Annotated in this window: 55 protein-coding genes (1 of these 55 cut by a window edge); 32 read left to right on the forward strand and 23 right to left on the reverse strand. The window is 60.7% G+C overall.

Translation table 11 applies throughout. The features are described from left to right. Positions 1-123 precede the first annotated feature (123 nt). Both HX875_RS13290 and HX875_RS13295 read right to left on the reverse strand, forming a co-directional pair. Positions 124-1,344 carry a CaiB/BaiF CoA transferase family protein gene (locus HX875_RS13290; protein WP_177043526.1) on the reverse strand — a complete coding sequence of 407 codons (1,221 nt, stop codon included), beginning with the start codon at positions 1,342-1,344 and terminating at the stop codon, positions 124-126. A 13-nt stretch (positions 1,345-1,357) separates the two neighbouring features. Then, positions 1,358-2,539: an acyl-CoA dehydrogenase gene (locus HX875_RS13295; protein ID WP_177043527.1), complete on the reverse strand. Its 1,182-nt coding sequence runs from the start codon at positions 2,537-2,539 to the stop codon at positions 1,358-1,360. Positions 2,540-2,696: 157 nt separating this feature from the next. On the opposite strand from HX875_RS13295, the gene HX875_RS13300 reads away from it, so the two are divergent. The 11 genes from HX875_RS13300 to HX875_RS13350 all read left to right on the forward strand — a co-directional run bounded on the left by HX875_RS13300 (position 2,697) and on the right by HX875_RS13350 (position 12,797). After that, a complete protein-coding gene (locus HX875_RS13300) occupies positions 2,697-3,596 on the forward strand; it encodes a LysR family transcriptional regulator (RefSeq protein ID WP_177043528.1) in 900 nt (299 codons plus the stop codon). Positions 3,597-4,043: 447 nt separating this feature from the next. Next, the gene (locus tag HX875_RS13305) at positions 4,044-5,165 is read left to right on the forward strand and encodes a Re/Si-specific NAD(P)(+) transhydrogenase subunit alpha (protein WP_177043529.1); all 1,122 of its coding nucleotides are present in this window, start codon (positions 4,044-4,046) and stop codon (positions 5,163-5,165) included. A 15-nt stretch (positions 5,166-5,180) separates the two neighbouring features. Further along, the gene (locus tag HX875_RS13310; protein ID WP_003187417.1) at positions 5,181-5,501 is read left to right on the forward strand and encodes an NAD(P) transhydrogenase subunit alpha; all 321 of its coding nucleotides are present in this window, start codon (positions 5,181-5,183) and stop codon (positions 5,499-5,501) included. Beyond that, the gene (locus tag HX875_RS13315; RefSeq protein WP_003214748.1) at positions 5,501-6,937 is read left to right on the forward strand and encodes an NAD(P)(+) transhydrogenase (Re/Si-specific) subunit beta; all 1,437 of its coding nucleotides are present in this window, start codon (positions 5,501-5,503) and stop codon (positions 6,935-6,937) included. Before HX875_RS13310 ends, HX875_RS13315 begins: the two co-directional genes overlap by 1 nt. A 179-nt stretch (positions 6,938-7,116) precedes the next feature. Further along, positions 7,117-8,610 (forward strand): acetyl-CoA hydrolase/transferase family protein, encoded by a 1,494-nt coding sequence (locus HX875_RS13320; protein ID WP_177043530.1) that lies wholly within the window; start codon positions 7,117-7,119, stop codon positions 8,608-8,610. 318 nt (positions 8,611-8,928) lie between these two features. Beyond that, complete coding sequence (locus tag HX875_RS13325) at positions 8,929-9,144, forward strand: DUF1127 domain-containing protein (protein ID WP_003214752.1); 216 nt, start codon at positions 8,929-8,931, stop codon at positions 9,142-9,144. Between the two features lie 263 nt (positions 9,145-9,407). Then, a complete protein-coding gene (locus tag HX875_RS13330; RefSeq protein ID WP_177043531.1) occupies positions 9,408-9,602 on the forward strand; it encodes a DUF1127 domain-containing protein in 195 nt (64 codons plus the stop codon). A gap of 154 nt (positions 9,603-9,756) precedes the next feature. Further along, a complete protein-coding gene (locus HX875_RS13335) occupies positions 9,757-10,077 on the forward strand; it encodes a DUF2388 domain-containing protein (RefSeq protein ID WP_084042613.1) in 321 nt (106 codons plus the stop codon). 106 nt (positions 10,078-10,183) lie between these two features. Continuing rightward, positions 10,184-10,492 (forward strand): DUF2388 domain-containing protein, encoded by a 309-nt coding sequence (locus HX875_RS13340; RefSeq protein WP_177043532.1) that lies wholly within the window; start codon positions 10,184-10,186, stop codon positions 10,490-10,492. A gap of 26 nt (positions 10,493-10,518) precedes the next feature. Then, entirely contained in the window at positions 10,519-10,839 is a 321-nt protein-coding gene (locus HX875_RS13345; RefSeq protein WP_177043533.1) for a DUF2388 domain-containing protein, read from the forward strand. After that, complete coding sequence (locus HX875_RS13350; RefSeq protein ID WP_177043534.1) at positions 10,836-12,797, forward strand: DUF7844 domain-containing protein; 1,962 nt, start codon at positions 10,836-10,838, stop codon at positions 12,795-12,797. The genes HX875_RS13345 and HX875_RS13350 overlap by 4 nt, the downstream gene beginning before the upstream one ends. Here the strand turns inward: HX875_RS13350 and HX875_RS13355 are convergent. Beyond that, positions 12,794-13,195: a GFA family protein gene (locus HX875_RS13355; protein WP_177043535.1), complete on the reverse strand. Its 402-nt coding sequence runs from the start codon at positions 13,193-13,195 to the stop codon at positions 12,794-12,796. The two genes, HX875_RS13350 and HX875_RS13355, sit on opposite strands and share 4 nt — an antisense overlap. A 271-nt stretch (positions 13,196-13,466) precedes the next feature. Here HX875_RS13355 and HX875_RS13360 point away from each other — a divergent pair, with 271 nt between their 5' ends. The 9 genes from HX875_RS13360 (at position 13,467) to HX875_RS13400 (ending at position 23,716) form a co-directional block, all read left to right on the forward strand. Then, a complete protein-coding gene (locus tag HX875_RS13360; protein ID WP_076013340.1) occupies positions 13,467-14,774 on the forward strand; it encodes a CitMHS family transporter in 1,308 nt (435 codons plus the stop codon). Between the two features lie 65 nt (positions 14,775-14,839). Continuing rightward, the gene (locus tag HX875_RS13365) at positions 14,840-15,607 is read left to right on the forward strand and encodes a TerC family protein (RefSeq protein ID WP_003214768.1); all 768 of its coding nucleotides are present in this window, start codon (positions 14,840-14,842) and stop codon (positions 15,605-15,607) included. A gap of 294 nt (positions 15,608-15,901) precedes the next feature. Then, positions 15,902-17,560, forward strand: coding sequence for a Na/Pi cotransporter family protein (locus tag HX875_RS13370; protein WP_177043536.1), 1,659 nt, complete (start codon positions 15,902-15,904; stop codon positions 17,558-17,560). 57 nt (positions 17,561-17,617) lie between these two features. Further along, the gene (locus HX875_RS13375) at positions 17,618-19,000 is read left to right on the forward strand and encodes a M16 family metallopeptidase (RefSeq protein WP_177043537.1); all 1,383 of its coding nucleotides are present in this window, start codon (positions 17,618-17,620) and stop codon (positions 18,998-19,000) included. Between the two features lie 72 nt (positions 19,001-19,072). Further along, positions 19,073-20,116 carry a DUF5924 family protein gene (locus tag HX875_RS13380; RefSeq protein ID WP_177043538.1) on the forward strand — a complete coding sequence of 348 codons (1,044 nt, stop codon included), beginning with the start codon at positions 19,073-19,075 and terminating at the stop codon, positions 20,114-20,116. A gap of 55 nt (positions 20,117-20,171) precedes the next feature. Continuing rightward, a complete protein-coding gene (locus HX875_RS13385) occupies positions 20,172-21,320 on the forward strand; it encodes an ABC transporter permease (protein WP_177043539.1) in 1,149 nt (382 codons plus the stop codon). Continuing rightward, on the forward strand, positions 21,317-22,120 hold the full coding sequence (locus HX875_RS13390) for an ABC transporter ATP-binding protein (RefSeq protein WP_010168669.1): 804 nt from the start codon (positions 21,317-21,319) through the stop codon (positions 22,118-22,120). The genes HX875_RS13385 and HX875_RS13390 overlap by 4 nt, the downstream gene beginning before the upstream one ends. A gap of 1 nt (position 22,121) precedes the next feature. Further along, positions 22,122-23,060 carry an MlaD family protein gene (locus HX875_RS13395; RefSeq protein WP_177043540.1) on the forward strand — a complete coding sequence of 313 codons (939 nt, stop codon included), beginning with the start codon at positions 22,122-22,124 and terminating at the stop codon, positions 23,058-23,060. Next, entirely contained in the window at positions 23,057-23,716 is a 660-nt protein-coding gene (locus tag HX875_RS13400) for an ABC-type transport auxiliary lipoprotein family protein (protein WP_177043541.1), read from the forward strand. The genes HX875_RS13395 and HX875_RS13400 overlap by 4 nt, the downstream gene beginning before the upstream one ends. A gap of 87 nt (positions 23,717-23,803) precedes the next feature. Here the strand turns inward: HX875_RS13400 and HX875_RS13405 are convergent, their stop codons facing one another. The 5 genes from HX875_RS13405 to HX875_RS13425 form a co-directional block, all read right to left on the reverse strand. Next, positions 23,804-25,033: a nucleoside recognition domain-containing protein gene (locus tag HX875_RS13405; RefSeq protein ID WP_003214785.1), complete on the reverse strand. Its 1,230-nt coding sequence runs from the start codon at positions 25,031-25,033 to the stop codon at positions 23,804-23,806. A gap of 99 nt (positions 25,034-25,132) precedes the next feature. Further along, positions 25,133-26,464: a glutamate/aspartate:proton symporter GltP gene (gltP, locus tag HX875_RS13410; RefSeq protein ID WP_177043542.1), complete on the reverse strand. Its 1,332-nt coding sequence runs from the start codon at positions 26,462-26,464 to the stop codon at positions 25,133-25,135. A gap of 729 nt (positions 26,465-27,193) precedes the next feature. Further along, positions 27,194-27,661: an inhibitor of vertebrate lysozyme family protein gene (locus tag HX875_RS13415; RefSeq protein WP_177043543.1), complete on the reverse strand. Its 468-nt coding sequence runs from the start codon at positions 27,659-27,661 to the stop codon at positions 27,194-27,196. A gap of 2 nt (positions 27,662-27,663) precedes the next feature. Then, complete coding sequence (locus tag HX875_RS13420; RefSeq protein ID WP_003170804.1) at positions 27,664-27,828, reverse strand: DUF1328 domain-containing protein; 165 nt, start codon at positions 27,826-27,828, stop codon at positions 27,664-27,666. Between the two features lie 77 nt (positions 27,829-27,905). Continuing rightward, on the reverse strand, positions 27,906-28,190 hold the full coding sequence (locus tag HX875_RS13425; RefSeq protein WP_177043544.1) for a hypothetical protein: 285 nt from the start codon (positions 28,188-28,190) through the stop codon (positions 27,906-27,908). A 391-nt stretch (positions 28,191-28,581) separates the two neighbouring features. Between HX875_RS13425 and algB the strand changes: the two genes are divergently transcribed. Continuing rightward, a complete protein-coding gene (gene algB, locus HX875_RS13430) occupies positions 28,582-29,928 on the forward strand; it encodes a sigma-54-dependent response regulator transcription factor AlgB (protein ID WP_076013329.1) in 1,347 nt (448 codons plus the stop codon). 10 nt (positions 29,929-29,938) lie between these two features. Further along, positions 29,939-31,726, forward strand: a complete 1,788-nt coding sequence (locus HX875_RS13435) for a KinB sensor domain-containing domain (RefSeq protein ID WP_177043545.1) — start codon at positions 29,939-29,941, stop codon at positions 31,724-31,726. Positions 31,727-31,789: 63 nt separating this feature from the next. Here the strand turns inward: HX875_RS13435 and HX875_RS13440 are convergent, their stop codons facing one another. The 6 genes from HX875_RS13440 to HX875_RS13465 all read right to left on the reverse strand — a co-directional run bounded on the left by HX875_RS13440 (position 31,790) and on the right by HX875_RS13465 (position 37,411). Beyond that, positions 31,790-32,566 (reverse strand): N-acetylmuramoyl-L-alanine amidase, encoded by a 777-nt coding sequence (locus HX875_RS13440; RefSeq protein WP_177043546.1) that lies wholly within the window; start codon positions 32,564-32,566, stop codon positions 31,790-31,792. Between the two features lie 98 nt (positions 32,567-32,664). Then, on the reverse strand, positions 32,665-34,779 hold the full coding sequence (locus tag HX875_RS13445) for a GGDEF domain-containing protein (protein WP_177043547.1): 2,115 nt from the start codon (positions 34,777-34,779) through the stop codon (positions 32,665-32,667). After that, the gene (locus HX875_RS13450; protein WP_177043548.1) at positions 34,776-35,654 is read right to left on the reverse strand and encodes an endonuclease/exonuclease/phosphatase family protein; all 879 of its coding nucleotides are present in this window, start codon (positions 35,652-35,654) and stop codon (positions 34,776-34,778) included. The genes HX875_RS13445 and HX875_RS13450 overlap by 4 nt, the downstream gene beginning before the upstream one ends. A gap of 10 nt (positions 35,655-35,664) precedes the next feature. Further along, positions 35,665-36,300, reverse strand: coding sequence for a thiol:disulfide interchange protein DsbA/DsbL (locus HX875_RS13455; RefSeq protein ID WP_177043549.1), 636 nt, complete (start codon positions 36,298-36,300; stop codon positions 35,665-35,667). A 169-nt stretch (positions 36,301-36,469) separates the two neighbouring features. Next, positions 36,470-37,075 carry a c-type cytochrome gene (locus tag HX875_RS13460; RefSeq protein ID WP_010168648.1) on the reverse strand — a complete coding sequence of 202 codons (606 nt, stop codon included), beginning with the start codon at positions 37,073-37,075 and terminating at the stop codon, positions 36,470-36,472. A 33-nt stretch (positions 37,076-37,108) separates the two neighbouring features. Beyond that, positions 37,109-37,411, reverse strand: coding sequence for a c-type cytochrome (locus tag HX875_RS13465; RefSeq protein ID WP_177043550.1), 303 nt, complete (start codon positions 37,409-37,411; stop codon positions 37,109-37,111). A gap of 192 nt (positions 37,412-37,603) precedes the next feature. Between HX875_RS13465 and yihA the strand changes: the two genes are divergently transcribed. Next, complete coding sequence (gene yihA / locus HX875_RS13470) at positions 37,604-38,245, forward strand: ribosome biogenesis GTP-binding protein YihA/YsxC (RefSeq protein WP_177043551.1); 642 nt, start codon at positions 37,604-37,606, stop codon at positions 38,243-38,245. A 266-nt stretch (positions 38,246-38,511) separates the two neighbouring features. Here yihA and polA read toward each other — a convergent pair whose 3' ends face one another. Then, a complete protein-coding gene (gene polA / locus HX875_RS13475; protein WP_177043552.1) occupies positions 38,512-41,304 on the reverse strand; it encodes a DNA polymerase I in 2,793 nt (930 codons plus the stop codon). A 74-nt stretch (positions 41,305-41,378) separates the two neighbouring features. Here polA and HX875_RS13480 point away from each other — a divergent pair, with 74 nt between their 5' ends. Both HX875_RS13480 and HX875_RS13485 read left to right on the forward strand, forming a co-directional pair. Then, a complete protein-coding gene (locus HX875_RS13480) occupies positions 41,379-41,669 on the forward strand; it encodes a DUF2782 domain-containing protein (protein ID WP_177043553.1) in 291 nt (96 codons plus the stop codon). A 56-nt stretch (positions 41,670-41,725) separates the two neighbouring features. Then, positions 41,726-42,679, forward strand: a complete 954-nt coding sequence (locus HX875_RS13485; protein ID WP_177043554.1) for a homoserine kinase — start codon at positions 41,726-41,728, stop codon at positions 42,677-42,679. Positions 42,680-42,736: 57 nt separating this feature from the next. Here the strand turns inward: HX875_RS13485 and HX875_RS13490 are convergent, their stop codons facing one another. Then, positions 42,737-43,666, reverse strand: a complete 930-nt coding sequence (locus tag HX875_RS13490) for a zinc ABC transporter substrate-binding protein (RefSeq protein ID WP_259199984.1) — start codon at positions 43,664-43,666, stop codon at positions 42,737-42,739. A gap of 58 nt (positions 43,667-43,724) precedes the next feature. Here HX875_RS13490 and HX875_RS13495 point away from each other — a divergent pair, with 58 nt between their 5' ends. The 4 genes from HX875_RS13495 to HX875_RS13510 are packed head-to-tail and all read left to right on the forward strand — an operon-like array spanning position 43,725 to position 46,530. Beyond that, positions 43,725-44,207: a Fur family transcriptional regulator gene (locus HX875_RS13495; RefSeq protein ID WP_003214819.1), complete on the forward strand. Its 483-nt coding sequence runs from the start codon at positions 43,725-43,727 to the stop codon at positions 44,205-44,207. Continuing rightward, positions 44,207-44,992: a zinc ABC transporter ATP-binding protein ZnuC gene (gene znuC, locus HX875_RS13500; protein WP_177043556.1), complete on the forward strand. Its 786-nt coding sequence runs from the start codon at positions 44,207-44,209 to the stop codon at positions 44,990-44,992. Before HX875_RS13495 ends, znuC begins: the two co-directional genes overlap by 1 nt. Then, complete coding sequence (gene znuB / locus HX875_RS13505) at positions 44,985-45,773, forward strand: zinc ABC transporter permease subunit ZnuB (RefSeq protein ID WP_010168631.1); 789 nt, start codon at positions 44,985-44,987, stop codon at positions 45,771-45,773. Before znuC ends, znuB begins: the two co-directional genes overlap by 8 nt. Before the next feature lie 37 nt (positions 45,774-45,810). After that, positions 45,811-46,530 (forward strand): PA5502 family lipoprotein, encoded by a 720-nt coding sequence (locus tag HX875_RS13510; protein WP_177043557.1) that lies wholly within the window; start codon positions 45,811-45,813, stop codon positions 46,528-46,530. A gap of 100 nt (positions 46,531-46,630) precedes the next feature. Here the strand turns inward: HX875_RS13510 and katE are convergent, their stop codons facing one another. Next, on the reverse strand, positions 46,631-48,772 hold the full coding sequence (gene katE, locus HX875_RS13515) for a catalase HPII (protein ID WP_177043558.1): 2,142 nt from the start codon (positions 48,770-48,772) through the stop codon (positions 46,631-46,633). A gap of 268 nt (positions 48,773-49,040) precedes the next feature. On the opposite strand from katE, the gene HX875_RS13520 reads away from it, so the two are divergent. The 3 genes from HX875_RS13520 to HX875_RS13530 are packed head-to-tail and all read left to right on the forward strand — an operon-like array spanning position 49,041 to position 51,547. Further along, positions 49,041-50,048 carry a methionine ABC transporter ATP-binding protein gene (locus tag HX875_RS13520; RefSeq protein ID WP_003214829.1) on the forward strand — a complete coding sequence of 336 codons (1,008 nt, stop codon included), beginning with the start codon at positions 49,041-49,043 and terminating at the stop codon, positions 50,046-50,048. Beyond that, the gene (locus tag HX875_RS13525; RefSeq protein ID WP_010168623.1) at positions 50,048-50,722 is read left to right on the forward strand and encodes a methionine ABC transporter permease; all 675 of its coding nucleotides are present in this window, start codon (positions 50,048-50,050) and stop codon (positions 50,720-50,722) included. The genes HX875_RS13520 and HX875_RS13525 overlap by 1 nt, the downstream gene beginning before the upstream one ends. Before the next feature lie 51 nt (positions 50,723-50,773). Next, the gene (locus HX875_RS13530) at positions 50,774-51,547 is read left to right on the forward strand and encodes a MetQ/NlpA family ABC transporter substrate-binding protein (protein ID WP_177043559.1); all 774 of its coding nucleotides are present in this window, start codon (positions 50,774-50,776) and stop codon (positions 51,545-51,547) included. A gap of 106 nt (positions 51,548-51,653) precedes the next feature. Here HX875_RS13530 and HX875_RS13535 read toward each other — a convergent pair whose 3' ends face one another. The 6 genes from HX875_RS13535 to HX875_RS13560 all read right to left on the reverse strand — a co-directional run. Beyond that, positions 51,654-52,115, reverse strand: a complete 462-nt coding sequence (locus tag HX875_RS13535; protein WP_177043560.1) for a BRO-N domain-containing protein — start codon at positions 52,113-52,115, stop codon at positions 51,654-51,656. A 468-nt stretch (positions 52,116-52,583) separates the two neighbouring features. Next, positions 52,584-53,219, reverse strand: coding sequence for an SCO family protein (locus HX875_RS13540; protein ID WP_010168617.1), 636 nt, complete (start codon positions 53,217-53,219; stop codon positions 52,584-52,586). Then, positions 53,216-54,115: a heme o synthase gene (cyoE, locus tag HX875_RS13545; protein WP_177043561.1), complete on the reverse strand. Its 900-nt coding sequence runs from the start codon at positions 54,113-54,115 to the stop codon at positions 53,216-53,218. Before cyoE ends, HX875_RS13540 begins: the two co-directional genes overlap by 4 nt. Then, positions 54,103-55,182 (reverse strand): COX15/CtaA family protein, encoded by a 1,080-nt coding sequence (locus tag HX875_RS13550; RefSeq protein ID WP_177043562.1) that lies wholly within the window; start codon positions 55,180-55,182, stop codon positions 54,103-54,105. Before HX875_RS13550 ends, cyoE begins: the two co-directional genes overlap by 13 nt. Before the next feature lie 10 nt (positions 55,183-55,192). Beyond that, positions 55,193-55,792 carry a hypothetical protein gene (locus HX875_RS13555; RefSeq protein ID WP_177043563.1) on the reverse strand — a complete coding sequence of 200 codons (600 nt, stop codon included), beginning with the start codon at positions 55,790-55,792 and terminating at the stop codon, positions 55,193-55,195. Continuing rightward, positions 55,758-56,212: the 3' portion of an SURF1 family protein gene (locus HX875_RS13560; protein WP_177043564.1), read on the reverse strand. It continues 289 nt past the right edge of the window; 455 of the gene's 744 nt are visible here — the last part of the coding sequence; its start codon lies beyond the right edge, outside the window; the stop codon is at positions 55,758-55,760. The genes HX875_RS13555 and HX875_RS13560 overlap by 35 nt, the downstream gene beginning before the upstream one ends.

Consider the following 56,212-nt stretch of genomic DNA (forward strand, 5'->3'; position numbering starts at 1 on the left):
TCTGCCGTCAACCCTTAATTCAGGTTTTCTATCAAATAGGCACTTTTGGCTAAAAATCGACCAATATTCCTCTTCCATATAGAGATAGAGCACCTCAACAGCCCTCTATATAGAAGGGAAGCCTTAGATGACCCCAGCCTCCCTCAACGCCGACACATTCGCCTGCGTCAAACCCAGCACTTGCTGCAGCACCTGGTGGGTATGCTCACCCAACAACGGAGGCGCACTGCGATATTCAACAGGGGTCTTGGACAGCCGCATAGGGCTGGCCACTTGGGGCACCATCCCTGCCAACGCATGAGGCAACTCCATCGCCAACCCGCGGGCCTTTACTTGCGGGTCCGCAAACACCTGCGCCAAGTCATTGATTGGCCCGCAAGGCACACCCACACGCTCCAACTGAGCCACCCATTCAGCGGTGGTCTTGAATACAGTCGCCTGGCGGATCAATGGAATCAGCGTCGCTCTATTGGCCACTCGCAGCTTATTAGTGGCAAACCGCGGGTCATCCGCCCACTGCGACTGACCCGCCACCTCAGCGAACTTGCGGAACTGCCCATCGTTACCCACGGTAAGAATGAAGTCGCCATCCGCTGTGGGGAAATCCTGATAAGGCACAATATTCGGATGAGCATTACCCAGACGCTTGGGAGAGACACCCGTCGTCAGATAGTTCATCGCCTGGTTGGCCAGACAGGCCACCTGCACATCCAGCAGCGCCATATCGATATGCTGACCGCCGCCATCATGATCCCGATGAGCCATCGCAGCCAGGATAGCCACCGTAGAATAAAGCCCCGTGAGAATATCCGTCAGCGCCACCCCCACCTTGACCGGCCCGGCACCGTCTTCACCCTCGGGACGGCCAGTCAGGCTCATCAGCCCACCAAGCCCCTGGATCATGAAGTCATACCCCGCCCGCGTCGCATAAGGACCGGTCTGGCCAAACCCGGTGATCGAGCAGTAGATCAACTCAGGATTGATCTCCTTGAGCGACTCATAATCCAGCCCATAGGCCGCCAAGCCACCCACCTTGAAGTTCTCGATCAGAATGTCGGACTTCGCCGCCAGGTCACGCACCAGCTTCTGGCCTTCCGGCCGCGTGAAGTCGATGGTCACCGACTCCTTATTGCGATTGGCCGACAGATAATAGGCCGCCTCAGTGGTGTTCTCCCCATACGCATCCTTGAGAAAGGGAGGGCCCCAGGCGCGAGTGTCGTCGCCGTTACCGGGCCGCTCGACCTTGATCACTTCAGCGCCAAGGTCCGCAAGTATCTGCCCAGCCCAAGGGCCCGCCAGCACTCTAGACAAATCCAGTACCCGCAGGTGCGATAGCGCGCCCATGGTCGTCCTCCTATTAATAGAACGCCTGAATACCGGTTTGCGCGCGACCCAGGATCAGCGCATGCACGTCGTGGGTACCCTCATAGGTATTCACCACTTCAAGATTGACCAGGTGGCGGGCAATGCCGAACTCATCGGAGATACCGTTGCCACCGAGCATGTCACGCGCCATCCGGGCAATGTCCAGGGACTTGCCGCAGGAATTGCGCTTCATGATCGATGTGATCTCCACCGCCGCAGTACCTTCATCCTTCATGCGACCCAACCGCAGGCAACCTTGCAGGGCGAGGGTGATCTCCGTCTGCATGTCTGCAAGTTTCTTCTGGATCAATTGGGTTGCCGCCAATGGCCGCCCGAACTGCTGACGATCAAGGGTGTACTGGCGCGCGGTGTGCCAGCAGAACTCCGCAGCACCCAGCGCGCCCCAAGAAATCCCGTAACGCGCCGAATTCAGGCAAGTGAAGGGGCCTTTCAAGCCACGCACATCCGGGAAGATGTTTTCTTCAGGAACAAAAACGTTATCCATGACGATCTCACCGGTGATCGAGGCGCGCAGCCCGACCTTGCCGTGAATCGCCGGGGCACTCAGGCCTTTCCAACCTTTTTCCAATACAAAGCCACGAATGTCGCCCGCATCGTCCTTGCCCCACACCACAAACACATCGGCAATCGGGCTGTTAGTGATCCACATCTTGTTGCCGGTGAGGCTGTAGCCGCCATCCACCTTGCGTGCACGAGTAATCATCGCGCCTGGGTCGGAACCATGGTTGGGCTCGGTCAGACCAAAGCAGCCAATCCATTCGCCAGAAGCCAGCTTGGGCAGATATTTCTGCTTTTGAGCTTCGGTGCCGAACTCATTGATAGGCACCATCACCAGCGAAGACTGCACACTCATCATTGAACGGTAGCCGGAGTCCACACGCTCCACTTCACGAGCGATCAGGCCATAGCTGACGTAGTTCAAACCGCTACCACCGTACTGCTCGGGAATCATGGCACCCAGCAAACCGGTCTCGCCCATTTCACGGAAGATCGCTGGGTCGGTCTTTTCATGTCGAAAGGCTTCGAGCACACGCGGCGCCAGCTTGTCCTGGGCGAACTGCTCGGCGCTGTCGCGCACCATGCGCTCTTCTTCAGTGAGCTGGGAATCCAGCAGCAGTGGATCGATCCAGTTGAAGCTTGCCTTACCGCCCATGAGTGATTCCTCGCGAAGTAAATCAAAAGTCGTGCATGGAGCCTAGGCCGGGCAGACGAGGAGGGCAAACGAGGTTTTTGCATAGCGTTGTGCTAATTTCTCACTCCGAAACATTTAGAACCGTTATAGATGCATTTCACTTGTGAGGCTACGGTACATGCGCAGAAAGATTCCCAGCACCACGGCGCTTGTCAGTTTTGAGGCGGCAGCCCGCCACGAGAGCTTTACCAAGGCTGCGCAGGAGCTTTCGATCACCCAAGGCGCAATCTGCCGACAGATCGCCAGCCTTGAGGAGTTTTTGAGTGTCGAGCTATTTCGGCGCTCGCGCCGAGGCGTGAAACTGACAGAAGCCGGGCTTTCCTACAGCCGCCGAGTAGCCACACAGCTGGACGCGGTCGAACGCGACACTCTGTCGGTAATGGGCCAGCAGGGCACCAACGTCATCGAACTGGCAGTGGTCCCGACCTTTGGTACCCAGTGGCTGATCCCGCGCCTCAAGGACTTCCAGCACCGGCACCCGGAGGTCACCGTCAACCTGACTAACCGCACACGACCTTTCCTGTTCGCCGATACTGAATTCGACGCGGCGATCTACTTTGGGGATGCCGACTGGTCCGGTACCGAATCCCACAAACTGATGGGAGAAAACCCGCTCCCAGTGTGCAGCCCACGCTTGCTGGGTGAGCGCGCGCACTTCAGCGCGCAGGAAATCGCCGAACTGCCCCTGCTGCAGCAAACCACTCGACCCTATGCCTGGCGCCAATGGTTCAACGCGCAACAGCTGGACATACCCCGCGACATGACAGGCCCGCGTTACGAGCTATTCTCCATGTTGTCCCAGGCAGCCATGCACGACATGGGCATTGCACTGATCCCGCCGTTCCTCATTCAAAGGGAATTGAACGAAGGGCACCTGGTGGTCGCAAGCCCTCAGGTACTGGCGAGCTCGAAGGCTTACTATTTGATGATTCCAGAGAGAAAAGTCGAATCTGCTTCTCTCCACGCGTTCAGAGACTGGCTGATCGACCAGTCACTACGCTACAACCCCAATATCTAAAGGGAAAGTCAAACTTATTGACTCTGTAGTCAGCAAATAAAAATACCTACATATGTATATATATGTCGCAATTTAGAAGACCGTATCTTTTGACTCTGAATCAGCCTTAAAGCCATGCCTGTATTGGTCTGTAGGCATAAAGTTACAGCGATACACAGCCATTCACGTTGGCGATGGCGAACAGCCAATATTTTAGATAAATCCCTTTAATTACCTGTATTTAAAGGAGTTATATCCAAGCATTGCGACAATCAGTCACAGGGTGACTTGTAGTTAATTTTTCGTCACCCGTCATAATCTCTTGAAGGCCGTAAAGTTCGCCTGCAAAATGCCGCGCCCCGCTGTATTTCAGCGGGATCGTGCTGATCGGCCGCCCAGATGTACCTCTCGCGGTGCACTGGCCTTTTTACAAAAATCAAAGCAAAAAGATCATGCAGGAGATTTGACGTGCACATTGGTGTTCCTCTCGAAACCCAGACCGGTGAAACGCGGGTGGCTGCCACCCCGGAAACCATCAAGAAGCTGATCGGCCAGGGCCACAAGGTCACTGTGCAAAGCGGGGCAGGCATCAATGCCAGTGTCGTCGACAGTGCCTATGAAGCGGCGGGCGCCACCATTGGCAGCGCCAGCGATGCGTTCGGTGCCGAGCTGATTCTCAAAGTGGTCGCCCCGAATGACAGCGAACTCACGCTGATCAAAAGCGGCACCGTGTTGGTGGGCATGCTCAATCCGTTCAGCAACGAAACCATCACCCGACTGGCCGAGCATGGCGTCACCGCCTTTGCCCTTGAGGCTGCGCCGCGCACCTCCCGCGCGCAGAGCCTGGATGTGCTGTCTTCCCAGGCAAACATTGCCGGCTACAAGGCTGTATTGCTCGCCGCCCATCACTACCCGCGCTTCATGCCAATGCTGATGACCGCCGCCGGTACGGTGAAAGCCGCGCGCGTGTTGATTCTCGGTGCCGGCGTAGCAGGGCTGCAGGCGATCGCCACCGCAAAACGCCTGGGTGCGGTTATCGAAGCGTCCGACGTGCGCCCGGCCGTAAAGGAACAGATCGAATCCCTGGGCGCCAAGTTCGTTGACGTGCCCTACGAAACCGATGAAGAGCGCGAATGCGCCGTCGGCGTTGGCGGCTACGCGCGCCCGATGCCTACCAGCTGGATGCAGCGTCAGGCCCTGGCCGTGCACGAACGCGCCAAACAGGCCGACATCGTCATCACCACCGCATTGATCCCCGGCCGCAAGGCGCCAACCCTGCTCAGCGCCGAGACCGTCGCACAGATGAAGCCAGGCTCGGTGGTCATTGATCTCGCAGCCGCCCAAGGCGGCAACTGCCCGCTGACCGTGGCCGACCAGGTGGTCGTGGAAAACGGCGTGACCATCTGCGGCCCTACCAACCTGGCAGGCGCCGTCGCCGCCGATGCCTCGGCGCTGTATGCACGCAACCTGCTGGACTTCCTGAAGCTGGTCTTCACCAAGGAAGGGCAGTTTGAAATCAACCTCGAAGACGACATCGTCGCCGCGTGCCTGATGTGCCGCGACGGCCAAGTCATCCGCAAAAACGCCTAAGCAGGGATTCAGACGATGGAAGAGCTTATCTCCCCCGGTATCTACAACCTGATCATCTTCGTGCTGGCGATTTATGTCGGTTACCACGTGGTCTGGAACGTCACCCCGGCCTTGCACACCCCGCTGATGGCCGTGACCAACGCGATTTCAGCGATCGTGATCGTCGGCGCCATGCTGGCCGCCGCGCTCACCGTGACGCCGCTGGGCAAGACCATGGGCACCCTCGCCGTGGCACTCGCAGCGGTCAACGTGTTCGGTGGTTTCCTGGTTACCCGCAGAATGCTTGAGATGTTCAAGAAGAAAGCCCCGAAAGTAAAAGAAGAGGCGCCGAAGTAATGAGCATGAATCTCGTCACGACGCTCTACCTGATCGCGTCGATCTGCTTTATCCAGGCCCTCAAGGGCTTGTCACACCCAACCACCTCTCGGCGGGGCAACCTGTTCGGCATGCTTGGCATGGCGCTGGCGGTACTCACCACCGTGGGCCTCATCTATAAGCTCGGCGCTGAGCTGGCGACCGCCGGCATTGGCTACGTCATCGTAGGCCTGCTGGTTGGCGGCACTGCTGGCTCGATCATGGCCAAGCGCGTGGAAATGACCAAGATGCCGGAGCTGGTGGCATTCATGCACAGCATGATCGGCTTGGCTGCCGTATTCATCGCCATCGCTGCGGTCGTGGAACCACAATCCCTGGGTATCGTGAAGCACCTGGGCGATTCGATTCCCGCCGGTAACCGCCTGGAGCTGTTCCTCGGCGCCGCCATCGGTGCGATTACCTTCTCCGGTTCCGTCATCGCCTTCGGCAAGCTCTCGGGCAAGTACAAGTTCCGCCTCTTCCAGGGCGCACCGGTACAGTTCGGCGGTCAGCACAAGCTGAACCTGGTGCTGGGCCTGTTGACCCTGGGCCTGGGCCTGGCCTTCATGTTCACCGGCAACCTCAGCGCCTTCGCCCTGATGCTGGCCCTGGCGTTCGTGCTGGGTGTGCTGATCATCATCCCGATCGGCGGCGCAGACATGCCGGTGGTCGTCTCGATGCTCAACAGCTACTCCGGTTGGGCTGCGGCGGGCATCGGCTTCTCGCTGAACAACTCTATGTTGATCATCGCGGGCTCGCTGGTGGGTTCAAGCGGCGCGATCCTGTCGTACATCATGTGCAAGGCGATGAACCGTTCCTTCTTTAATGTACTGCTCGGCGGTTTCGGCAACACGGCTGACGCAGCAGGCCCGGCCGGTTCGAAAGAAGCGCGCCCGGTGAAATCCGGTTCGGCTGACGATGCGACCTTCCTGCTGACCAACGCCGATACCGTGATCATCGTCCCGGGCTACGGCCTGGCAGTGGCGCGGGCGCAGCACGCACTGAAAGAGCTGACCGAGAAGCTGACCCACCGCGGCGTGACCGTAAAGTACGCGATCCACCCGGTCGCCGGTCGCATGCCTGGACACATGAACGTGCTGCTGGCGGAGGCAGAAGTACCTTACGACCAAGTGTTCGAGATGGAAGACATCAACTCCGAGTTCGGCCAGGCCGACGTGGTGCTGGTGCTCGGCGCCAATGACGTGGTCAACCCCGCCGCCAAGAACGATCCCAAGTCGCCAATTGCGGGCATGCCGATCCTCGAAGCGTTCAAGGCCAAGACCATCATCGTCAACAAACGCTCGATGGCCAGCGGCTACGCCGGCCTGGACAACGAACTGTTCTACCTGGACAAGACCATGATGGTCTTCGGCGATGCCAAGAAGGTCATCGAAGACATGGTCAAGGCCGTCGAATAAACGCTGCGCCAGCGCAATACCCAAAACCCTGGCCTTTAGTAGGCTGGGGTTTTTTATTGCCGATGAAAACCGACAAAAGGCTCTAAATCGCAGCCTGGCATTCGACCATGGTAGCGGGACGAAATTTTTTGAAATCACTAGACTGCGCATCTTGCTTCCGTAGCCCGAGATAACAATCCATGTACCGTGATCGTATCCGCTTGCCTTCGTTGTTGAACAAGGTCATGAGCGCGGCTGACGCTGCCGCACTGATCCAGGACGGCATGACCGTCGGCATGAGCGGCTTCACCCGCGCCGGTGAAGCCAAGGCCGTGCCCCACGCCTTGGCCGAACGCGCCAAGACCTCGCCGCTGAAAATCACCCTGATGACGGGCGCCAGCCTGGGCAACGACCTGGACAAGCAACTGACCGAAGCCGGCGTACTGTCGCGACGCATGCCGTTCCAGGTGGACAGCACCCTGCGCAAGGCGATCAACGCCGGCGAAGTGATGTTTATCGACCAACACCTGTCGGAGACGGTCGAGCAGCTGCGCAACAATCAGCTCAAGCTGCCAGACATTGCGGTCATCGAAGCCGTGGCGATCACCGAGCAAGGCCATATCGTGCCGACCACTTCCGTGGGCAACTCCGCCAGTTTCGCTATTTTCGCCAAGCAGGTGATCGTCGAGATCAACATGGCGCATAACCCGAACCTGGAAGGTCTGCACGACATCTATATCCCGAGCTATCGCCCGACCCGCACGCCGATTCCGTTGGTGGCCGTGGACGACCGTATCGGTAGCACCGCGATCCCGATCCCGCCGGAGAAGATCGTCGCCATCGTCATCACCAACCAGGCAGATTCGGCCTCCACCGTGACGCCGCCCGACAGCGACACCCAGTCGATCGCCAATCACCTGATCAACTTCCTTAAGGAAGAAGTCGACGCTGGCCGCATGACCAACAAGCTTGGCCCATTGCAGGCGGGTATCGGCAACATTGCCAACGCGGTGATGTGCGGCCTGATCGAGTCGCCGTTCGAAGACCTGACGATGTACTCGGAAGTACTGCAGGACTCCACGTTCGACCTGATCGACGCCGGCAAGCTGAGCTTCGCCTCGGGCAGCTCGATTACCTTGTCGGAACGGCGCAACGCTGACGTGTTCGGCAACCTGGAACGCTACAAAGACAAACTGGTGCTGCGGCCACAGGAAATTTCCAACCACCCGGAAGTCGTGCGGCGGCTGGGCATTATCGGCATTAACACCGCGCTGGAGTTCGACATCTACGGCAACGTCAACTCCACCCACATCTGCGGCACGCGGATGATGAACGGGATTGGCGGCTCGGGTGACTTTGCGCGCAACGCGCACCTGGCAATCTTTGTCACCAAGTCGATTGCCAAGGCCGGGGCGATTTCCAGCGTAGTGCCGATGGTCAGCCATGTTGACCATACCGAACATGACGTCGACATCCTCGTGACCGAGGTCGGCCTGGCAGACCTTCGCGGCCTGGCGCCGCGGGAACGGGCCCGGGTGATCATCGACAACTGCGTGCACCCGGCATACCGCGACGCCCTGAACACTTACTTCACCCAAGCCTGCGCACTGGGCGGTCACACCCCGCATATCCTGCGGGAGGCACTGAGTTGGCACATCAACCTGGAAGAAACCGGGCATATGCTGAAGGCGTGATTGATACAGATTCGGACTGATGCAAACACAGTTTCATCAGTCCGAGCTTCCCAACCCATATTTTTAAAAAAACTGTACTGCTGTACCGGTCATTTCCTACCGAAAAATCCTACTCATCCCGTCAAATACACCTAAAACGCACCATAAAAGTGCCGACAGGTACAGTTGCCCCAATTTCGTACAGTACAGCCCCTATAAACAGTTAACTGGCCCCTCACAATACAGGTGAACTGTATCTAGAGAGTATTGCGTCGGAGGAGGATCATTGGCATCAGTTAAACCACTACCTAATCCCGCCACAAGCGGAAGGATGTCATCATGGAACGTACACTCAGTTCCGATCTGTTCTTCGAAGAAAAAGCTGTAAACACTCAGGCTTCCCTGCCTCTGCGCGTTCTCGCCAACCTGATGTTGTGGCAGCGCCGCATCTCCAGCCGCCATCAACTGGCTCGTCTGGATTCGCGTCTGCTGGCTGACGCCGGTATCAGCGAAGCACAACGCTACGAAGAGCTGAGCAAGCCGTTCTGGCGCTAATTAGCGTCCGCTGGCCCTGACCCACCGGGTCCACCGCCAGCACTCAGAATTGATCAAGCAAAACCCGCCCCGGGTAACCGGAGGCGGGTTTTGTTGTTTCTGGGATTTGGATTTTCAAGAGCAAAAACAATAGGCTTTCATACCAATAGGTACAGTTTAAAAAACATAACAATTAAGCAGTACAATTTAACCTTGGTGTATCTGTACCGGTAAAATCTTCCCGCCCAACATGGTGTTCCAGAACCTCATGAAAGGCGCTCGCCATGAAGACCCAAGCCCAGCACCGCCCTCTATTGATACGACTGCTGCGGCGCACGGCCTTGGCACTCGCCCGCTGGGAGCAACGTGCCCGTACACGCAGGTTGCTGGCTCAACTGGACCCGCGGGAATTATCTGACGCAGGCATCAGCCACGGCGACCGAGTAGCCGAGCTATCCAAATGGTTCTGGAACGAGTAATCACCAGGGAGTGACTATCCGAACGGATAAACGGCGGCTTAATATCCGACTACCACGTGGCGAACCCTGTAGAACGGGCGTCTGATGCCCATGGTCCCGCTGATCAAGTAGCGGCTTTGTGCCACCTTTATTCGTTCATTTACAGGAGTCACCCATGTCCCGTCTTCGCCTGCTGAGCACCGCAGCCCTGCTGACCCTGGCTGCCAATGCCAACGCCTCAAGCCTGATCGTGACCACGGATTCGATCGTCGGCGCCCTGAAAGCCACCTCCGATGCGACCTCCGATGCCACGTCCTCACTGCGCGACAACAAAGTTGTACGTGCCGCCCGTGATGATGCTGCCAGCTTTGTCGCCAGCGAAGGCGCGATCCGCGGCGTGAAGCTGGAAAGCGCCTTGGCCCAAATCCGCCAACAAGCTCCACAACTGAATACCGCGACTGACGCTCAACTGGCCCAGGCGATCCTGGCCATCTGACCGCAGACAGGGAAGACGGGAATGCCAGCGCTTGATGGATCCCCAGCGCTGGCTCTCGCCCGGGCATTGCGCTAGCCTTGGCGCTCGCTTCCAGTTGTCGAGTCCCATGGCTTTTTCTTACCGCCTGTTGATCGCTCCCGTCGTGTTTTGCACCTGCTGGTCCACGCAAGCTCCGGCCTTTGACCTGTCCACCCAGAGCCTCGTTGTCAGTGCGTATGCCACCAGCAAAGTGACCTCCGCGCCGTTCGACCATAAACTGATACTGGCCGCCCAGGATGACGCTGCCGCTTTCATTGCCACTGACGGCCAATGGCGGGGAGCCCGGCTGGAATCAGCGCTGGATTACCTGCGGCACCACCAGCCAAAACTTAACGCCAGTGACCTTGAACTGGCTCAAGCAATTCTCGTCCAATAATCATCTTTGTATTTCGGAGTCATTCCATGCGTAGCCCGCTGATCGCCGCTGCTCTCGGCCTGCTGTTGTTGGGCGGTGTTGCCCAGGCACAAACCCTGAAGGCCACCAGTAACATCATTGTCCGTGCCTCGGCCCGTACCATTGATTTCACGTCGGACACCACCACGTCCATCCGCGACTCCAAAGTCGTGCGCGAAGCCCATGACGATGCCGCCAGTTTCGTCGCCAGCAATGGCGAGATTCGCGGCGCCCAACTGGAAGCCGCCTTCGACACCCTGCGAACCCGCGTGCCAGAAGCCCGCGACGCCAGCGACCAGGTCCTCGCCGAAGCTATCCTCGCACTGTGAGGCGAATTGCCGCCTGGCTACTGGCCGGCACGCTGCTGCTCGGCGCCAGCGCGGCTCAGGCCGCCCTGCAACTACGGCTCAAGACTGATGGCTTGAGCCCGGCCCAGCAGCAGGCCAGCCAGGCATTGCTGGATGAGGCGATGCAGGCGTTGCCGCCGCGCTTCATCGAGCAACTGGACCGGACCATCGACGTCGGCTGGACCGACAAGATGCCCGAAAACGCCTACGGCCAGGCTTCACTGGTGTCGGAACTGGACCTCAACAGCAACCTGCTGGAAAGCCTCACCGACGGCAGTGCCGCGACACAAAAGACCAACCGCCCCCATGGCACCGTGCGCCGGGAAATGCTCGCCACCGTGCTGCATGAACTGACCCACATCTACGACCGCGCCCGCTTGTGGTCCAGCGCCGACCGCACGCTGATCCAGCGTTGCAGCCGCCAGAACAACATCACCGGCCTGATCGGCCTGCCCGATCAATGCCGTGGCCAGAACGATCGCCGCTTTACCCTCAGCGATGACCCACGCCTGCTGGACCTTGCCGGCTGGCCGCAATACGTGGGGCGTCGCGGCGAACGCGAACAGAACAACCACCAAGTCGCCCGCAGCCCGGACATCTACGAAACCACCAGCCCGCTGGAATTCGTCGCGGTCAACATGGAGTACTTCCTCCTCGACCCGAGCTACGCCTGCCGCCGGCCTTCGCTGTACCGCTATTACAAGGAACACTTTGGCTGGGCACCACCGGCAAAAGACAGCTGCGCCAAAACCTACGCCTTCCTCAATGCCGGCAACGACTTCGCCAAGACCCCACTGGGCCAGGTCGACCCCGAGCGGGTCTACGAAATCGACTACCTGTTGGCCGAAGCCAACCAGAACCTGGTAAGCCGCTGGGGCCATAGCATGTTGCGCCTGGTGATCTGCGCCCCAGGCCGGCCACGGGGCCCGGACTGCCGGCTGGACCTGGACCAGCACCTGGTTCTGTCCTACCGCGCATTCGTTGGTGACGTACAACTGTCGAGCTGGGACGGCTTGATCGGCAAGTACCCGTCACGGCTGTTCGTGCTGCCGCTGTCACAGGTCATCGACGAGTACACCAAGACCGAACTGCGTGGCCTGGCGTCGGTGCCGCTGAAGCTGACACGCCAGGAGATCAACGACACCGTCGAACACGCCGCCGAGATGCACTGGAGCTACGACGGCAATTACTTCTTCATCTCCAACAACTGCGCGGTGGAGAGCCTGAAGCTGTTACGCAGCGGCAGCGCCAACCCGCAGCTGACCGGCCTGGACAACATTACGCCCAATGGCCTGCTGGAAGTCCTCAAGGGTAGGGGCCTGGCCGACACCAGCGTGCTGGATGACAAAAAACGCGCACTGCGACTGGGCTATCACTTCGACTCCTTCCGCGAGCGTTATCAGGCGATGTTCGAGGTGCTGAAAAAGCGCCTGCCGATCAAACAGGCCGAGGTCGAGGATTGGCTGTCATTGAGTGCCGAAGAACGTCGCCCATGGTTTGCCGAAGCAGACCTGCGCACCAGCGCAGCCTTGCTGCTGCTGGAACAGGCAAGCTTTCGCAAGCAACTGATGCTGGCCCAGGATGAAGTCAAACAACGCTACCTCGGTGCCCGCGAGCTGAAGAACGGCGGCATGGAAAAGGCCAACGCGACCTTGCAGCAGATCCTCGCCAACAGCGGCTTCCTCAGCCGCCCGGCAGAGCTGTTGGGCACCAGCGGTTACGGCCTGCCACAGCCAGCGGAATCACAGCGCCTGGAATCGGAAAGCGCCGCGCGCCAGAAGCAGTTGCAGTCGCTGACCGGCGACCTGGACAAAGAGGTGAGGGCGCTGCTGGAGCCGTCCCGCGCAGCGGAGATTGCCGCGTGTGAAGCCAACCTCAAGCAGCTGGGCGAGCACTTGCGGGCGCTGCACAAGGCCTCCGGCGGGTTCGAGTTGCCCTAGAGCGTTTCCCCATCCTCTTGCGGTAACTGTTCATCCAGGTGCAACCAAGGCAGTCGGCTCTCTACCCAGATATGCCGATCTGCCGGGGCCAACTCCGGGTGATCCAGGGTCGCGATGGTCACATCGATACTCTCGGGACTCAGACGAGTCTCCAACGCCAGGTGCGCCCCACAGTTCGAACAGAAATACCGCACGCACGTCGATGACGATTCGTACTGCGCCGGTGTTCCCGCCATCCACGCAAACGCGGGCCGGGGCAGGGTGATCCAGGTGATCACCAGCCCACCGCTGACCCGACGACAAATCGAACAGTGGCAGTGGGCAACATCCACCAATGCCCCGCTGAACTGATAACGCACCCGGCCGCAATGGCAGCCTCCCTGGTGTTGCTCATGCATACGCAACCTCCCACGCCTCTATTTCATATAAGACCGATCGTCACTCAACGTAGCCTGTTTCTTAACCGAAAGCTGGCTGAAAGCTTCCGGGACTAGGATCGCCCACCACTACCGGCAACAGACCGGTTGTTAACAACAACAATGGTGATTCCCGATGTCCGCTCGTACCCGCCTGTTTGCCCCGACTCCACCCGTACGCCTCGTGCCTTTCGTTCTGCGCTGACCCAACCGGTTCGCCATTCCCTAGCCGCGCTACGCCTGGAGTATTCCTATGCTGACTTTCCTTGGCTTTGCCATGGTCATCACGTTCATGTTCCTGATCATGACCAAGCGCCTGTCTGCGCTGATAGCCCTGATCATCGTGCCGATCCTGTTCGCGCTGTTCGGCGGCTTTGCGCCGAAGATCGGCCCGATGATGCTCGAAGGCATCACCAAGCTCGCGCCCACCGGCGTGATGCTGATGTTCGCCATCCTCTATTTCGCCTTGATGATCGACTCCGGGCTGTTCGACCCGGCGGTGCGCAAGATCCTCAAGCTGGTCAAGGGCGACCCGCTGAAGGTCTCGGTCGGCACCGCCGTACTGGCCCTGGTGGTCTCGCTGGACGGTGACGGTGCCACCACCTACATGATCTGCGTGGCCGCCATGCTGCCGTTGTACAAACGCATCGGCATGAGCCCACGGATCATGGCCGGCCTGATCATCCTGGCCGGCGGCGTGATGAACATGACGCCATGGGGCGGCCCGACCGCCCGTGCCGCCAGTGCGCTGCATGTAGACCCCTCGGACATTTTCGTACCGATGATCCCGGCGATGCTGGCCGGCGTGGTTGCCATCCTGGTGATTGCCTACATGTACGGCAAGCGCGAACGTGCGCGCCTCGGTGAACTACACCTGCACGGTGACGAAATTGACCACAGCGAAATCAGCGTTTCGCAGTACCCGGACGCCCGCCGTCCGAAGCTGATCTGGTTCAACGGCGCCCTGACGCTGGCCCTGATGTGCACCCTGATCGCCGGCCTGCTGCCGCTGCCCGTGCTGTTCATGGTGGCCTTCAGTATCGCGATGATCGTCAACTACCCGTGCCTGCAAATGCAGAAAGACCGCGTCGCCGCCCACGCCGGCAGCGTATTGGCGGTGGTCGGGTTGATCTTCGCCGCCGGTATCTTCACCGGCATCCTGTCCGGCACCGGCATGGTCGATGCCATGTCCAAGAGCCTGCTGGCGGTCATCCCCGACGCCCTCGGCCCTTACCTGGCCGTGATCACCGCACTGGTGAGCATGCCGTTCACGTTCTTCATGTCCAACGATGCGTTCTACTACGGCGTACTTCCCGTACTGGCCGAGGCCGCCAGCCACTATGGCATCACCGCCGTGGAAATGGCCCGCGCCTCAATCGTTGGCCAGCCCGTGCACTTGTTGAGCCCATTGGTTCCATCGACCTACTTGTTGGTGGCATTGGCGGGTATCGAATTTGGCGATCACCAGCGCTTCACCCTCAAGTGGGCGGTACTGGTGTGCCTGTGCATAATGGTCGCCGCATTGCTGATGGGGATTTTTCCGCTGTTCAGCACTCTATAATCGTACAACCCACCGCGCTGGCTCTTAAGGCTCGCGCGGTCTAACACTTGTTCAAAGGAATACACATGGAATGGCTGACCAATCCGGAAATCTGGATTGCTTTCTTCACCCTGACGGCCCTCGAGATCGTCCTGGGCATCGATAACATCATCATGATTTCGATCCTGGTCAGCCGCATGCCCAAGCACATGCAGGCGCGTACCCGGATCTTCGGCCTGGCCCTGGCCATGGTCACGCGGATCCTGTTGCTGCTGTCGATTACCTGGGTGATGCGCCTCACCGACGATCTGTTCGTGGTGTTCGGCCAAGGCATTTCGGGCCGCGACCTGATCCTGTTCTTCGGTGGCCTGTTCCTGCTGTGGAAAAGCTCCCAGGAGATGTACCACGCGCTGGAAGGTGAAGACGAAACCCACGACGAGCCAAAAGGCGCCGGTGGCAAGTTCATCTACACCATCATCCAGATCGCTATCATCGATATCGTCTTCTCCCTGGACTCGGTGATTACCGCCGTCGGTATGGTTTCCCACGTACCGGTAATGGTGGCCGCAATCATCGTCGCCGTGCTGGTGATGATGCTGGCCGCTGGCACCATCAGCGACTTCATCGACAAACACCCGTCGCTGAAGATGCTGGCGCTGTCGTTCCTGCTGGTGGTGGGTACCGTGCTGATCGCCGAAGCCTTCGATGTTCACGTGCCAAAAGGCTACGTTTACTTCGCCATGGCGTTCTCCCTGGCGGTGGAAGCGGTGAACATCAAGATGCGCACCGCCATCGCGAAAAAGAAGAAACAGCAGGACCCTGTGAAACTACGCAAGGACATTCCGGGTCAATAAATCTGCGCTGAACACATGTAGGAGCGAGCTTGCTCGCGAAAAACGTCAACGATCACGCGTGCTGTCTGGTTAAACGCGGTGTCCTGGGGGTTTTCGCGAGCAAGCTCGCTCCTACAGTCGTTTTTGTCATCTGCAAAAAACTGATTTCATGACAGTTTTGTTTCAATCCCGACTTTAGCTATGCGATGCTGGCGCAGAGCCCATTCGCCAACTACAGCTTAAGTACAAGACGTAGAACGGCACGCGGCAATTCTTATTTGCTCTTTTTGAGCTAACCCACACGGGGGGCCGAGCATGCTGACCTTGCTCAATCTGCTTTCCGCCGTGACCCTGCTTATCTGGGGCACGCACATCGTCCGTACCGGCATCCTGCGGGTCTACGGTTCCAACTTGCGCCAGGTCATCGGGCAGAACATGTCCAAGCGCTGGCTGGCGTTTATCGCCGGCATCCTGGTAACGGCCATGGTGCAAAGCAGCAACGCCACGGCGATGCTGGTGACCTCGTTTGTCGGCCAAGGCCTGATGGGCCTGATGCCCGCCCTGGCGACCATGCTCGGTGCCGACGTCGGTACTGCGTTGATGGCCCGGGTGCTGACCTTTGACCTGTCGTGGCTGTCGCCGCTGCTGATTTTTCTCGGGGTGATTTTCTTCCTGTCGCGCAAACAGACGCGCGCCGGGCAGATGGGCCGTGTCGGGATCGGCCTCGGGCTGATCATCCTGGCGCTGCAATTGATCGTCGAAGCCGCAGGCCCCATTACCCATGCGCAGGGCGTCAAAGTCCTGTTTGCCTCGCTGACCGGCGATATCCTGCTCGACGCCCTGGTCGGCGCACTGTTCGCGATGATTTCCTACTCCAGCCTGGCCGCTGTCCTGCTGACCGCGACCCTGGCCGGTGCCGGCGTGATCGGCCTGCACGTGGCCATCGGCCTGGTGATCGGCGCCAACATCGGCAGCGGCGTGCTGGCCTTCCTCAGCACCAGCATGCAAAACGCCGCCGGCCGCCAGGTGGCCCTGGGCAGCTTGTTGTACAAATTGATCGGCTTGCTGCTGATCATTCCGGTCCTGGACCCCTTGGTCGGGTGGATGGACAACCTGGACTACAGCGCCCAAGGCATGGTGATCACCTTCCACCTGCTCTATAACGTCATCCGTTGCCTGATCCTGCTGCCCACCATCGGCCCAATGTCGCGCTTGTGCGCCTGGCTGCTGCCGGAGCGCGAAGAGGTCAACGGCCTGGCCAAGCCCCGCCACCTGGACTTGGCGGCGCTCGCCACGCCAAGCCTGGCACTGGCCAACGCCGCCCGTGAAACCCTGCGCCTGGGCGACTTGATCGACAATATGCTGACCTCGATGCTGGAAGTGCTGCGGGGCAAGCAGACCGCCATCACCCAGGAAATGCGCAGCCTGAGCGACGACGTTGAAGCGCTGTACAGCGCGATCAAACTCTACCTCGCACAAATGCCCCGGGAAGACCTCAGCGAGCAGGACAGCCGACGCTGGGCCGAAATCATCGAGCTGTCGATCAACCTGAAACTGGCCGGCGACCTGATCGAGCGCATGCTGCGCAAGGTCCAGCAGCAAAAAACCTCCCAGCGCCGCTCGTTCTCCGAAGTCGGCCTGGAAGAGCTCGCGGGCCTGCAAACCCAGTTGATCGCCAACCTGCGACTGGGCCTGTCGGTGTTCCTCAGCGCCGACCCGGAAAGCGCCCGACAGTTGCTGCGGGAAAAACGTCGCTTTCGCGCCCAGGAGCGTCGCCTGGCCCACGCCCACGTCAGCCGCTTGCAACGTAAAATCGTACAGAGCCTGGAGACCAGTTCCCTGCACCTCGAGCTGATTGCCGACATGAAGCGCCTCAACTCGCTGTTCTGCAGCAGCGCGTATGTGGTGCTGGAAACCGCCGATACCGGCGCCCTCTCGGCGGACGATATTGCCGACATCACCCATTCGCCCTGAACGTAAGGTGGCGAGCGAAGTCAGTTAACAAGGACCTCACTCGCCAGGAAGCTTGTTATGCGTCGCCTGTTATTCGCCTGCCTGCTCATGGGCTCGGCACACACCTTTGCCTTTGACCGCCTGCAAGTCGAGGGCTACACACTGCCCAACGGCCTGCAATTGCTGCTCAAGCCGGGCACCGAACGCGGCCACGTGGCCATTCGCCTGGTGGTGGGTGTAGGCCTCGACGACTTCAGTTGCGAAGACAAGGAGCTGCCGCACCTGCTGGAACACCTGTTGTTCAGCGGGATCGACGGTGGCGGCGAAGGTGAGCTGGAAGAGCGCATGCAAGCCCTCGGCGGGGACTGGAACGCCTACACCAGCAACGCCGACACCACCTTCGTCATCGAGGCCCCGGCGCAAAACCAGCGCAAGGTACTCGACCTGCTGCTGGCCATCGTCACCCGCACCGAACTGACCGACGCCAATATCAACGCGGCCAAACAAGTGGTGGAGCGCGAAGACGGCGGCCACTACTCGCACCTGCAACGCCTGTTGGATCGTCAGGACCTCGGCCACAAGGCCAGCAGTCAGTTGGCGGTGGAGCTGGGCCTCAAATGCGCCGAGCGGGCCGATGTCGAGCACCTGACCCGCGAGCAGCTGGAAAAACTGCGCAAGGCCTGGTACGCCCCCAACAACATGACCCTGATCATCGTCGGCGACCTCGACAAGCTGTTGCCGGCCTACCTCGAACGCACCTACGGCGAGCTGGATCCGGTTGACCCCACGGAACATCGTGCACTGCCGGAGATTCAACACGCCGCCGCGATTCGCCGTGACCTGATCCATGGCTGGGTGGGTGACAACGCCAAGCTGCACTGGTTGTTCCCCGAGCCGGTGCTGGACGACCAGTACGATGAAACCTTCGACCTGCTCAAGGACTATCTGGACTGGGCGTTGTATCGCCAACTGCGGCTGCAGCATGGTTTGTCCTACGGCCCGTGGAGCGAACGCGAAGTGCTGGGCGGCGTCGGCTTCATGAGCCTCAACGCCGACCTCGAGCGCGAAGACTTGCCCGAAGCCGAACAGGTGCTGGAAACCCTCAAGGCCCAACTACTCCAGAACGGCCTCGACCCCGCCACCTTCGCCCGCCTGCAACAAGCCGCCATCGCCCGCCAGGCGTGGGCGGTTCAGGGCAACAGCGCGCTGGCCGACTATTACTGGAGCGCCTCGGGCGACTACGCCAAGGGGCGTTTCAGCGACCCGGCCAAGCGCATCAAGGCCGTCAGCCTGGAGCAAACCAACCAGGCCATGCGCGAGCTGTTCAAGCAGAACGGCTACTGGCGCATCGAGAAACCGCTGTTCAGCTACGACACGCTCAACTGGATCGCCGCCGGAGCGCTAGGGCTGATCACGATTGTGTTGCTCGGCGTGTGGCGTTATCGCAAAGGGATTGCGTAATCAGGCCCCGGGAAAACGGCTAAAACGTTATTCTGTCTGGGATTTTTTCCTACAAAGACTGTGAACTGCCGAATGCCTATCCTGACCCAGACCATCCAGCGCGTCCTCGAACTGATGAAGCGCTACCCAGGGGTGATTGCACTCGGCGGTTTCATCTCGGGTGTGGGCAGCTTCATCCTGGTGGATCGCCAGCAAGGCATGGCCAGCTGGATCGCGGTCATCATGCTCGTGAGCTGGTTATGGCTGATGCTGGAAAACAGCTTCACCCAGCTGTTCAGCAAGGTCTTCAAACGGGAAATTCCCGAGCCGCTGCTGCGCTACGCCACGCAGATGATCCACCAGGAAAGCCTGTTTTTTGTGCTGCCGTTCTTTTTTGTCACCACTACCTGGAACAGCGGCCAGTCGATCTTTACCGGCCTGCTGGGTGCGGCGGCGCTGGTCTCGATCACCGATCCGCTGTACTACAAGTGGCTGGCGCCCAAGCGTTCGCTGTTTCTCGCGCTGCACACCCTGACCCTGTTTGCCGCCCTGCTGACCGCGCTGCCGATCATCCTGCACCTGACCACCGCCGAGAGTTACAAGCTGGCCCTCGGTGTGGCAATGCTGCTGTCGATCCCCAGCCTGGCCGTCAGCCTGCCGCTGCGCAGCATCAAGGGTTGGGCGATGTTGCTGGGGGTTACCGCAGCGATTGGTTGCGCCGGCTGGTTCCTGCGCAGTTGGGTGCCGCCCGCGACGCTGTGGATGACCGAAGTGGCCATCAGCACCCAACTGCAGGACCGCACGCCCGGCGATGACCTCAAAGAAGTCAGCGCCGCGCAACTGCGCAGCAGCGGTTTGTATGCCTACACCGCGATCAACGCGCCCCGCGGGCTGGATGAACGGATCTACCATGTGTGGAAATTCAACGGCAAGGAAGTCGACCGTATCGCCCTGGACATTCATGGCGGGCGCAAGGAAGGCTATCGGGCCTGGACCCACAAGCAGAACTTCCCCGCCGACTCGGTGGGACGCTGGCAGGTACGGGTGCTGACCGAAGATGGCCAAGTGATCGGCGTGTTGCGCTTCAAGGTGACTGATCCCGGTCAGGACACCACAACGCCGGACGCGCCAAAGTAGTCAGGATCGTGCTATTACGTAGGAATTCTGGAATAGCCAAACAAGCTCGGAGCTTATGACCAGTAGCACAACGGCCGGTGCCGCCCATCTGGACACGTCCACCCAGCCTCCACTGCTGAGGATTACGGGGGATTGGACGCTTGCCCACTATGCCAACCTGAAGAAGCTGTCGGAAAAGCTCGACGGCCAGTACGACGCGGGCGCACGCATCGACCTCAACGGCCTGGGCGCTCTGGACACCGCCGGCGCCTCGCTGCTGGTGGAATTGCTCGGCCCCGAGCGCATCGAACAATCCGCCGAACAAACCGACTGCAGCCTCTCGGCCGCCGACCGCGCACTGCTGAAAACCGTCTACCGCTCGCTGAACGACTTCTGCGTGCCGGTAAAAGAACCGGAAGAGGCCGCCGGCATTATGTTGCTGGCACGCATCGGCAGCGCGGTGTACACCGTCTGGCAAGACGGCATGAAGTTACTGGGTTTTATCGGCCTGATCCTCGAGACCTTCGCCCGTGGCGTATTCCGGCCCAAGCGCTGGCGCGTGACGCCGATGGTTGCGCATATCGAACAAACCGGCCTCGACGCGGCGCCCATCGTCGCCCTGCTGACCTTCCTGGTGGGCGCGGTGGTGGCGTTTCTCGGTGCCACGGTGCTGGCCAGTTTTGGCGCGAGCATCTTTACCGTGGACCTGGTGGCGTTCTCCTTCCTGCGGGAATTTGGCGTGTTGCTCACCGCGATCCTGATGGCCGGCCGCACCGCCAGTGCCTTCACCGCGCAAATCGGCTCGATGAAGGCCAACGAAGAAATCGACGCGATCCGCACCCTGGGCCTGGACCCGATGGAGTTGCTGGTGCTGCCCCGCGTGCTGGCGTTGCTGGTGGCGCTGCCGATGCTGACATTCCTGGCAATGATCTCGGGGATTATCGGCGGCGGCGTGGTGTGTGCGGTGGCCCTGGATATTTCGCCGGCGATGTTCCTCTCGCTGCTGCAATCGGACATTGGCGTGCAGCACTTTATCGTCGGCATGATCAAGGCGCCGATCTTCGCATTCCTGATCGCCGCCATCGGCTGCCTGGAAGGCTTCAAGGTCAGCGGCAGCGCCGAGTCCGTCGGTGCCCACACCACCTCCAGCGTGGTGCAATCGATTTTCGTGGTGATCGTGCTGGATGCGGTGGCCGCACTGTTCTTCATGGAGATGGGCTGGTGAGTCGCTTACGTCGTGCGCCCACCGAGGCGGTGATTGAAGTCCGTGGCCTGTGCAACCGCTTTGGCCCGCAAAGCGTGCACGAAAACCTCGACCTGGACTTGTACAAGGGCGAGATCCTCGCGGTGGTCGGCGGGTCCGGCAGCGGCAAGTCGGTGCTGCTGCGCAGCATCATTGGCTTGCGCCAGCCGAGCGAAGGGCAGGTGCGGGTGTTCGGGCAGAACCTGCCGAGCTTGTCGGAACACGAACGTTCGATGGTGGAACGGCGCTTCGGCGTGCTGTTCCAGAAGGGCGCGCTGTTTTCCTCGCTGACGGTCACGGAAAACGTCGCCTTGCCGCTGATCGAACATGCCGGCCTCAGCCGTCCCGACGCCGAACACCTGGCGGCGGTAAAGCTGGCGTTGGCCGGGTTGCCGCTGTCGGCTGCCGATAAATACCCATCATCACTCTCCGGCGGCATGATCAAGCGCGCAGCCCTGGCCCGTGCCCTGGCGTTGGACCCGGACATCCTGTTTCTCGACGAACCCACCGCTGGCCTCGACCCGATCGGCGCCGCCGCCTTCGATCAACTGATCCTGACCCTGCGCGATGCGTTGGGCCTGAGCGTGTTCCTGGTCACTCACGACCTCGACACGCTGTACACCATCACCGACCGTGTAGCGGTGCTGGCGCAGAAAAAGGTACTGGTGGCGGATGCCATCGATGTCGTCTCGGAAACCGACGACGCCTGGATTCACGAATACTTCCATGGCCCACGGGGCCGCGCGGCATTGGATGCCGCTCAACTGCTCAACGAGGTATGACATGGAAACCCGAGCCCATCATGTGATGATCGGTCTGTTCAGCGTGATCGTCGTGGTCGGTGCCATGCTGTTCGGCCTGTGGCTGGCCAAGTCCAGCGTCGACAGCGCGTTTCAGGATTACGAAGTGGTGTTCAACGAGGCCGTCAGCGGTCTGTCCCAGGGCAGCGCGGTGCAATACAGCGGGATCAAGGTGGGCGATGTCACCAGCCTGCGCCTCGACCCGAAAGACCCGCGCCGGGTGCTGGCGCGCATCCGCCTGGCCGGGCAAACGCCGATCAAGGAAGACACCCAGGCCAAGCTGGCCCTGACCGGCATCACTGGCACCTCGATCATCCAGCTCAGCGGCGGCACGCCCCAAAGCCCGGAACTCAAGGGCAAGGACGGCAACTTGCCGGAGATCATTGCGTCGCCATCGCCGATCGCGCGCCTGCTGAACAACAGCAATGACCTGATGACCAGCATCAACCTGCTGCTGCACAACGCCAACCACATGTTCTCCCGGGAGAACGTCGAACGCCTCAGCAATACCCTGGACAACCTGCAACAGACCACCGGCGCCATCGCCGACCAACGCGGCGACATCAAGGTGGTGATGCAGCAATTGATACAGGTGAGCAAACAGGCCAGCGCCACCCTGGAGCAAACCACCGCGCTGATGCGCAACGCCAACGGTTTGCTCAATGATCAGGGCAAGCAGATGTTCGGCAGCGCCGAGAAGGCCATGCAGTCCCTTCAACAAAGCACGGCCACCATCGACACCTTGCTGACCAACAACAAGGACTCCCTGAACAGCGGCATGCAGGGTCTCAACGAACTGGCGCCCGCGGTGCGCGAGCTGCGGGAAACCCTGGGTTCGTTACGCGCGATTTCCCGCCGCCTGGAAGCCAACCCCAGCGGTTACCTGCTGGGCAGCGACAAGAACAAGGAGTTCACGCCATGAAGCGTGCTTACCAAATGATCGCCCCCGTTGCGCTGGCATTGGTCAGTGCATGCTCGATCCTGCCCAAGGCGGATCCTTCGGACGTGTACCGGCTGCCTTCGGCGCAGACGCCTACGCAAGCCAGCCCTGTGGCCTGGTCGCTGCGCGTGGCCAAGCCGCAGACCAGCGAATTCCTCGACAGCCCACGAATTGCCGTGGTGCCCAACGGCGACTTGATCAGCAGCTACGCGAATTCACGCTGGAGCGATCCGGCGCCGGTGCTGTTGCGCAACCGGTTGCTGGACGGCTTCCAGCGGGATGGGCGGGTGACGTTGCTCAGTACCGACGAGACCAATCTGCAAGCGGACTTTGAGCTGGGCGGGCAGTTGCAGGCTTTTCAGAGCGAGTATCGCGGCAGCGCGGTTGAGGTGGTGATACGCCTGGATGCGCGGCTGGTACGCGGGAGTGATCAGCGGATTATTGCCAGCAAGCGGTTTGAGGTGCGGCAGCCGGTGGGGGATACCAAGGTGCCGGCTGTAGTCGCCGGGTTTGGTCAGGCTGGGGATGCGTTGAACAAGCAAGTGGTGGATTGGGTGGTGGGCCTGGGAAGCCGCGCTTTTGTGGCGAGGGAGCTTGCTCCCGTTGGGCTGCGTAGCAGCCCCAAAACCAGCCAATAAGCTTCGACTGACACGCCTGCGAAACCTTGCTGGGGCCGCTTCGCGGCCCAACGGGAGCAAGCTCCCTCGCCACAGTTGACCTAGGTTTTAGCCGAAGAACCAGTAGCACACCGCAATCGCTGCCACCACGCCGGCAAACTCCGCCAACAACGCACACCCGACTGCGTGCCGCGCCCGCTGGATGCCCACCGAGCCAAAGTACACCGCCAACACATAGAACGTGGTCTCGGTACTGCCCTGGATCGTCGCCGCCACCAGCGCCGGGAAGCTGTCCACGCCCTGGGTCTGCATCGTCTCGATCAACATCGCCCGCGCCGCACTGCCGGAGAACGGCTTTACCATCGCCGTCGGCAACGCATCGACAAAGCGCGTATCCATGCCGGTCCAGGCCACCACATGGCGAATCCCTTCCAGGCCGAAATCCAGCGCGCCCGACGCCCGCAACACACCCACCGCACACAGCATCGCCACCAGGTACGGCAGCAGGTTCTTGGCCACGTCGAAGCCTTCCTTGGCGCCTTCGACAAACGCCTCGTAGACCTTGACCTTGCGCAGCGCGCCAATCACCAGGAACAACATGATCAACCCGAACAGCGTCAGGTTGCCGAGGATCGATGACAACCCCGCCAGCGCAGTGGCTGAGAGCGTCGCCAGCAAGGCCATGAAGCCACCCAGTACCAGCGCCCCCGGAATCAGGTACGCCAGCACCACTGGGTCCCACAGCCGCAGGCGTTGCATCACCGCCACCGACAGCAGGCCCACCAGGGTCGAAGCGCTGGTGGCCAACAGGATCGGCAGGAACACCAGCGTCGGGTCGGCCGCCCCTTGCTGGGCGCGGTACATGAAGATCGTCACCGGCAGCAGGGTCAGGGAAGAGGCGTTGAGCACCAGGAACAGGATCTGCGCATTACTGGCGGTGTTGGGGATCGGGTTGAGCTCTTGCAGCGCCTTCATGGCCTTGAGGCCGATGGGCGTAGCGGCGTTGTCGAGACCCAGGCCGTTGGCGGCGAAGTTGAGGGTGATCAAGCCGATGGCCGGGTGGCCGGCGGGCACTTCCGGCATCAGGCGGCGAAACAGTGGGCCCAGCGCCTTGGCCAGCCAGTCGACGATCCCGGCTTTCTCGGCGATGCGCAGGAAGCCCAGCCACAAGGTCAGCGTGCCGAACAGCAGCACCATCACCTCGACCGACAACTTGGCCATGGCGAAGATGCTTTCCACCATCGCCGCAAAGATGCCGGCGTTGCCGCCGATCAGCCATTGCGCCAGTGCAGACACCATCGCCACGATAAAAAAGCCAAGCCACAGGCCATTGAGCATCAGTTGAATCCCCCGAAAGATGGGGCGAATGATAGCGGGGCTGACAGAAACGACAAACCCCGGATTTTCCGGGGTTTGTGTAGGAGGCAGTCCTGGCGATCAGCCGCGACTGGTCTCGCCGGCCGGCAGCACTTGCTTGGTGCGCCAGTGCGGCAGCGAGTTCCAGTAGCGCTCGCCCTTGGCGTCGTCGTACATGCCTTCCCAGCGGGAGATGACCAGTACGGCCAGGGCGTTGCCGATCACGTTCAGTGCGGTACGGGCCATGTCCATGATGCGGTCGACACCGGCGATGAACGCCAGGCCTTCCAGCGGAATGCCCACGCTGCCCAGGGTCGCCAGCAGCACCACGAAGGACACGCCCGGCACACCGGCGATGCCTTTGGAGGTGACCATCAGGGTCAATACCAGCATCAGTTGCTGGCCAATCGACAGGTCGATGCCATACAGCTGGGCGATAAAGATCGCGGCGATGCTCTGGTACAGGGTCGAGCCGTCGAGGTTGAACGAATAACCGGTGGGTACCACGAAGCTGCAGATCGCTTTCGGCGCGCCGTAGGCTTCCATCTTCTCGATCACACGCGGCAGCACGGTTTCGGAACTGGCGGTGGAGTAGGCCAGTACCAGCTCATCCTTGAAGATGCGCATCAGCTTGAGAATCGAGAAGCCAAACAGGCGAGCGATCAAACCCAGTACCGCAAAGGCGAAGAACAGAATCGCGACGTAAACCAGGATCACCAGCTTGGCCAGCGGCAGCAGCGAGGCGAAACCGAAATTGGCGACCGTCACCGCGATCAGCGCAAACACGCCGATTGGGGCGTACTTCATGATCATGTGGGTGACTTTGAACATGCTCTCGGACACGCCCTGGAACATGGTCACCAGGGGTTCGCGCAGTTCAGGCTTGAGGCTCGACAAGCCGAGGCCGAACAACACCGAGAAGAAGATGATCGGCAGCATGTCGCCACGGGCCACGGCGGCGAAGATGTTCGACGGGATCAGGTTGAGGATCGTCTCGATGAACGCGTGCTCGTGCTGAACCTCGGCGGCGGTGGCGGTGTATTTGGAGATGTCGACGGTACCCAGGGTACTCATGTCGATACCGGCACCCGGATGGAACAGGTTCGCCAGCAGCAGGCCGACCACAATGGCGATGGTGGTGACCACTTCGAAGTAAAGGATGGTTTTTACGCCGATCCGACCGAGCTTTTTCGCATCCCCAACACCGGCGATTCCGACAATCAGCGACGAAATCACGATCGGGATAACGATCATCTTGATCAGGCGGATAAAGATATCGCCAGCGGGCTGCAACACGTTGCTGATCCACCAGGCCTTTTCGGCACTGAAATGGTTAAGCACCGCACCGATTGCAATCCCCAGCACCAGACCGATGAGGATCTGCCAGGCGAGGCTTAGCTTTGCCTTCTTCATGTCATTACCCTTACTTCAAGTGGACTCAGGCAGATGCGCCAGCAGCTGGAACGCTCGAGAGCGAAAAAGTGGGTGCATCTGCCTCCGTAGAAGGTCACCGCAGTTGGCCGATATGGCTCACTGGCAGGCGAAAAAAGGCGCAACTATTCCGATGCAAGGAGGCGACGTCTAATGCCGTAAACGCCTACCCTATGCCGAATCGGCATGAGTTTTTTTGAGTTTTTCTGTCTGAACGGTCAGTTCGAATACGACATTTCGGCAGGCATAAATGCCGCGAACCGGCCATTTCAGGCTCGCGCAGGGTTTTTTGAAAATCTACGGCCGCGGTCGAAAACCCCTGAAATTTCCTACGCATACCATCGAAAAACTCTTCTGGCAGGAGACAAACTTTCTCGATAGATGGTCACGTGGAAACACCAGGAAATGGTTGAGGCGACGCAAAAAGGGAAATTGCCGCTATGGGCGGTATCACAGAAGCGGGCATAAGAGGCATAAGCCCGTCGCAAGTTCCACAAGCCATCGGCTTGCGAACTTGCGTCGCAGCTTTTCACCTGACCCGGCCCTTGCGCAGGCACTCCCTGTACCCGTAGGTCACGCCGATCCGATCGATCAGAGCAACCCGGCCCCTTGGTCATGCACCGCCCTTGTCGGGCCGTGCAAACAGAAAGAAGCGTGGCGCTCCTTTCTATGGACGATAAGCCGGTAGACGACAGGGTCGTCAGACCGAACCTAGTACCAATTCGGGTCTTTCTTGAGCTGTTCCATCAGCAGCTTTTGCATGCCTTCGTCCGGCTTGCCAAGAAAGCGGTAGTCGGCGTGCCGTGTCGGCGACTTGTCCGACGGCAGACCCGCCGGCACTTCCACCAACATGGCGTAGGCATCTTCCTTGTCGAAGCTGAAGGCGACGATCAGGCGCTTGTTCAGACACGTGTCCGCGGTTTCACAGAGCGGCCCTACCAAGTACTTGTCACCATCCTCTTCAACGGCGTTCATTTGTTCAGCGCTGCCCGACAGGTTCATCACCCATTCCGGCAGACGCTCTTCCTTCTTGACCACGCTCTGCCAGGTTTCGCGGTATTGCGGGTCCGCACTCAGCAGTTCGTTGACCCGGGACTGGCCATCATTGGCAGCCAGCGCCAGGCCGCTGCCGCCCAACAACAGGGCGGCAGCCAGGGCTTTAAGGGACGAATTGAACATGCTTAGCCTCGGCCACGACGGCCAAAGAAGAAGGAAGCGATGAACATCACCAGGAAGACCACAAACAGAATTTTTGCGATACCCGTGGCGGTGCCCGCGATACCACCGAAGCCCAAGACTGCAGCCACAATGGCAATGATCAGAAATGTGATTGCCCAACTCAACATGGTGATTCTCCTTACGCTTCTTTTAGGGGTAACAGCGGTAGTGCATGCGGTCGCTCGATTAAAGGACCGTGTCTTGCCTAGAACACCCAGCGTTCCTGAGATGGCAGGTCGCCGAGGGTGGAATCTTGCTCAACCGCCGCCAGTTGCGGGGTTGTCACGTCGGCGGTGCTGCTACCGACCGAACGGAAATGGGTCTGGGTCATCATCGGACGTTCAAAATGCGCGGTGTGCTGCTGACTCTGCTGCCAATGCGCCAATTGCTGACCGCCGATCAAGGTCACCATCAGGGCCAGGCTGGCAAACAGCCCCTGTTGCAGACGCAGTGGCGATACACGCAGTTGGGTGAGGCTTTGGCGAGTCATGCTGTATCTCTCCCGCATTCTGATTATTCGGTGATGAAGCTCGTATGAGGTGTATTGCAGCCTGCGTGCCAGTTTTTTAACAAAATAAAACTTAATAAAATCAATGAGTTAAAAACAAAAGCGCTTTGACACCACGAGCATCCTGCACGATGCCCCTATCCACGCCGTGCGAAATGCACGATGGTCACTGGTCGGATCGGGGGATCGGAAGGCAGCCTTCGACTGCCGAAGTGGCAGGAGGGAGAAAAAAACGCCACGAATGGGCGCCTCTGTAAGAAGAATCGCAGATAGCTGCGCGATGACGGCTTTAATCAATCAGAATAAACCATGCAACTTGCCCGATTATTCCGGGACTAAACAACATCATTCATTCTTAAGGAGCGCGGGACAGATGGAATCAGCCAAGGAACTTCAAGGCCGCATTCTTTTAGTGGATGACGAATCCGCGATCCTTCGCACCTTCCGTTATTGCCTGGAAGATGAGGGCTATACCGTAGCCACTGCCAACAGCGCCGCCCAGGCTGATGCCTTGTTGCAACGCCAGGTGTTTGACCTGTGCTTCCTGGACCTGCGCCTGGGCGAAGACAACGGCCTCGACGTACTGGCGCAAATGCGCGTCCAGGCACCGTGGATGCGCGTGGTGATCGTCACCGCCCATTCGGCCGTCGACACCGCCGTGGATGCAATCCAGGCGGGCGCCGCCGATTACCTGGTCAAACCTTGCAGCCCCGACCAATTGCGCCTGGCCACGGCCAAGCAGCTGGAAGTGCGTCAGCTCTCTGCGCGCCTGGAAGCCCTGGAAGGCGAAGTGCGCAAGCCCAAGGACGGACTCGACTCCCACAGCCCGGCGATGATGGTGGTGCTGGAAACCGCCCGCCAGGTAGCAGGCACTGACGCCAACATCCTGATTCTCGGCGAGTCCGGCACCGGTAAGGGTGAGCTGGCCCGGGCCATTCACGGCTGGAGCAAGCGTGCGAAGAAATCCTGCGTCACCATCAACTGCCCGTCGCTGACCGCAGAGCTGATGGAAAGCGAACTGTTCGGCCACAGTCGCGGCGCGTTCACCGGCGCCAGCGAAAGCACCCTCGGGCGCGTCAACCAGGCAGACGGCGGCACGCTTTTTCTCGACGAGATCGGCGATTTTCCCTTGACCTTGCAACCCAAGTTGCTGCGTTTTATTCAGGACAAGGAATACGAGCGCGTCGGCGACCCGGTGACTCGCCGCGCCGATGTGCGAATCCTCGCCGCCACCAACCTGAACCTGGAAGACATGGTGCGCGACGGTCGTTTCCGCGAAGACCTGCTGTACCGCCTGAATGTCATCACTTTGCACCTGCCACCCCTGCGCGAACGCAGCGAAGACATCCTGACCCTGGCGGACCGGTTTCTGGCGCGCTTCGTGAAGGAATATGCGCGGCCCGCACGCGGATTCAGCGATGAAGCCCGTGAGGCGCTGCTTAACTACCGTTGGCCGGGGAACATCCGCGAACTGCGCAACGTGGTGGAGCGCGCCAGCATTATTTGCCCACAGGAAAAGGTCGAGATCAGCCACCTCGGCATGGCCGAGCAGCCGACCAACAATGCCCCGCGTATCGGCGCGGCATTGAGCCTGGATGAATTGGAAAAGGCACATATCGGCGCGGTACTGGCCACCAGTGACACACTGGACCAGGCAGCCCGGACCCTTGGGATTGACGCGTCGACGCTGTACCGCAAACGCAAACAATACAACCTGTGAGCTGTAGCCTATGAAGCTTGCGATGAAGCTGCGCACTCGGCTGTTCCTGAGTATTTCCGCGCTGATCACCGTTGCCCTGCTGGGGTTGTTGCTGGGCCTGGTGAGCGTCATGCAAATGGCCAAGACCCAGGAGTCGTTGATTCGCAGCAACTTCATCACCCTGGACCTGGGGCTCAAGCTGCGGCAAACCCTCGGCGATCAGTTGATGATCATGCTCAACGAGCAGCCTAATCCCGCCGCCCTGGAAGCCTCCAAGCAACGTTATTTCGCCCTGTTGCAGCAAGGCATCGAACACGAACAGAAGGACACGACCACCAGCGGCTTTACCAAGGCAAAAACCGACTACCTGAGCTTTCTGGAGGCATTCGATAAAAATGAGAATGCCCCACCGGCTCTGCGTAACAACGACGAACTGACCAAGCGCTTCAACATCTTGCGCAACGGCCTGATCGCCGAGCACAAGCAAGCGCTGGAAAACATCAACGACACCGAACACAAGTCCCGTGAGCGAGCACTATTGATTGCCGGCCTGCTGGGCCTGGTGGGGTTGGCGGTGCTGATCATCGGTTTCGTCACCGCCCATGGCATTGCCCGACGCTTTGGCGGGCCGATCGAGGCGCTGGCCAAGGCCGCCGACAAGATCGGCCAGGGCAACTTCGAAGTAACGCTGCCCATCTCCTCGGCTGCCGAGATGAACCTGCTGACCCGACGCTTCGGCATCATGGCCGAGGCCCTGCGCCAGCATCAGGCAACCAATGTCGATGAGCTGCTCGCCGGGCAGCAACGTCTGCAGGCAGTGCTCGACAGCATCGACGACGGCCTGCTGATGATCGACCGCCAAGGCCGCCTGGAGCACCTTAACCCGGTAGCACAACGCCAACTGGGCTGGGACGAGAATCGCCTGGGCCAAGGCCTTGGTGACGCCCTGGGCCGCCCGGAACTGGATGAACAACTGCACCTGGTGCTGCGCGGCGGCAACCTGGAGCGCGCCCCCGAAGACCTGGAAGTGGAAGTCGAAGGCGAGCTGCGCCTGCTGACGTACAGCCTGACGCCGGTCAGCCATACCCAGGGGCACATTCTGGGCGCCGTGATGGTGCTGCATGACGTCACCGAGCAACGCGCCTTTGAACGGGTGCGCAGCGAGTTTGTGTTGCGCGCCTCCCATGAGTTGCGCACGCCAGTGACGGGCATGCACATGGCATTCGGGTTGTTCCGGGAACGGGCAAAGTTTCCTGCGGAGTCTCGCGAAGCGGACTTGCTGGATACGGTCAACGAGGAAATGCAGCGCCTGATGCAGTTGATCAACGACTTGCTCAACTTCTCGCGCTATCAGAATGGCTTGCAGAAATTGACACTGGGCCCATGTGATATCAGCGACCTGCTCGAACATGCCCGCGCCCGCTTCGCGGAGCAGGCGAATGCGCAGAACATCGAATTACTGGTGGAGGAACAATCCCCGCTACCGAGGCTGCATGCCGATCGCGCGCAGTTGGAGCGGGTGCTCGACAACTTGCTGGGCAATGCCCTGCGGCACACGGCCGACGGCGGGCAGATCCGCCTGCAGGCACGTCGCCATGGCGAACGGGTGATTGTCAGCGTCGAGGACAACGGCGAAGGCATTGCCTACGGCCAGCAAGGACGGATCTTCGAACCGTTTGTACAGGTAGGTCGCAAGAAGGGCGGTGCCGGGCTGGGCCTGGCGCTGTGCAAGGAGATCGTGCAATTGCACGGTGGCCGCATGGGGGTCTATTCGCGGCCGGGGCAAGGGACGCAGTTTTATATGGCGCTGCCCCTGTAGGAGCCGGCTTGCCGGCGATGACGACCCTGAGGACGTTATCGCCGGCAAGCCGGGCTCCTACGGTTATTGGTGATTCAGTGCCCGCAGGATAGCGGCACTCTCGGCATCCGGCGTCCCGTCAAACAGCGACGCCCGGAAGTGCATCTGGAACGCAGCCATCACGTGGCGCGTCGCCACATCCAGCTCGCCGGTCTGAGGCGTCGGATAGCCCAACTTCGCCAACTCTTCCTGGAACCAGGTAATGCTCGGCAGTTCAGCTGCGTATTGCACCTGGTAACGGGCAACCGCCTTGGCGTCCGGCCACATCCCCAACCCTTCATCCGCCAGGCGCTTCCAGGGGAACAACGGCCCCGGGTCCAGCTTGCGCAGTGGGGCAATGTCGCTATGACCGATGATGTTCCGCGGATCGATACCGTTGCGCTTGCTGATGTCCTTGAGCAGCACCACCAGCGACTGCACCTGCGCCTCGGAGTACGGGTACCAGACGCGGCCTGTCGGCAAGTCGCGATACCCCGGGTTCACGATCTCGATCCCGATGGAGCTGGAGTTGAGCCAGGTGCGGCCCATCCATTCACTTTCACCGGCATGCCAGGCGCGCTGGCTTTCATCCACCAGTTTGTAGATGGTGCCTGAAGCATCGTCGCCGATCAGGTAATGGCTGCTGACCTGGCCGTGGGTCAATAGCGCCAGGGAGCGCTCAAGGGACGCCGAGGTGTAGTGCACGATGACGAACTGCACCCGGTTGTCGTGGTTCACCGACGGATGACTGGTGTCCAGACGGGGTCCACTCGCACAGCCGGCGAGCAGGAGAAGCAGAAAGGCGGAACACAGAAGTTTCATGGCAGCAGACAATACGCTTAAGACGATAATGCAACAGTGTAACGTACCGTTTGCTGCCCAGCGGCCAAATGCGACGTTTTAAACAAAATGGAACATTTTCAGGCCGCCTGCACCTGATTGCGCCCAGCGGCCTTGGCGCGGTAAAGCGCCTCGTCGGCGCGCTTGAGGGCCAGGTCACTGCGCTCTCCCGGCTGAAACTGCGCCATGCCCATGGACACCGTAATCGTCACCGGCTCGCCCTTGAAGTGAAACGGGCAGGCTTCGATGGCAGCCCGCAGGGTTTCACCCACTGCCAATGCTTCTGACAAGGATGAGTTGGGCATCAGCAGCACAAACTCTTCACCGCCAAAGCGCGCGATGAAGTCGTTGGGACGCAGGCGTTTGCGAAGCACCGTGGCGATGATCTTCAGCACCTTGTCGCCGGCCAGATGACCGTAGCCGTCGTTGATACGCTTGAAGTGATCGAGGTCCAGCATCGCCAGCGACAGGCTATTGCCACGCTGATGCCAGGCGTTGACCTCTTGCTCCAGGCGCTCGCTCCAGGCCGCGCGGTTGGGCAGGCCGGTGAGTGGGTCGATCAACGCTTTCTGGCGCTGAACCTCCAGGTGCTCACGGTAGCCTTGGGCTTCTTGCTCCATATTGGCGACCCGCTCGGCCAGGCCTTTCAGGCGGGCAGCCACTTCCTGTTCGCGCTGGTCACGCTGGTGCTGGTGTTGGTCCATGGTGCCGAGCAGCCCTTCGAGGTGGCTTTCCAGCACATGCTTGAGGCTGTCCAGGTCCGCCGCGTCCTGCACGCTGCTTTGCAAACCATCCACTTGTTCACGGATCTGCGTATCCAGTTCCCTGGCAGCCGAGCGACTGTCGGCGTGGCCGTCACTGGCCACCTGCAGGTGCCCCTGGAACGCTTCGAGGCGCTCATTGAGCTGCTTGAGATAGGCCTCAAACTCATGTTGGCCACTGTCGGTAATCGCCAGCATCAACACCGCCAGGTCATCGAGAATCGGCAGCAGTTCGTACCAGTTCAAGCCGTGGGTCAGGCGTTCACGCATGGCTTCGGCCTGGGGCCGGTGACGCTCGGGCAGCGACAGGTCTTCCAGCAGGCCAAGCAGGGTGTCTTCGATGTGTTTGGCCACCGAGCTGTAAGACGGCTCGGGGGTGTCGGGCAGTGCGTAGACCTGATCCGCTTGCAGCTCGTCGGGGTTCAACTCTTCCAACTCGGCCGCCTCTTCCGGCTCGTCGGCCAGGACCGGCGGCAGGGAGAGACTACCGATCTCGGTTCGCTCCGGTTCGCGGGCCTGCACCTGCGGCGTCTCGACCATGGCGGCGAGGGCACTCTCGAGAGCGGGCTCAACCTCCGTTTCGATCGGTTGTTCGGGCTCCAGCGATTCGATAATCGCAGTGGGTGCCTCGATGACGGGCGCGAGGGTAACGACGGGCGGGGCAGCGGGCGTCACTTCGCTGACAACCTCAGCAGCCTTTACTTGCGGTACGGGCTCAGGGGGCAGCTCGACAGGGGCCGGAACCTTCGATTGCGGTGCAAAAGCCCGCAACGCCTGGGTCAGCTCCTCAGATTGCGCCGGCGCTTCAACTTCATCCACCGCCTTGGGCTTTGGCGCAGCAGGCGCCTGAACAGCAGGGCGGGATAGCGCGCGTGGCTCAACCTCCGGAGTTTCGACCGCAGCGTCCTTGGCGCCAAACAGACGCTGCAACAGCCCCGGACTCGAACGGCTGGTCTCACCCTCCGGCTCCAGGTTACTCAGCGCCTGCCCTTGGAGGCCGCTCAGTTCACTCAGCAACAGCGGAATCTCTCGCGCCTGGCCGACCCGGCCGTCCAGCTGTTTGGCGAACGCCTTAAGCGGGCGGCTCACTTCTCGCGGCAACGGCAGTTTTTGCAACTGAGTGACCAGGGCCGTCAACGCCGTGCCTATCTGGTCGACCCGGGTTTCACGGCGCTGTTCCGAATCCAGCACGGCCTTTTCCAGGCGCGGCAACAATGCAGCGAGGGCGGCGTCCATGTCGTCCGTACGCACAACGTCGCGCATTTCCTTCATGCATTGGTCAACTGCGCGGTCGGTCCCTTCAGCCGCCAGGGTGCTGCGCACCAGCCCCCGGCGCAGCAGGTCGAGGCGGGCGGCCCAGCGACGCTCGAGCTTTTCTTGTTGCTCGATGCTTAACAGGTATTTTTCTTTCCAGCGCTGGGCGTCGTCGCTCATGCAAGGGGTCCGCGAGGGCCGGGGCTCAACGCGGGCAATGCATCAGCCGTGAGCGAACCCGGCAGACGAATCTCTACCGCGACGGGCAGGTGATCGGAGATGGGCTGCGCCAGCACCTGCACGCTTTCGAGTGTCAGGGTCGGGCTGAGCAGGATGTGATCAAGACAACGTTGCGGGCGCCAGCTGGGAAAGGTGGCTTCGACTTGCGGCGCCAGTAACCCAAGGTCACGCAACGGGGAATTTTGCAGCAGGTCTGTGGCATGGGTGTTCATGTCACCCATCAGCACCTGGTGTTTGTAGTTGCCAATCAACTCACGGATATAGGCCAACTGCATGGTGCGGGTTCGAGCCCCCAACGCGAGGTGCATCATCACCACCACCAACGCTTCCGGCCCTTCGCCGAACCGCACCAGAATCGCCCCGCGGCCTTTAGGGCCGGGTAACGGGTGATCCTCGATCGCCCACGGTTTCAGGCGGCTGAGCACACCGTTGCTGTGCTGGCCGAGTTTGCCAAGGTTGCGATTGAGTTGTTGATACCAGTAAGGAAAGGCACCGAGCTGGGCCAGGTGCTCGACCTGGTTGATGTAGCCGGAACGCAGGCTGCCACCGTCGGCCTCCTGCAGGGCTACCAGGTCGAAGTCTCCCAGCAGGTCGCCGATCTTTTGCAGATTGCCGGCACGCCCGTTGTGGGGCAGCAGGTGCTGCCAGCCACGGGTCAGGTAGTGCCGGTATTTCTCGGTACTGATACCTACCTGGATATTGAAACTTAGCAGGCGCAACCGGCTGTCTGCCGGCAGGCCCGTGGATTCCAGGTGGTGTTCGTTGACCTTCGGGTCATGCAGGCCAACGACACGTTCAGTACCCCAGCGACGCATGACGGGCCCCTTACTTGGCTGCGCGCTCTTTGGCGATCAACTGGTCGGCCACGTTCAGTGCTTCCTTTTCGCCACCGGCACTGCCGATGTCGAAACGGTACTTGCCGTCGACGATCAGGGTCGGCACGCCTTGCACGCCGTATTTCTGGGCCAGTTCCTTGTATTGGGCCATCTTGCCCTTCACAGCAAACGAGTTGAATGTCTCAAGGAACTTGGTTTTGTCGACGCCTTGGGTGGCAACGAAATCGGCCATGTCATCAGGCTTGAGCAGACGCTTGCCTTCTTTCTGGATGGCGTTGAACACGGCGGCGTGCACCTTGTGCTCTACACCCATGGTGTCCAGGGTAATAAACAGCTGGCCGTGGGCATCCCATGGGCCGCCGAACAGGGCAGGAATACGTTTGAAGTTCACGTCCTCAGGCAGCTTCTCGACCCACGGATTGATGACCGGCTCAAACGCGTAGCAATGCGGGCAGCCATACCAGAACAGCTCCACCACTTCGATCTTGCCCGGTACGGAAACCGGGACAGGATTGGCCAATTCAACATAGGTTTTACCGGCTTCAAGCGGCACGTCGGCAGCTTGTGCGGTCATGCCGAAAAGGCTGGCAGTGACGAGAGCGGCGCTGAGGATCAGATTACGCATGCTTTACTCCTGGACAAATAAAGTCGCCTCACGCGACCTTTGTTGTGACAGGTCTACGCGGGCATGAGTTCGTTAGTGTAACGGCACCGGCCACAAAAAAGGGCGGCCTAAGCCACCCTTTTTATGCTTGCATCGACGGATTAATCGAGCGTTAACGTAGCCGGGACACTTAGTGCAGGCCCTGGATGTATTGGGACACGGCTTCGATGTCCTTGTTGCTGAGTTTCCCGGCGATGCTCTGCATGATCTTGGTGTCGCCGTCGTTGGTGCGATTACCTTCGCGGAAGTCCGTCAGCTGCTTGCCGATGTACTGGGCATGCTGGCCGCTCAAGTGCGGGAAGCCAGCAGCCGCAAGGCCTGCGCCGTTAGGCGAGTGGCAGCCGATGCAGGAAGGCATGCCTTTTTCCAGGTTGCCGCCACGGAACAATTCCTCACCGTGGGCCACCAGTTTCGGATCAGCAGCTCCCACGCTGCCCTTTTGGCTGGCAAAATACGCCGCGATATCTGCCAGGTCCTGATCGCTGAGGTTGGTCAGCAAGCCGGTCATTTCCAGGACCGTACGCTTGCCGTCCTTGATGTCGTGCATCTGCTTGGTCAGGTAACGCTCACCCTGGCCGGCCAGTTTTGGAAAGTTTGGCGCCGGGCTATTACCGTCCGGTCCATGGCAAGCACCACATACGGCGGCTTTCGCCTGGCCGGCAGTGGCGTCGCCTGCGGCATGGGCAACACCGGTGATGCCCAAGGTCAACAGCAGACTCACGATCAGTTTGTTCATCAGCTAATCCAACTACGGCTAAGGGTTAAAGAGTTATGGACCGGGTTTACTCACCATCAACTGAATGACGGCCTGGTAATCCTCGGTACTGCAGTCCATGCACAAACCACGCGGCGGCATCGCCTTGAAACCCTGGGTCACGTGTTGCACCAGCGTGTCCATACCTTGAGCCAATCTTGGCTTCCAGGCTGCCTGGTCACCCCGTTTCGGGGCGTTGGGCAACTGTCCGGCATGGCAGGCCCCGCAAACGCGGTTGTACACAGCCTCCGGATCCTGTGTAGCCTGCGCACTGTAAAGTGGCATCAAGACACCGAGGGCCAGCAGCCACTTGGTCATACATCGACCTTTTCAGGGTTTGAGAGCGTTTTGCGTTCTAATGCGCAATAAAGGTCTATCGCTCCCGTGAACTTCATCCTTCGCTGGGACAAAGCACACACAAAATCTGCGGCATTATATACTGGCGCTACTGAAACGGAAACGACACCGCTTGCCGCACCCATTCCCGGCACCGCCCACATCGGAAAACTCATGCAACTCAAGAATCCCATCCTCGGCCTGTGCCAACAGTCCACCTTCATGCTCAGCGCCGCCAAAGTCGACCAATGCCCCGATGACGAAGGCTTCGAAGTCGCATTCGCCGGCCGTTCCAACGCCGGTAAATCCAGCGCGCTGAACACCCTGACCCACGCCAGCCTGGCCCGCACCTCGAAAACCCCGGGGCGCACACAGCTCCTCAACTTCTTCAAGCTAGACGATGATCGGCGTCTGGTCGACCTTCCGGGCTACGGTTACGCAAAAGTACCTATCCCGCTGAAGCTGCACTGGCAGCGTCACCTGGAAGCCTATCTGGGTGGCCGGGAGAGTTTGAAGGGTCTGATTCTGATGATGGACATCCGTCATCCAATGACCGACTTCGACCTGTTGATGCTCGATTGGGCCGTCGCCAGCGGCATGCCGATGCATGTCCTGCTGACCAAGGCCGACAAGCTGACCTACGGCGCAGCGAAAAACACCCTGCTCAAAGTGCAGGCAGAAATCCGTAAGGGTTGGGGTGATGCGGTCACTATCCAGCTGTTCTCGGCGCCAAAACGCATGGGCCTGGAAGATGCCTACACCGTGCTGGCAGGCTGGATGGAACTGGCTGACAAGGGTTCGGAGGTCGCCGAGTAAAAACTCGGGGCAAAAAAAACCCCGGACTTCGTATGGGGAGGGGAAGTTCGGGGTCCAAGTTCCGGACCGCTAGGGCGGGGTCCAGATATCTGCCAACACTTAACACAACATAGGAGCATTGAAGGGCTTCACCACCCATTCAGTAACTCTGAGTAGCAATTCACGGGTTAAGTTCCGGCACGTTCAAAAAACTATTGGAAATAACCCGCGGCGTTTTCCGATCTATAGCGCCACCGCGGCATGACGCCGCGGCCCAAGCCCAGCGCTTAGTGCGCCTCGTCCCAGTTGTCGCCCACGCCGACGTCTACCACCAGCGGCACATCCAGCTTCACCGCCTCGCTCATGTGCTCACGAATCTTCGCGCTGACTTCAGCCACCAGGTCCTCACGCACCTCCAGCACCAATTCATCGTGCACCTGAAGGATGACCTTGGCGTCCAGGCCCGAGGCCGTCAGCCAGTTGTCGACCTTGACCATGGCCTTCTTGATGATATCGGCTGCGGTGCCCTGCATCGGCGCGTTGATCGCCGTACGCTCGGCGCCAGCGCGCTCCTGGGGCTTGTTGGAGTTGATATCCGGCAGGTACAGGCGGCGCCCGAACAGGGTTTCCACGTAGCCCTGGTCAGCCGCCTGGGCGCGGGTACGCTCCATGTACTCGCGAACCCCCGGGTAGCGGGCGAAGTACACATCGATGTAAGCCTTGGCGGTCTTGGTGTCGACGCCGATGTCCTTACCCAGCTTCTGGGCGCCCATGCCGTAGATCAGGCCAAAGTTGATCGCCTTGGCACTGCGACGCTGATTGGACGTGACCTCGGTCAACTCAACCTTGAACACCTCGGCCGCCGTGGCGGTGTGCACGTCCAGGTCGTCGCGGAACGCATTGAGCAAGCCTTCGTCCTTGGACAAGTGCGCCATGATGCGCAGCTCAATCTGCGAATAGTCCGCCGCCAGCAGCTTGTAGCCCTTGGGCGCGACAAATGCCTGGCGGATGCGCCGGCCTTCGGCGGTACGCACCGGAATGTTCTGCAGGTTCGGATCGCTGGAGGACAGGCGCCCGGTCGCCGCGACGGCCTGGTGATAGGACGTGTGAACGCGCCCGGTACGCGGGTTGATCTGTTCCGGCAGGCGGTCGGTGTAGGTGCTTTTCAGCTTGCTCATGCTGCGGTACTGCATCAGCACTTTCGGCAACGGATAGTCATCTTCAGCCAATTTGGCCAAGACTTCCTCGGCCGTCGACGCCTGGCCCTTGCCGGTCTTCTTCAGCACGGGCAGCCCGAGCTTCTCGTAGAGAATCGCTCCCAACTGCTTGGGCGAACCGAGGTTGAACTCCTCGCCGGCGATTTCATACGCCTGGCGCTCCAGGTCCACCATCTTGTTACCCAGCTCGATACTCTGGATACCCAGCAACGCCGCATCCACCAGGGCACCCTGACGCTCAATGCGCGCCAGCACCGGCACCAGCGGCATCTCGATGTCGGACAATACGCTGGCCAGGGTAGGAATAGCGGCGAGCTGCTTGTGCAGTTCCTGATGTAGGCGCAGGGTCACATCGGCGTCTTCCGCCGCGTAAGGCCCGGCCTGCTCCAGGGCAATCTGGTCAAAGGTCAGTTGCTTGGCGCCTTTGCCGGCGATGTCCTGGAAGCTGACGGTGTCGTAGTCCAGGTATTTCTTCGCCAGGCTGTCCATGTCGTGGCGAGTCGCGACGGAGTTCAGCACGTAGGACTCAAGCATGGTGTCGAAGGCGATGCCGCGCACGGTGATGCCATGTGCCGGGTCGCCGCCGATGGCGCAGTTGGCCAGGATATTCATGTCGAATTTGGCGTGCTGGCCGACCTTGAGTTTTTCCGGGTCTTCGAGCAACGGTTTCAGGGCCAGCAGGACGGTGTCCCGGTCCAGCTGTTCCGGCGCACCAATGTAGGAGTGGGTCAGTGGAATGTAGGCCGCTTCGTGGGCCTGTACAGCAAAGGACACGCCAACCAGTTGGGCTTGCTGGGCATCGATACCGGTGGTTTCGGTATCGAAGGCGAACAGCTTGGCATCGTTGAGTTTCTTCAGCCAGACATCGAATTGAGCCTGGGTAAGGATGGTTTCGTACACCGGTTCCACAGAAACCGGGGCGACCGTCTCGACCGCTTCTTCAGTGACAGCCGCCGAGGGCGCCGCACTCAACTCGACCCGCTTGGCATCACGCTGAATCTCGTCAATCCAGCTCTTGAACTCCAGCAGCGTGTACAGCTCCAGCAGTTTCTCGCGATCCGGCTCGATCAGGTGCAAGTCGTCCAGGCCCACATCCAGCGGCACGTCGATCTTGATCGTCGCCAACTGGTACGACAGGAACGCACTTTCCTTGTGTTCTTCGAGCTTGGCGACCAGGGTCTTGGCGCCACGAATCGGCAGGGTCGGCACAATATCGAGCTGCTCGTAGAGCTCCTTCAAACCGCCGTTGACGCCCACCAGCAAGCCGGAAGCGGTCTTTGGACCAATGCCCGGAACGCCCGGGATGTTGTCGGACGAGTCGCCCATCAACGCCAGATAATCGATGATCTGCTCGGGAGCGACACCGAATTTCTCCTTCACGCCCTCAATGTCCATGGCGCTACCGGTCATGGTGTTGACCAAGGTAATGTGCCCGTCCACCAGTTGCGCCATGTCCTTGTCACCGGTGGAAATCACCACCGGCCGGTCGGCGGCCGCGCTGCTGCGGGCCAAGGTGCCGATCACGTCGTCCGCTTCAACGCCTTCGACGCACAGCAGCGGGAAACCCAGGGCGATCACGCTCTGGTGCAGCGGCTCGATCTGCACGCGCATGTCATCCGGCATGCTCGCGCGGTTGGCCTTGTATTCGGCGTACAGGTCATCGCGAAATGTCCCGCCCTTGGCGTCGAACACCACCGCGAACGGGCTGTTCGGGTACTGCTTGCGCAGGCTTTTGAGCATGTTCAGCACGCCCTTGACCGCGCCGGTGGGCAGGCCTTTGGAAGTGGTGAGCGGTGGCAGCGCGTGAAAGGCGCGGTACAGGTAAGAAGAACCGTCCACCAGGACGAGGGGGGCTTGGCTCATGAGCAGGATCAACCTTTTCGGCGGGTCAGGCGCTAGAATAGCCGGACCAATGACGACAAAGGGACAAGGTTATCATGCGTACAGTAAATCGCCTGTTGTTGACCGGCTTGATTGCACTCACTCCGATGGCGGCCATGGCGGCAGATACTGCCCCCACGGGCGACCCGGAAGTCACCATTCGCACGGAAGGCGACAAGACCATTCAGGAATACCGTCAGAATGGTTTCCTGTACGCGATCAAGGTGACCCAGAAAGGCTTTCCGCCGTATTTCCTGGTGCGCGCGGACGGAACCGATGCGAACTTCATCCGCTCTGACCAGCCGGATATGCTGATCCCGTCATGGAAGATCTTCGAATGGAAATGATTTCTTAACTTTAATCGGCGCTGCTCCCCGCAGCGCCCGTAACGGCAGTTTTAACCATGTCTGTGTTCACCCCCCTGGCTCGGCCCGAGCTGGAAACCTTTCTTGCCCCTTACGGGCTCGGCCGCCTGCTTGATTTCCAGGGGATTGCCGCTGGTAGTGAAAACACCAATTTCTTCATCAGCCTGGAACAGGGCGAATTCGTCCTGACCCTGGTTGAACGCGGCCCCGTGCAGGAAATGCCGTTCTTCATCGAACTGCTGGACGTGCTCCACGACGCCGACCTGCCGGTGCCTTACGCCCTGCGCACCACCGACGGCGTGGCCTTGCGCGAATTGGCCGGCAAACCGGCGCTGCTACAACCGCGCCTGGCGGGCAAGCACATCAAGGACGCCAACGCCCAGCATTGCGTGCAAGTGGGCGAATTGCTCGGCCACCTGCACCTGGCCACCCAGGGCGAGAAGGTGCTGGAACGCAAGACCGATCGTGGGCTGGACTGGATGCTCAGCGAAGGCGCGCAACTGATTTCGCACCTCGACGCGCAACAACAGGGCCTGCTGCAAGCCGCGCTGGATGAGATCGAGGCGCACAAGGCGCAGATCCTCTCGCTGCCCCGGGCAAACATCCACGCCGACCTGTTTCGCGACAACGCGATGTTCGAAGGCACCCACCTGACCGGGCTGATCGACTTCTACAACGCCTGCTCGGGCCCGATGCTCTACGACGTGGCGATTGCCCTGAATGACTGGTGCTCGGACGCCGACGGCGTGATCGACGGCCAGCGGGCACGGGCATTGTTGGGAGCGTATGCGGGATTGCGGCCGTTTACCGCCAAGGAAGCGGAGCTGTGGCCGACCATGTTACGCGTGGCGTGCGTGCGGTTCTGGCTGTCACGCCTGATTGCCGCGGAATCGTTTGCCGGGCAGGACGTGCTGATTCACGACCCGCGAGAGTTTCAAGTGCGTTTGGCGCAACGCCAGCAGGTCAAGACCCCGCTGCCGTTCGCGTTGTAGCACACGGTCAGTGTGGGAGCTGGCTTGCCAGCTCCCACATTTGATCTTCGTTGTGGCTTATAAAGACTCCAGGCACCCAGCCAGGTCATTCCCCAGCTTTTCCAGCACCTGCTCATACCCCTGGGCCGAGGCCGGCGTGTAGCCGCCCAACGCATCCAGCTCCGCCAGCTTCACCGGCAAACCGGCCACCAGCGTTTCCGCCAGACGCGGCCGCAGCGGCGGCTCGCTGAACACACAGGTCTTGCCCACTTCCTGCAACCGCGTGCGCATCGCCGCCACATGCTGGGCGCCCGGCTGCACTTCCGCGGCCACGCTGAATACACCGGTGTGCTTGAGGCCGTAGGCATCCTCGAAGTAATCGAACGCCTCATGGAACACGAAGTACGGCTTGCCGGCGACATCCGCCATACGTGCTTTCAAGCGCGCATCCAGCGCGTCCATACGGCCATCAAACGCCTTCACGTTGCTCTGATACCGCTCGGCATTCGCCGGATCGGCGGCGCTCAGGTCTGCCGCCATGCGGTTAGCGATCACCCGGGCATTGACCGTCGACAACCACAAATGCGCATCCAGGCTGCCCGGGCGATGATCGTGATCGTGTTCGTCGGCATCTTCAGCGTGGGAGTGGCTATCTTCGGTGAACCGGCGCAGTTTCATCCCCGCAAGGTCCTGCACGGCTACCGTCGGCAAGCTGCGGCCTTTCAAGACGCGTGGCAGAAAGCTCTCCATGTCCGGGCCAATCCAGTACAGCAGGTCCACCGACTGCACGCGCCGTACGTCGGAAGGACGCAGCGCATAGTTATGGGGCGAAGCGCCCGGCGGCAGCAATACCTCGGGAATCGCCACGCCGTCCTGCACGGCGGCGGCAATCAGCTGTAACGGTTTGATGCTGGTCAGCACCCGAACCTCCGCCTGGGCGGCACCTGCAAGCAACAAACTGGTGACAAATACGACAAAAACGGGAAAAAGTCTGGACACGATGACCACTCAAGGAGGCAGGAACAGGTAACATAATAACGTCTCTCACAAATATCTGTCGCCGCTCATGCCTAAAACACCGCTTGCCAGCCGTCCCCATGACCACTCTCACTGCGTGCACAGCGCACTGTCAGAGGCCGACGCCTTGTGCGCGCGCCAAGGCCTGCGCCTGACCGCCCTGCGTCGCCGGGTGCTGGAGCTGGTGTGGCAAAGCCACAAGCCGCTGGGTGCCTACGACATCCTCGGCGTGCTCAGCGAGCAAGATGGCCGCCGCGCCGCGCCGCCCACGGTGTACCGCGCGCTGGACTTCCTGCTGGACAACGGCCTGGTGCACCGCATCTCGTCGCTCAACGCCTTTGTCGGCTGCAACCACCCGGAACACGCGCACCAGGGCCAGTTCCTGATTTGCCGCGAATGCCACGCCGCCATCGAGCTTGAGCAAAAAAGCATCAGCGACAGCATCATCAAGAGCGCCGGCGACGTCGGCTTCAAGGTCGAAGGGCAAACCGTCGAAGTCGTCGGTGTGTGCTCGGGCTGCCAGGGGGCTTGATGAGCACTGCGTTAATCCGCCTGGAACAGGTCGGGGTCACGTTCGCCGGGCAAAACGTGCTGGACAACATCGCCCTGAGCGTCGAACCAGGGCAGATCGTCACGCTGATCGGCCCCAACGGCGCCGGCAAGACCACCCTGGTGCGCGCCGTGCTCGGCCTGCTCAAGCCCGACAGCGGCAGCGTATGGCGCAAGCCGAAGCTGCGGGTCGGCTACATGCCGCAAAAGCTGCATGTGGACCCGACCTTGCCCCTGTCGGTGCTGCGCTTCCTGCGCCTGGTGCCCGGCGTAGACCGTGCCCGCGCACAGTCGGCCCTCAAGGAAGTCGGCGCCGAACAGGTGATCGACAGCCCGGTGCAAAGCATCTCCGGCGGCGAAATGCAGCGCGTGCTGCTGGCCCGCGCCTTGTTGCGCGAGCCGGAACTGCTGGTGCTGGATGAACCCGTGCAAGGCGTCGACGTGGCCGGCCAGGCCGAGCTGTACAGCCTGATCACCCGCCTGCGCGACCGCCACGGTTGCGGCGTGCTGATGGTCTCCCACGACCTGCACCTGGTGATGAGCACCACCGACCAGGTGGTGTGCCTCAATCGCCACGTGTGCTGCTCCGGCCACCCGGAACAGGTCAGCGGCGACCCGGCCTTCGTCGAGCTGTTCGGCAAGAATGCCCAGAGCCTCGCTATTTATCACCACCATCACGACCACGCCCATGACCTGCATGGCGCCGTCGTCGATGACCCCGCCGCCACCCACACCCACGTTCATGGAGATAGCTGCAAGCATGGCTGATTTTCTGCTCTACGCCCTGCTGGCAGGCTTGGCTCTGGCGCTTGTAGCGGGCCCACTGGGCTCGTTCGTGGTCTGGCGGCGCATGGCCTATTTTGGCGACACCTTGTCCCACGCCGCGCTGCTGGGCGTGGCCATGGGTTTTCTGCTGGATGTGAGCCCGACCATCGCCGTCACCGTCGGCTGCCTGTTGCTGGCGGTGCTGCTGGTGACCCTGCAACAGCGCCAGCCGCTGGCCTCGGATACGTTGCTGGGCATCCTGGCGCCGAGCACCTTGTCCCTTGGCCTGGTGGTGCTGAGCTTCATGCACGAAGTGCGCATCGACCTGATGGCCTATCTGTTCGGCGACTTGCTGGCGATCAGCCCCACCGACCTGGCCTGGATCCTCGGCGGCAGCGCGGCGGTGCTGGTGTTGCTGGTAACCCTGTGGCGCCCGCTGCTGGCAATTACCGTCCACGAAGAACTGGCCACCGTCGAAGGCTTGCCCGTGGCGGCGCTGCGCATGACCCTGATGCTGCTGATCGCCGTGGTGATTGCTGTCGCGATGAAGATTGTCGGCGTATTGTTGATCACATCGCTGCTGATCATCCCGGCCGCTGCGGCCCAGCGTCACGCCCGCTCGCCGGAGCAAATGGCGGTTGGCGCCAGCCTGTTGGGGATGCTTGCGGTGTGTGGTGGCCTGGCGCTGTCCTGGTTCAAGGACACCCCGGCCGGGCCGTCGATTGTGGTCACGGCGGCCGCCCTGTTTCTGCTGAGTTTTGTCCTGCCCCGTCGCGGGGTGTAGACTTGCTCGCTTTTTGCGCAATTAGAGAGTCGCAGGAATGAAGCTGTTCAACTTCCGTTATCTGCTCCTTGCCGCATTTTCCTTGCTGCTGGGCGCCTGCCAAAGCACCCCGCCCGCCGCCCCAGAGGCGCCGGACGCGCGTGCTGCGGCCATCGCACAGCTGGAGCAAAACCTCGCCAGCAGTGAACTGGCCACCGCCGAAGACGAGCTGGCCGCGCTGCAGGCCCAATCGCCCAACGACCCGGCGCTGGAGTCTTATCAGCGCCAACTGGCCGAAGCCTACTTGCAGCGCAGCCAGATCGTCCTGCAAAAAGGTGACGTCAACGCCGCCGCCACAGCCCTGAGCCGCGCACGGGCATTGATGCCCAAGGCACCGGCGCTGACCGGTGGCGTCAACAGCGCGATCACCCACGCCCGCAAAGTCGAGCTGGATAAAGCCGAAGCTGCGCTGAAAGCCGCCGAAGCCAAGCCACCCGCCAGAGTCATCGACCCTGCGGCCGAAAGCACCACGGTTGCGCTGAACCTCACCGACATCGAGGCGTTGCGCCATCAACTGGATGAGATCGCCACCGATGTGGTGAATTACCAGTGTGACGTGAGCATCCAGGCGCCGCGCACCGAAGATTACCCATGGCTGGCCACATTGCTGACCAAACGGGTGAAGCGCATTGATTCGGGGTATGACCTGAAGATTCACCGGCAGATCCTGAAGAAGGTTCCGGCGCAGGTTGTGCTGATTCCGCGCAAGACCGAATAAAGCATCGCAGGCAAGCCAGCTCCCACACTTGAATGTATTCACAATTCAAAATGTGGGAGCTGGCTTGCCTGCGACAGCGGTCTAACAAACAACCAATAACTTAAGCCGGAACAGCTTTAGCCTTCGGCTCCCGATCCCAGACCCGATGCTGGGCAATCGCGGCAAAAAACGCCTTCAACGCCTTCGCATCACCGCCCACTATCAGCCCCGCATCCGCCTCAAGCTTGAGCACATCGAGCAACTGCTTCGCCTCACCGGCCAAGGCAATCGCCTTCAGGTGCTTGTACGCCTCCAGCAAGTAATGCAACGCCACGCCATCGCCGCTCAACGCCTGCACTGACTTGGCACCGCCCGGCACAAACACCGCATCGAACGCCACCGACGGCAAGCCCTCCATGGAGGCATCCACCGGCAGGCTCTTGCCATCGGCCGTCGTCACCGGCGCCGAGGTCGGCCCGAGCAGCTTGGCGTGTGCACCGGCGGCTTCCAGCGCCTTCTTCAGCGCCGCAATCGCGGCACCATCAACACCGTTCGCCGCCAGAATCGCTACTTTCCGGGTCTTGATATCACCCGACAGCAAGTTGGCCTGGCTCAATGCTGGCGAACGTTCCGGAGACGTCTTGCGCTCCGGCACCGTGCCTTTCTTCGGCGCTGGCAACCCCAGGTTCTGCGCCACACGCTTGGCCAGCTCCAGGTCGATGTTGGCGAGGATCTCGTTCACCTGCCGCGCCCGGATAAACTCACGCTCCACCTTGCCCAGCTCAAAGCTGTAGGCCGCGATGATGTGCTCCTGCTCGTGCTTGCTCATGCTGCGGAAAAACAAGCGTGCCTGGGAGAAGTGATCGCCGAACGACTCACTGCGCTCACGGATCTTGTGGGCATCGATGCGCTCTGGATACGTCTCAAAACCGCCGTCTTCGGCAGCCGGCGGGGTTTCTTTCGGCCAGCCACCATCAATCGAGTTCGGCTCGTAGGACGCACGCCCCTTGTCGATGGTGGTGCGGTGCATCGCGTCACGCTGCCCGTTATGGAACGGCGCGACCGGACGGTTGATCGGCAGCTCATGAAAGTTCGGCCCGCCCAGTCGGCTGATCTGCGTATCGGTGTAGGAAAAAAGGCGACCTTGCAGCAGCGGGTCATTGGAGAAGTCGATACCTGGCACGATATGTCCCGGGCAGAACGCCACTTGCTCGGTCTCGGCAAAGTAGTTGTCCGGGTTGCGGTTGAGCACCATCTTGCCCAGCGGCGTGATCGGCACCAGCTCTTCGGGGATCAGCTTGGTCGGGTCGAGGATGTCGAAATCGAACTTATGCTCGTCTTCCTCCGCGATGATCTGCACGCCCAATTCCCATTCCGGGTAATCGCCGCCTTCGATGGATTCCCACAGGTCGCGACGGTGGAAGTCGGTGTCTTTACCTGCAAGCTTCTGCGCCTCGTCCCACACCAGGGAACAGGTGCCGACGGTGGGGCGCCAGTGGAATTTGACGAAGTTGGATTTGCCCTCGGCATTCACCAGGCGGAAGGTATGCACGCCAAAGCCCTGCATGGTGCGCAGGCTCTTTGGAATTGCGCGGTCAGACATGGCCCAGATCACCATGTGCGCCGACTCCGGTTGCAGCGAGACAAAATCCCAGAACGTATCGTGGGCCGAGCCGCCGGTAGGAATTTCGTTGTGGGGCTCAGGTTTTACCGCATGCACGAAGTCAGGAAACTTGATCGCGTCCTGAATGAAAAATACCGGCATGTTGTTGCCCACAAGGTCGAAGTTGCCTTCGTCGGTGAAGAACTTCACGGCAAACCCACGCACGTCACGCACGGTATCGCCCGAGCCGCGCGGGCCCTGCACCGTGGAGAACCGCGCAAAGACCGGGGTTTTATGTTCGGGGTTACGCAGGAACCCGGCCTTGGTCAGCGCCGAATGGTTTGCATAGGTCTGGAAATAACCATGGGCGCCGGTGCCGCGGGCATGGACGATACGTTCCGGGATGCGTTCATGGTCAAAGTGCGTGATTTTCTCACGCATGATGAAGTCTTCCAGCAGCGAGGGGCCACGGGAGCCGACCTTCAAGCTGTTCTGATTATCGGAAACCTTCACGCCCTGGTTGGTGCGCAGCGCCTGGCCGGTCGCGTCGGAGCGGAATGTTTCCAGGCTTTGCAGCTTGGCGTTGGTGTTGCCACGGTCCAGAGTGTCGGTACCCGCAAGTTCGCTCTTGGGCGGGGTAACTGGCTTTTTAGTGCTCATCAGACAAAAACTCCTCGTTTGCGTAGGCCAGAGCGATCCCCGGCTCTTCTTGAGCAAAACCCCAGGCACGGCACCCGGGAATTTCGAGTTGCTTAAGTAGTGACTGACACGGTTTTGCACCGTTCCTTTTTTATGACCTTTGATCGCGTTATTGCCAAATCGCTGGTCGGATGAGAAATAAATGCTAAGAAACGCTATACGGACAGGCTAAAATGCGCGCCCGGCTAACCGCTGATCCCTTTTTAATGCGCCCCACAAGGTTCGCTACGTGATCGAGTTTCATAACGTCCATAAAACCTACCGGGTCGCCGGTAAGGATATCCCCGCGCTGCATCCCACCAACCTGCGCGTCGAAAATGGCCAGGTGTTTGGTCTGATCGGCCATTCCGGTGCGGGAAAAAGTACTTTGCTGCGTCTGATCAATCGCCTGGAGCAACCCAGCGGCGGTCAGATCAAGGTCGATGACGAAGAAGTCACCGCCCTCGACGCCAACGGCCTGCGCCGTTTCCGGCAACAGGTCGGGATGATCTTCCAGCACTTCAACCTGCTGGCGTCCAAGACCGTTGCCGACAACGTGGCGCTGCCGCTGACCCTCGCGGGCGAACTGTCCCGCAAGGAAATCGACCTGCGGGTGGCCGAACTGCTTGCCCGGGTCGGCCTGTCCGACCACGCCAAGAAGTACCCGGCGCAGCTGTCGGGCGGCCAGAAGCAGCGCGTCGGCATCGCCCGCGCCCTGGCCACCAAGCCGAAGATCCTGCTGTGCGACGAAGCCACCAGCGCCCTCGACCCGCAGACCACGGCCTCGGTCCTGCAACTGCTGGCCGAGATCAACCGCGAGCTGAAGCTGACCATCGTGCTGATCACCCATGAAATGGACGTGATCCGCCGGGTCTGCGACCACGTGGCTGTGATGGATGCCGGTGTGATCGTGGAGCAAGGCACCGTCGCCGACGTGTTCCTGCACCCCAAGCACCCGACCACCAAGCGTTTCGTGCAAGAGTCCGAGCAAGTCGACGAAGGCGAGCAGCGTGATGACTTCGCCCACGTGCCGGGCCGCATCGTGCGGCTGACGTTCCAGGGTGAAGCGACCTACGCGCCACTGCTGGGTACCGTCGCCCGCGACACGGGTGTGGACTACAGCATCCTTGCCGGCCGTATCGACCGCATCAAAGACATCCCCTACGGGCAACTGACCCTGGCCGTCACCGGTGGTGACATGGAGGCCGCGTTCGCCGCCTTCACCGCGGCAGACGTCCATATGGAGGTGCTGCGCTAATGGAAATCCTGTTGAGCTTTTTCTCGAATATCGACTGGTCGGAAATCCTGCTCGCCACCGGCGACACCATGACCATGCTGTTCGGCTCGCTGCTGTTCACCGTGCTGCTGGGCTTGCCGTTGGGCGTGCTGCTGTTCCTGTGCAGCCCGCGCCAGCTGTTTGAACAAAAAAACCTGTACGCCCTGCTGTCGCTGATCGTGAACATCCTGCGCTCGCTGCCGTTCATTATTCTGCTGATCGTGATGATTCCGTTCACGGTGCTGATCACCGGCACGTCCCTGGGGGTTGCCGGTGCGATTCCGCCACTGGTAGTGGGGGCCACGCCGTTCTTTGCGCGCCTGGTGGAAACCGCGCTGCGTGAAGTGGACCGCGGGATTATCGAAGCGACCCAGGCCATGGGCGCGACCACCCGGCAGATCATCACCAACGCCTTGCTGCCCGAAGCTCGCCCCGGCATCTTCGCGGCGATTACGGTGACGGCGATTACACTGGTGTCCTACACGGCCATGGCCGGTGTGGTGGGTGCCGGTGGCCTGGGTGACCTGGCGATCCGTTTCGGTTATCAACGCTTCCAGACCGACGTGATGGTAGTCACCGTGGTGCTGCTGTTGATCCTGGTGCAAATTCTGCAAACCGTCGGCGACAAGCTGGTGGTGCACTTTTCTCGAAAATAACGGCTATTGCCGGCGCGAAGCCGGCCAATACCCGAACAAGGAGCTTGTTGAATGAAAAAACTACTGGTTGCTTTCGCCGCCGTCGCCGCGTTTTCCGCCCACGCCGCCGAAACCCTGACCGTGGCCGCGTCCCCGGTGCCTCACGCTGAAATCCTCGAATTCGTGAAGCCGGCCCTGGCCAAAGAAGGCGTGGACCTGCAAGTCAAAGTCTTCACCGACTACGTCCAGCCCAACGTACAGGTGGCCGAAAAGCGCCTGGACGCCAACTTCTTCCAGCACCAGCCGTACCTGGACGAGTTCAACAAAGCCAAGGGTACTCACCTGGTGAGCGTCGGCGCTGTGCACCTTGAGCCTCTGGGCGCTTACTCCAGCAAGTACAAAAAACTGGAAGAGCTGCCAAGCGGCGCCAACGTCGTGATCCCGAACGACGCCACCAACGGCGGCCGTGCGCTGTTGCTGCTGGCCAAGCACAACCTGATCACCCTGAAGGACCCGACCAACATCCTGTCGACCATCAAGGACATCACCGGCAACCCGAAAAACCTGAAATTCCGCGAACTGGAAGCCGCCACCCTGCCGCGCGTGCTGACCCAGGTCGACCTGGCGCTGATCAACACCAACTACGCGCTGGAAGCCAAGCTGGACCCATCCAAGGACGCTCTGGTGATCGAAGGCAATGACTCGCCTTACGTGAACATCCTGGTGACCCGCGAAGACAACAAGGATTCGGACGCAGTGAAGAAGCTGGTTGCAGCCCTGCACACCCCGGAAGTGAAAGCGTTCATTCTCGAGAAGTACAAAGGCGCGATCCTGCCGGCGTTCTGATCCATCAAATGTGGGAGCTGGCTTGCCTGCGATGGCATCGCTGCGGTGTATCAGTAACACCGCGCCGCCTGTATCGCAGGCAAGCCAGCTCCCACAGTTTCAAGCGCTACACGCCCGGCAACACCTTGGGCATATCCCGCAGCCGGATCCACGGCTCATTGCGCCACTGCAACACACTCAAACTTGCCGTCGACCAGGCCAACCCACTCAGGGCCGGGCTTTCGCTTGCCTGCTGTTTACCGCGCAGCGCGGGCACTACTTCGTGGGTCAGCCATTGGCGCAGGGCACGGTTTTCCGGGCAGTAGTGGTAGATCAACATCGCGTACACGCCGGACTCGCTGAGCATCAAGGTTGACGCAGCGCGGCCGTGAGTGGTGGCGGTTAGTGTTTGTTGTTGGTCAGGATCGAGCTTGCGCAGCAAGGCTTCGTTGAGATGCAGGCCCATCAGGTGGCCAATGTCGCGGGCGCTGAACCAGGCTTGGGCGTCGATGAGGATGGCGTGCAGTTGCTGGTGATGACGGGTGAAGACTTCGGGGGTGAAGGGTGGATCTGGGGTAAGCATTTTCATTTCGACAACTCCGGGTATGCATGGGAGCTGCCAACGGCCTTCCTACGGGCTTGGGTGGCAGCCATACGCGGGGTAGGAACCGAGTACCCAGGGATCTCGGCCACGTCGAAACGTGCCCGCGCATAGCCGCCGCGACTGATAGTACGGGCGCAAAAAAAACGCCGCAATCAGACGATGGCGCTATTACGCCGAGGGTACATAAAAGGGTTCCTACGCCCTGTCACTGAATTTGCAGCGACAGGGCAAAGACTAGTCAGTCGACGCATGCCAAACAACTTCGCGCCAACCGTTACAGGTTGCGGGAAAAGTCCGACGACACACATTCATGCGCTGTGCACATAACCCTGTGGGAGCTGGCTTGCCTGCGATGGGGCCGTGTCAGTCACATATCTGCTGCTGACACACCGCTATCGCAGGCAAGCCAGCTCCCACATTTGATTTGTGTCGCTCAGGGAATTGTCGGCATGCTTATTTACGCTGCAACAATCCCGGGAACTGCGCCACCAGCTTCTGGTTGTTCAACGGCGCTCGGATAAACCCGCGCTGCGTCCCATCCGGTCCGATCAGCGCCAGGTTGCCGCTGTGGTCGACGGTGTAGTTGGGCTTGCTGGTGTCCGCCGGAATAAACGGAATGCTCACTGCGTTCGAAACCTTCTGCACATCCTCAACATTCGCGCCGGTCAGGCCTTCGAACTGCGGATCGAAGTAACCCAGGTACTGCTTGAGCTGCGCCGGGGTGTCGCGGTTGGGGTCGACGCTGACCAGGATCACCTGCAACTTGTCCACAACGTCTTTAGGCAGCTCGCTCTTGATCTGCCGCAGTTGGGCGAGGGTGGTCGGGCAGATGTCCGGGCAGAAGGTGTAGCCGAAGAACAGCACGCTCCACTTGCCTTTCAACTCATTGACCACCACCGGCTGGCCGTCCTGGTTGGTCATGGTCACCGGCGGCAGCTGGCGGCTTTGGGGCAGCAGGATGATGCCCGCGTCGATCAAGGCCGTCGGGTCGCCCTGACCTTTTCCGCTCAGTACTTTGTTGACGGTCAGGCCCATGATCAACGCGACAATGGCCACCAGAATGAAGACAGTTTTTTGAGTTCGAGTCATAGGTTCAACAATAGGTAATGGTCTACGAGCAGGGCGATAAACAGCGCGAACAGGTACCAGATAGAGTACTTGAAGGTGTTGATCGCCGCGTGCGGCCGACTGCCACGGTACAGCACCCAGGCCCATTGCAGAAAGCGCCCGCCCAGAACCAGCGCGCACACCAGGTACAGCACGCCGCTCATGTGGATCACATACGGCATCAGGCTGACCGCCAGCAGGGCGAAGGTATAGAGCAGGATATGCACCTTGGTGTAATGCTCGCCATGGGTCACGGGCAGCATCGGGATGTCGGCCTTGGCGTATTCCTCCTTGCGGTGAATCGCCAGGGCCCAGAAGTGCGGCGGGGTCCAGGCGAAGATGATCAACACCAGCAGCAACGGCTCGGCACTGACGTGGCCGGTGACGGCGACCCAGCCCAGCAACGGCGGCGCAGCGCCGGCGAGGCCACCGATGACGATATTCTGCGGCGTGGCACGCTTGAGGAAGCCGGTGTAGATCACCGCATAGCCCAACAGCGAAGCCAGGGTCAGCCACGCGGCCAGTGGGTTGGTAAACGCCAGCAGCAGCGCCAGCCCGGCCACCGCCAGCACCATCGCGAACGTCAGCGCAGCAGCAGGTGATACACGCCCTTCCGCCAGCGGGCGTTTATGGGTGCGCGCCATCAATGCATCGATGCGCCGGTCTACCACATGGTTGACCGCCGCCGCACCACCGGCACACAGGGCGATCCCCAGGTTGCCGAAAATCAGCACCGGCCATGGCACCCCGGCTCGGGTGGCGAGAAACATGCCCACCAGCGAGGTGATAAGCATCAGCACCACTACTTTTGGCTTGGTCAGCTCCAGGTAGTCACGCCAGATCGCCAGGCTGTGACGCTCGCCGATCAAGGTCGCCATGGCATCTCTCCTTTGAGGGTTATAAGGCCCGACACGTGTTTACGCGGGCTGAAGCGCCAGCCGAACGGCAACTGGTGCCGCACCCGGACCAGGCTGGTGCGGGCGTGGTAATTGACCAACACCAGCGTCAGCAGCAACGCCGCACCGCCGGCGTTATGCGCAACGGCTACCGGCAGTGGCAAGTGGAAGTAAACGTTGCTCAGGCCCAGGCAGATTTGCGCCGCCAGGGCGATCAGCAACAGGCCGGCCAGGCGGGTCATGCCGACTACCTTGAGTTGCCAGGCCAGGCCCAGCAGCACGACGGTAACCAACAGCGCGCCAATTCGGTGAGTCAGGTGAATCGCCGTGCGCGCATCACTGTCCAGTTGGCCACCGAGGTAATTGGGGCCGATATGTTGAGTCAGGTGGAAACCATTGGCGAAATCCGCCGCCGGCCACCATTGGCCGTGACAGGTCGGCAGGTCGATACAGGCCACCGCCGCGTAGTTGGAGCTGACCCATCCACCCAGCGCAATCTGGCCGATCACCAACACCAGCCCGGCCGTGGCCCAGTACTGCAAACGCCTGGGAACGATCAGCGCCGGCAGCACGCCGGACAATCGCAGCGTCAGCAAAAACAGCAGGCTCAACGTCGCGAACCCGCCCAATAAATGCCCGGTGACCACCTGCGGCCAGAGCTTCAGCGTCACCGTCCACATGCCAAACGCCGCCTGGGCAAACACCACCGCCAGCAGGAACAACGGCAGCTTCAATGGCTGCCCCGGATGATGCCGATGGGTCCAGGCGCGCGCCGCCAGCAGCACGATCAGCAGCCCGAGGGTGCCGGCGAAGTAACGGTGGGTCATCTCGTTCCAGCCCTTGTCCGCCTCTACCGGCGTGTCCGGGTAATGCAGTTCGGCATGGGCCAACTGGGCTTCGCTTTTCGGCACGCTGATAAAGCCATAGCAACCCGGCCAGTCCGGGCAACCAAGGCCGGCATGGGTCAGCCGGGTATAGGCACCCAGCAGCACCACAATCAGGGCCAGCAGGGTGGCAAACAGCGCGAGGCGAAATCCAGGTTTGGCCATGACGGTGTCCTTATCCGATGTTCGACAGTTTCAACAGCAGGCGCAGGTCGTTCAGCAGGTCCTTGCCCTTGACCCGGGCGTCGTAGCGCAGCACCAGGTTGCCGTGGGGGTCGACGATCCACAGCTGGGCATCACCGCTGCCCTGGGCGGCGGCGTCTTTATTGAAGGTCGACAGGTCCAGGGAATAACGCTGCAGTTGCGGGTATTCGGCCTTGAGCTTGGCGTCGTAGGCAGTGCTTACCGGCTGCGCGCTGGCCAGGGCGTGGCTGGCGCGGGAGGCGTCGCGGCCCAGGCCGATCTGGAGTTGGCGTGCGAGGTACACCAGTTGCTGGCAGTCGGCGGCGCAGGCCGTGGGTGCGGTGACCAGCAGCTGCCAGCGGTCTTCGTCGGCCTGCACGCCGATGTCGGCGCGGGTCTGGCCATTGCCGATCATCTCGCCGTGGTAGCTGCGGCTGTCCGGCACCCAGAACTGCAGCTTGTACATGAAGGTGGCGAGCACCATCGGGCCGATCACCATCAGCAGGATCAGGATCAGTTGCCAGCGGCCCTTGCGCCGATTGGGCGCTGCTGGCGCGTCAGACATGTTGAGTGGATTCATGGCCGCTCCCATGGCGCTTCTCCTTTTTTGTGTTGTGCCATCCGAGGTAGAGGTAAAGACCGAACAGCGCCACCGCCATGGCGAACCACTGCACGGCATAGCCCAGGTGTTTTTCCGGGCCCATGGCAACCACGGGCCAGTTGGTTTCGTAGGTGGCCGGGCCCGCTTCAGCCCGCACTTCATAGGCGAATCCGCTGCGATCCAACTCGGCCCACAATGCTTCGGGATGCAGTGCAGTCAGCAATCGCGGCCACTTTGCGCCCGCCGGATCGGCGTGCAGCTGGAAGGTCTCGCCCGGGGCTACATAGACCCAGGCGTCGACATTCAGCGGCTGCCCGGGGGTATTGAAAGCGGGCGGCGTGCGCCGGTCCGGCCAGGGCAGCCAGCCGCGATTGAGCAGCAGCCACTGGCCGCTGGCCTGATCATGGAAAG

The sequence above is a fragment of the Pseudomonas yamanorum genome, assembly GCF_013386765.1.
Lineage (GTDB): Bacteria > Pseudomonadota > Gammaproteobacteria > Pseudomonadales > Pseudomonadaceae > Aquipseudomonas > Aquipseudomonas yamanorum_A.

Excerpts from the sequence above, each read along its gene's own strand:
- HX875_RS13290 (WP_177043526.1), bottom strand. The coding sequence starts at position 1,344 with ATGGGCGCGCTATCGCACCTGCGGGTACTGGATTTGTCTAGAGTGCTG.
- HX875_RS13295 (WP_177043527.1), bottom strand. The coding sequence starts at position 2,539 with ATGGGCGGTAAGGCAAGCTTCAACTGGATCGATCCACTGCTGCTGGAT.
- HX875_RS13300 (WP_177043528.1), top strand. The coding sequence starts at position 2,697 with ATGCGCAGAAAGATTCCCAGCACCACGGCGCTTGTCAGTTTTGAGGCG.
- HX875_RS13310 (WP_003187417.1), top strand. The coding sequence starts at position 5,181 with ATGGAAGAGCTTATCTCCCCCGGTATCTACAACCTGATCATCTTCGTG.
- HX875_RS13315 (WP_003214748.1), top strand. The coding sequence starts at position 5,501 with ATGAGCATGAATCTCGTCACGACGCTCTACCTGATCGCGTCGATCTGC.
- HX875_RS13320 (WP_177043530.1), top strand. The coding sequence starts at position 7,117 with ATGTACCGTGATCGTATCCGCTTGCCTTCGTTGTTGAACAAGGTCATG.
- HX875_RS13325 (WP_003214752.1), top strand. The coding sequence starts at position 8,929 with ATGGAACGTACACTCAGTTCCGATCTGTTCTTCGAAGAAAAAGCTGTA.
- HX875_RS13330 (WP_177043531.1), top strand. The coding sequence starts at position 9,408 with ATGAAGACCCAAGCCCAGCACCGCCCTCTATTGATACGACTGCTGCGG.
- HX875_RS13335 (WP_084042613.1), top strand. The coding sequence starts at position 9,757 with ATGTCCCGTCTTCGCCTGCTGAGCACCGCAGCCCTGCTGACCCTGGCT.
- HX875_RS13340 (WP_177043532.1), top strand. The coding sequence starts at position 10,184 with ATGGCTTTTTCTTACCGCCTGTTGATCGCTCCCGTCGTGTTTTGCACC.
- HX875_RS13345 (WP_177043533.1), top strand. The coding sequence starts at position 10,519 with ATGCGTAGCCCGCTGATCGCCGCTGCTCTCGGCCTGCTGTTGTTGGGC.
- HX875_RS13355 (WP_177043535.1), bottom strand. The coding sequence starts at position 13,195 with ATGCATGAGCAACACCAGGGAGGCTGCCATTGCGGCCGGGTGCGTTAT.
- HX875_RS13360 (WP_076013340.1), top strand. The coding sequence starts at position 13,467 with ATGCTGACTTTCCTTGGCTTTGCCATGGTCATCACGTTCATGTTCCTG.
- HX875_RS13365 (WP_003214768.1), top strand. The coding sequence starts at position 14,840 with ATGGAATGGCTGACCAATCCGGAAATCTGGATTGCTTTCTTCACCCTG.
- HX875_RS13370 (WP_177043536.1), top strand. The coding sequence starts at position 15,902 with ATGCTGACCTTGCTCAATCTGCTTTCCGCCGTGACCCTGCTTATCTGG.
- HX875_RS13375 (WP_177043537.1), top strand. The coding sequence starts at position 17,618 with ATGCGTCGCCTGTTATTCGCCTGCCTGCTCATGGGCTCGGCACACACC.
- HX875_RS13380 (WP_177043538.1), top strand. The coding sequence starts at position 19,073 with ATGCCTATCCTGACCCAGACCATCCAGCGCGTCCTCGAACTGATGAAG.
- HX875_RS13385 (WP_177043539.1), top strand. The coding sequence starts at position 20,172 with ATGACCAGTAGCACAACGGCCGGTGCCGCCCATCTGGACACGTCCACC.
- HX875_RS13395 (WP_177043540.1), top strand. The coding sequence starts at position 22,122 with ATGGAAACCCGAGCCCATCATGTGATGATCGGTCTGTTCAGCGTGATC.
- HX875_RS13400 (WP_177043541.1), top strand. The coding sequence starts at position 23,057 with ATGAAGCGTGCTTACCAAATGATCGCCCCCGTTGCGCTGGCATTGGTC.
- HX875_RS13405 (WP_003214785.1), bottom strand. The coding sequence starts at position 25,033 with ATGCTCAATGGCCTGTGGCTTGGCTTTTTTATCGTGGCGATGGTGTCT.
- gltP (WP_177043542.1), bottom strand. The coding sequence starts at position 26,464 with ATGAAGAAGGCAAAGCTAAGCCTCGCCTGGCAGATCCTCATCGGTCTG.
- HX875_RS13415 (WP_177043543.1), bottom strand. The coding sequence starts at position 27,661 with ATGTTCAATTCGTCCCTTAAAGCCCTGGCTGCCGCCCTGTTGTTGGGC.
- HX875_RS13420 (WP_003170804.1), bottom strand. The coding sequence starts at position 27,828 with ATGTTGAGTTGGGCAATCACATTTCTGATCATTGCCATTGTGGCTGCA.
- HX875_RS13425 (WP_177043544.1), bottom strand. The coding sequence starts at position 28,190 with ATGACTCGCCAAAGCCTCACCCAACTGCGTGTATCGCCACTGCGTCTG.
- algB (WP_076013329.1), top strand. The coding sequence starts at position 28,582 with ATGGAATCAGCCAAGGAACTTCAAGGCCGCATTCTTTTAGTGGATGAC.
- HX875_RS13435 (WP_177043545.1), top strand. The coding sequence starts at position 29,939 with ATGAAGCTTGCGATGAAGCTGCGCACTCGGCTGTTCCTGAGTATTTCC.
- HX875_RS13440 (WP_177043546.1), bottom strand. The coding sequence starts at position 32,566 with ATGAAACTTCTGTGTTCCGCCTTTCTGCTTCTCCTGCTCGCCGGCTGT.
- HX875_RS13445 (WP_177043547.1), bottom strand. The coding sequence starts at position 34,779 with ATGAGCGACGACGCCCAGCGCTGGAAAGAAAAATACCTGTTAAGCATC.
- HX875_RS13450 (WP_177043548.1), bottom strand. The coding sequence starts at position 35,654 with ATGCGTCGCTGGGGTACTGAACGTGTCGTTGGCCTGCATGACCCGAAG.
- HX875_RS13455 (WP_177043549.1), bottom strand. The coding sequence starts at position 36,300 with ATGCGTAATCTGATCCTCAGCGCCGCTCTCGTCACTGCCAGCCTTTTC.
- HX875_RS13460 (WP_010168648.1), bottom strand. The coding sequence starts at position 37,075 with ATGAACAAACTGATCGTGAGTCTGCTGTTGACCTTGGGCATCACCGGT.
- HX875_RS13465 (WP_177043550.1), bottom strand. The coding sequence starts at position 37,411 with ATGACCAAGTGGCTGCTGGCCCTCGGTGTCTTGATGCCACTTTACAGT.
- yihA (WP_177043551.1), top strand. The coding sequence starts at position 37,604 with ATGCAACTCAAGAATCCCATCCTCGGCCTGTGCCAACAGTCCACCTTC.
- polA (WP_177043552.1), bottom strand. The coding sequence starts at position 41,304 with ATGAGCCAAGCCCCCCTCGTCCTGGTGGACGGTTCTTCTTACCTGTAC.
- HX875_RS13480 (WP_177043553.1), top strand. The coding sequence starts at position 41,379 with ATGCGTACAGTAAATCGCCTGTTGTTGACCGGCTTGATTGCACTCACT.
- HX875_RS13485 (WP_177043554.1), top strand. The coding sequence starts at position 41,726 with ATGTCTGTGTTCACCCCCCTGGCTCGGCCCGAGCTGGAAACCTTTCTT.
- HX875_RS13495 (WP_003214819.1), top strand. The coding sequence starts at position 43,725 with ATGCCTAAAACACCGCTTGCCAGCCGTCCCCATGACCACTCTCACTGC.
- znuC (WP_177043556.1), top strand. The coding sequence starts at position 44,207 with ATGAGCACTGCGTTAATCCGCCTGGAACAGGTCGGGGTCACGTTCGCC.
- znuB (WP_010168631.1), top strand. The coding sequence starts at position 44,985 with ATGGCTGATTTTCTGCTCTACGCCCTGCTGGCAGGCTTGGCTCTGGCG.
- HX875_RS13510 (WP_177043557.1), top strand. The coding sequence starts at position 45,811 with ATGAAGCTGTTCAACTTCCGTTATCTGCTCCTTGCCGCATTTTCCTTG.
- katE (WP_177043558.1), bottom strand. The coding sequence starts at position 48,772 with ATGAGCACTAAAAAGCCAGTTACCCCGCCCAAGAGCGAACTTGCGGGT.
- HX875_RS13525 (WP_010168623.1), top strand. The coding sequence starts at position 50,048 with ATGGAAATCCTGTTGAGCTTTTTCTCGAATATCGACTGGTCGGAAATC.
- HX875_RS13530 (WP_177043559.1), top strand. The coding sequence starts at position 50,774 with ATGAAAAAACTACTGGTTGCTTTCGCCGCCGTCGCCGCGTTTTCCGCC.
- HX875_RS13535 (WP_177043560.1), bottom strand. The coding sequence starts at position 52,115 with ATGAAAATGCTTACCCCAGATCCACCCTTCACCCCCGAAGTCTTCACC.
- HX875_RS13540 (WP_010168617.1), bottom strand. The coding sequence starts at position 53,219 with ATGACTCGAACTCAAAAAACTGTCTTCATTCTGGTGGCCATTGTCGCG.
- cyoE (WP_177043561.1), bottom strand. The coding sequence starts at position 54,115 with ATGGCGACCTTGATCGGCGAGCGTCACAGCCTGGCGATCTGGCGTGAC.
- HX875_RS13550 (WP_177043562.1), bottom strand. The coding sequence starts at position 55,182 with ATGGCCAAACCTGGATTTCGCCTCGCGCTGTTTGCCACCCTGCTGGCC.
- HX875_RS13555 (WP_177043563.1), bottom strand. The coding sequence starts at position 55,792 with ATGGGAGCGGCCATGAATCCACTCAACATGTCTGACGCGCCAGCAGCG.